At 41.3% G+C, this 57671-nt stretch carries 56 protein-coding genes (1 of these 56 only partly in view); 10 read left to right on the top strand and 46 right to left on the bottom strand.

Annotated elements, in window-relative coordinates; genetic code table 11:
* Positions 1-81, top strand: partial view of an SLC5 family protein gene (locus FXV77_RS11360; RefSeq protein WP_148919346.1) — the 3' end only. Its footprint begins 1485 nt before the window's first position; 81 of the gene's 1566 nt are visible here — the last part of the coding sequence; the start codon falls outside the window, past its left edge; its stop codon occupies positions 79-81.
* 2 nt (positions 82-83) lie between these two features.
* Here the strand turns inward: FXV77_RS11360 and FXV77_RS11355 are convergent, their stop codons facing one another.
* From FXV77_RS11355 to FXV77_RS11310, 10 genes are all read right to left on the bottom strand, one after another.
* Positions 84-2069, bottom strand: coding sequence for a ligand-binding sensor domain-containing protein (locus FXV77_RS11355; RefSeq protein ID WP_148919345.1), 1986 nt, complete (start codon positions 2067-2069; stop codon positions 84-86).
* A 2-nt stretch (positions 2070-2071) separates the two neighbouring features.
* On the bottom strand, positions 2072-3529 hold the full coding sequence (locus tag FXV77_RS11350) for a BNR-4 repeat-containing protein (RefSeq protein ID WP_148919344.1): 1458 nt from the start codon (positions 3527-3529) through the stop codon (positions 2072-2074).
* Between the two features lie 12 nt (positions 3530-3541).
* On the bottom strand, positions 3542-5005 hold the full coding sequence (locus tag FXV77_RS11345) for a RagB/SusD family nutrient uptake outer membrane protein (protein ID WP_148919343.1): 1464 nt from the start codon (positions 5003-5005) through the stop codon (positions 3542-3544).
* A 13-nt stretch (positions 5006-5018) separates the two neighbouring features.
* Positions 5019-8489, bottom strand: coding sequence for a TonB-dependent receptor (locus tag FXV77_RS11340; RefSeq protein ID WP_148919342.1), 3471 nt, complete (start codon positions 8487-8489; stop codon positions 5019-5021).
* A gap of 201 nt (positions 8490-8690) precedes the next feature.
* Positions 8691-9869, bottom strand: coding sequence for a FecR family protein (locus FXV77_RS11335; RefSeq protein ID WP_148919341.1), 1179 nt, complete (start codon positions 9867-9869; stop codon positions 8691-8693).
* An 81-nt stretch (positions 9870-9950) separates the two neighbouring features.
* Complete coding sequence (locus FXV77_RS11330; protein ID WP_148919340.1) at positions 9951-10526, bottom strand: RNA polymerase sigma factor; 576 nt, start codon at positions 10524-10526, stop codon at positions 9951-9953.
* A 42-nt stretch (positions 10527-10568) separates the two neighbouring features.
* Positions 10569-11816: a glycoside hydrolase family 88 protein gene (locus FXV77_RS11325; RefSeq protein ID WP_148919339.1), complete on the bottom strand. Its 1248-nt coding sequence runs from the start codon at positions 11814-11816 to the stop codon at positions 10569-10571.
* A 139-nt stretch (positions 11817-11955) separates the two neighbouring features.
* Positions 11956-13167: a M20 metallopeptidase family protein gene (locus FXV77_RS11320; RefSeq protein ID WP_148919338.1), complete on the bottom strand. Its 1212-nt coding sequence runs from the start codon at positions 13165-13167 to the stop codon at positions 11956-11958.
* A 54-nt stretch (positions 13168-13221) separates the two neighbouring features.
* Positions 13222-13554, bottom strand: a complete 333-nt coding sequence (locus FXV77_RS11315; protein ID WP_246162431.1) for an iron-sulfur cluster assembly protein — start codon at positions 13552-13554, stop codon at positions 13222-13224.
* A complete protein-coding gene (locus FXV77_RS11310; protein WP_187444101.1) occupies positions 13551-14717 on the bottom strand; it encodes a glycosyltransferase family 4 protein in 1167 nt (388 codons plus the stop codon). The genes FXV77_RS11315 and FXV77_RS11310 overlap by 4 nt, the downstream gene beginning before the upstream one ends.
* Between FXV77_RS11310 and FXV77_RS11305 the strand changes: the two genes are divergently transcribed.
* Positions 14697-15764: a polyprenyl synthetase family protein gene (locus tag FXV77_RS11305; RefSeq protein WP_246162429.1), complete on the top strand. Its 1068-nt coding sequence runs from the start codon at positions 14697-14699 to the stop codon at positions 15762-15764. The two genes, FXV77_RS11310 and FXV77_RS11305, sit on opposite strands and share 21 nt — an antisense overlap.
* A gap of 93 nt (positions 15765-15857) precedes the next feature.
* Positions 15858-16640, top strand: a complete 783-nt coding sequence (locus tag FXV77_RS11300; protein WP_148919363.1) for an amidohydrolase — start codon at positions 15858-15860, stop codon at positions 16638-16640.
* Here FXV77_RS11300 and FXV77_RS11295 read toward each other — a convergent pair.
* Positions 16634-17029 (bottom strand): hypothetical protein, encoded by a 396-nt coding sequence (locus FXV77_RS11295; RefSeq protein ID WP_148919335.1) that lies wholly within the window; start codon positions 17027-17029, stop codon positions 16634-16636. The two genes, FXV77_RS11300 and FXV77_RS11295, sit on opposite strands and share 7 nt — an antisense overlap.
* Positions 17030-17148: 119 nt before the next feature.
* On the opposite strand from FXV77_RS11295, the gene FXV77_RS11290 reads away from it, so the two are divergent.
* Positions 17149-17589: a MarR family winged helix-turn-helix transcriptional regulator gene (locus FXV77_RS11290; protein WP_148919334.1), complete on the top strand. Its 441-nt coding sequence runs from the start codon at positions 17149-17151 to the stop codon at positions 17587-17589.
* Positions 17590-17605: 16 nt separating this feature from the next.
* Here the strand turns inward: FXV77_RS11290 and FXV77_RS11285 are convergent, their stop codons facing one another.
* The 4 genes from FXV77_RS11285 to FXV77_RS11270 all read right to left on the bottom strand — a co-directional run bounded on the left by FXV77_RS11285 (position 17606) and on the right by FXV77_RS11270 (position 23042).
* Positions 17606-19156, bottom strand: a complete 1551-nt coding sequence (locus tag FXV77_RS11285) for an FMN-binding glutamate synthase family protein (RefSeq protein WP_148919333.1) — start codon at positions 19154-19156, stop codon at positions 17606-17608.
* 166 nt (positions 19157-19322) lie between these two features.
* On the bottom strand, positions 19323-20090 hold the full coding sequence (locus FXV77_RS11280) for a Rossmann-like and DUF2520 domain-containing protein (RefSeq protein ID WP_148919332.1): 768 nt from the start codon (positions 20088-20090) through the stop codon (positions 19323-19325).
* Entirely contained in the window at positions 20090-22567 is a 2478-nt protein-coding gene (gene ccsA, locus FXV77_RS11275; RefSeq protein WP_148919331.1) for a cytochrome c biogenesis protein CcsA, read from the bottom strand. Before ccsA ends, FXV77_RS11280 begins: the two co-directional genes overlap by 1 nt.
* A 49-nt stretch (positions 22568-22616) precedes the next feature.
* On the bottom strand, positions 22617-23042 hold the full coding sequence (locus FXV77_RS11270; RefSeq protein WP_148919330.1) for a cytochrome c maturation protein CcmE domain-containing protein: 426 nt from the start codon (positions 23040-23042) through the stop codon (positions 22617-22619).
* A gap of 140 nt (positions 23043-23182) precedes the next feature.
* On the opposite strand from FXV77_RS11270, the gene mnmD reads away from it, so the two are divergent.
* Positions 23183-23857, top strand: coding sequence for a tRNA (5-methylaminomethyl-2-thiouridine)(34)-methyltransferase MnmD (gene mnmD, locus FXV77_RS11265; protein WP_148919329.1), 675 nt, complete (start codon positions 23183-23185; stop codon positions 23855-23857).
* Between the two features lie 43 nt (positions 23858-23900).
* On the opposite strand, the gene FXV77_RS11260 is transcribed toward mnmD, so the two are convergent.
* The 7 genes from FXV77_RS11260 to bshA form a co-directional block, all read right to left on the bottom strand.
* Positions 23901-24401, bottom strand: a complete 501-nt coding sequence (locus FXV77_RS11260; RefSeq protein ID WP_148919328.1) for an FKBP-type peptidyl-prolyl cis-trans isomerase — start codon at positions 24399-24401, stop codon at positions 23901-23903.
* A 5-nt stretch (positions 24402-24406) separates the two neighbouring features.
* Positions 24407-26437 carry a thioredoxin domain-containing protein gene (locus tag FXV77_RS11255; protein ID WP_148919327.1) on the bottom strand — a complete coding sequence of 677 codons (2031 nt, stop codon included), beginning with the start codon at positions 26435-26437 and terminating at the stop codon, positions 24407-24409.
* A gap of 70 nt (positions 26438-26507) precedes the next feature.
* Positions 26508-27011 carry a SixA phosphatase family protein gene (locus FXV77_RS11250; RefSeq protein WP_148919326.1) on the bottom strand — a complete coding sequence of 168 codons (504 nt, stop codon included), beginning with the start codon at positions 27009-27011 and terminating at the stop codon, positions 26508-26510.
* 12 nt (positions 27012-27023) lie between these two features.
* Positions 27024-27998, bottom strand: coding sequence for a sugar phosphate isomerase/epimerase family protein (locus FXV77_RS11245; protein ID WP_148919325.1), 975 nt, complete (start codon positions 27996-27998; stop codon positions 27024-27026).
* Between the two features lie 189 nt (positions 27999-28187).
* Positions 28188-28751, bottom strand: a complete 564-nt coding sequence (gene frr / locus FXV77_RS11240) for a ribosome recycling factor (protein WP_148919324.1) — start codon at positions 28749-28751, stop codon at positions 28188-28190.
* A 27-nt stretch (positions 28752-28778) separates the two neighbouring features.
* Positions 28779-29483, bottom strand: a complete 705-nt coding sequence (gene pyrH, locus FXV77_RS11235) for a UMP kinase (protein WP_148919323.1) — start codon at positions 29481-29483, stop codon at positions 28779-28781.
* A gap of 66 nt (positions 29484-29549) precedes the next feature.
* Positions 29550-30686 carry an N-acetyl-alpha-D-glucosaminyl L-malate synthase BshA gene (gene bshA / locus FXV77_RS11230; protein ID WP_148919322.1) on the bottom strand — a complete coding sequence of 379 codons (1137 nt, stop codon included), beginning with the start codon at positions 30684-30686 and terminating at the stop codon, positions 29550-29552.
* Between the two features lie 113 nt (positions 30687-30799).
* On the opposite strand from bshA, the gene arfB reads away from it, so the two are divergent.
* Positions 30800-31207: an alternative ribosome rescue aminoacyl-tRNA hydrolase ArfB gene (arfB, locus tag FXV77_RS11225; protein WP_148919321.1), complete on the top strand. Its 408-nt coding sequence runs from the start codon at positions 30800-30802 to the stop codon at positions 31205-31207.
* A 15-nt stretch (positions 31208-31222) separates the two neighbouring features.
* Here the strand turns inward: arfB and FXV77_RS11220 are convergent, their stop codons facing one another.
* From FXV77_RS11220 to FXV77_RS11210, 3 genes are all read right to left on the bottom strand, one after another.
* Positions 31223-31498 carry a hypothetical protein gene (locus FXV77_RS11220; RefSeq protein ID WP_148919320.1) on the bottom strand — a complete coding sequence of 92 codons (276 nt, stop codon included), beginning with the start codon at positions 31496-31498 and terminating at the stop codon, positions 31223-31225.
* A gap of 173 nt (positions 31499-31671) precedes the next feature.
* Positions 31672-32430, bottom strand: a complete 759-nt coding sequence (locus tag FXV77_RS11215) for a LytR/AlgR family response regulator transcription factor (RefSeq protein WP_148919319.1) — start codon at positions 32428-32430, stop codon at positions 31672-31674.
* Entirely contained in the window at positions 32411-33469 is a 1059-nt protein-coding gene (locus FXV77_RS11210) for a sensor histidine kinase (protein WP_148919318.1), read from the bottom strand. The genes FXV77_RS11215 and FXV77_RS11210 overlap by 20 nt, the downstream gene beginning before the upstream one ends.
* 157 nt (positions 33470-33626) lie before the next feature.
* Here FXV77_RS11210 and FXV77_RS11205 point away from each other — a divergent pair, with 157 nt between their 5' ends.
* Both FXV77_RS11205 and FXV77_RS11200 read left to right on the top strand, forming a co-directional pair.
* Positions 33627-33998 carry a BlaI/MecI/CopY family transcriptional regulator gene (locus tag FXV77_RS11205; RefSeq protein ID WP_148919317.1) on the top strand — a complete coding sequence of 124 codons (372 nt, stop codon included), beginning with the start codon at positions 33627-33629 and terminating at the stop codon, positions 33996-33998.
* A gap of 11 nt (positions 33999-34009) precedes the next feature.
* Positions 34010-35566: an energy transducer TonB gene (locus FXV77_RS11200; protein WP_148919316.1), complete on the top strand. Its 1557-nt coding sequence runs from the start codon at positions 34010-34012 to the stop codon at positions 35564-35566.
* 46 nt (positions 35567-35612) lie between these two features.
* On the opposite strand, the gene FXV77_RS11195 is transcribed toward FXV77_RS11200, so the two are convergent.
* The 13 genes from FXV77_RS11195 to FXV77_RS11135 form a co-directional block, all read right to left on the bottom strand.
* Positions 35613-35894: a chaperone modulator CbpM gene (locus FXV77_RS11195; protein ID WP_148919315.1), complete on the bottom strand. Its 282-nt coding sequence runs from the start codon at positions 35892-35894 to the stop codon at positions 35613-35615.
* Positions 35895-35897: 3 nt separating this feature from the next.
* The gene (locus FXV77_RS11190) at positions 35898-36815 is read right to left on the bottom strand and encodes a DnaJ C-terminal domain-containing protein (protein WP_148919314.1); all 918 of its coding nucleotides are present in this window, start codon (positions 36813-36815) and stop codon (positions 35898-35900) included.
* Position 36816: 1 nt separating this feature from the next.
* Entirely contained in the window at positions 36817-37806 is a 990-nt protein-coding gene (locus FXV77_RS11185; protein WP_148919313.1) for an aldo/keto reductase, read from the bottom strand.
* Between the two features lie 16 nt (positions 37807-37822).
* The gene (locus FXV77_RS11180; RefSeq protein ID WP_148919312.1) at positions 37823-39391 is read right to left on the bottom strand and encodes a M28 family peptidase; all 1569 of its coding nucleotides are present in this window, start codon (positions 39389-39391) and stop codon (positions 37823-37825) included.
* Positions 39392-39451: 60 nt separating this feature from the next.
* Complete coding sequence (gene rpiB / locus FXV77_RS11175) at positions 39452-39889, bottom strand: ribose 5-phosphate isomerase B (RefSeq protein ID WP_148919311.1); 438 nt, start codon at positions 39887-39889, stop codon at positions 39452-39454.
* A 10-nt stretch (positions 39890-39899) separates the two neighbouring features.
* Positions 39900-40772, bottom strand: a complete 873-nt coding sequence (gene tatC / locus FXV77_RS11170; RefSeq protein ID WP_148919310.1) for a twin-arginine translocase subunit TatC — start codon at positions 40770-40772, stop codon at positions 39900-39902.
* A gap of 81 nt (positions 40773-40853) precedes the next feature.
* Positions 40854-42215 (bottom strand): acetyl-CoA carboxylase biotin carboxylase subunit, encoded by a 1362-nt coding sequence (gene accC, locus FXV77_RS11165; protein WP_148919309.1) that lies wholly within the window; start codon positions 42213-42215, stop codon positions 40854-40856.
* Between the two features lie 37 nt (positions 42216-42252).
* Entirely contained in the window at positions 42253-42753 is a 501-nt protein-coding gene (gene accB, locus FXV77_RS11160; protein ID WP_148919362.1) for an acetyl-CoA carboxylase biotin carboxyl carrier protein, read from the bottom strand.
* Between the two features lie 44 nt (positions 42754-42797).
* Complete coding sequence (locus tag FXV77_RS11155; RefSeq protein ID WP_148919308.1) at positions 42798-43796, bottom strand: beta-ketoacyl-ACP synthase III; 999 nt, start codon at positions 43794-43796, stop codon at positions 42798-42800.
* A gap of 6 nt (positions 43797-43802) precedes the next feature.
* Positions 43803-44741 carry a phosphate acyltransferase PlsX gene (plsX, locus tag FXV77_RS11150; protein WP_148919307.1) on the bottom strand — a complete coding sequence of 313 codons (939 nt, stop codon included), beginning with the start codon at positions 44739-44741 and terminating at the stop codon, positions 43803-43805.
* A 105-nt stretch (positions 44742-44846) separates the two neighbouring features.
* On the bottom strand, positions 44847-45038 hold the full coding sequence (rpmF, locus tag FXV77_RS11145) for a 50S ribosomal protein L32 (RefSeq protein ID WP_148919306.1): 192 nt from the start codon (positions 45036-45038) through the stop codon (positions 44847-44849).
* Positions 45039-45052: 14 nt separating this feature from the next.
* Positions 45053-45601 (bottom strand): YceD family protein, encoded by a 549-nt coding sequence (locus FXV77_RS11140; protein WP_246162427.1) that lies wholly within the window; start codon positions 45599-45601, stop codon positions 45053-45055.
* Between the two features lie 53 nt (positions 45602-45654).
* On the bottom strand, positions 45655-46317 hold the full coding sequence (locus FXV77_RS11135; protein WP_148919305.1) for an epoxyqueuosine reductase QueH: 663 nt from the start codon (positions 46315-46317) through the stop codon (positions 45655-45657).
* Positions 46318-46423: 106 nt separating this feature from the next.
* Here FXV77_RS11135 and FXV77_RS11130 point away from each other — a divergent pair, with 106 nt between their 5' ends.
* On the top strand, positions 46424-47518 hold the full coding sequence (locus FXV77_RS11130) for a hypothetical protein (protein ID WP_148919304.1): 1095 nt from the start codon (positions 46424-46426) through the stop codon (positions 47516-47518).
* 76 nt (positions 47519-47594) lie between these two features.
* Positions 47595-48680, top strand: a complete 1086-nt coding sequence (locus FXV77_RS11125; RefSeq protein WP_187444100.1) for a hypothetical protein — start codon at positions 47595-47597, stop codon at positions 48678-48680.
* Here FXV77_RS11125 and FXV77_RS11120 read toward each other — a convergent pair.
* From FXV77_RS11120 to FXV77_RS11085, 8 genes are all read right to left on the bottom strand, one after another.
* Positions 48664-49512 (bottom strand): transglutaminase-like domain-containing protein, encoded by an 849-nt coding sequence (locus tag FXV77_RS11120; protein ID WP_148919302.1) that lies wholly within the window; start codon positions 49510-49512, stop codon positions 48664-48666. The two genes, FXV77_RS11125 and FXV77_RS11120, sit on opposite strands and share 17 nt — an antisense overlap.
* Before the next feature lie 168 nt (positions 49513-49680).
* Complete coding sequence (locus FXV77_RS11115; RefSeq protein WP_148919301.1) at positions 49681-50340, bottom strand: ABC transporter ATP-binding protein; 660 nt, start codon at positions 50338-50340, stop codon at positions 49681-49683.
* 31 nt (positions 50341-50371) lie between these two features.
* Complete coding sequence (locus tag FXV77_RS11110) at positions 50372-52804, bottom strand: ABC transporter permease (protein WP_148919300.1); 2433 nt, start codon at positions 52802-52804, stop codon at positions 50372-50374.
* A 164-nt stretch (positions 52805-52968) separates the two neighbouring features.
* On the bottom strand, positions 52969-54132 hold the full coding sequence (locus FXV77_RS11105) for a MalY/PatB family protein (protein WP_148919299.1): 1164 nt from the start codon (positions 54130-54132) through the stop codon (positions 52969-52971).
* 39 nt (positions 54133-54171) lie between these two features.
* Positions 54172-55266, bottom strand: coding sequence for a hypothetical protein (locus tag FXV77_RS11100; protein ID WP_148919298.1), 1095 nt, complete (start codon positions 55264-55266; stop codon positions 54172-54174).
* Positions 55267-55278: 12 nt separating this feature from the next.
* Positions 55279-56094 (bottom strand): RNA polymerase sigma factor, encoded by an 816-nt coding sequence (locus FXV77_RS11095; RefSeq protein ID WP_148919297.1) that lies wholly within the window; start codon positions 56092-56094, stop codon positions 55279-55281.
* Between the two features lie 786 nt (positions 56095-56880).
* On the bottom strand, positions 56881-57171 hold the full coding sequence (locus FXV77_RS11090) for a type II toxin-antitoxin system RelE/ParE family toxin (protein ID WP_148919296.1): 291 nt from the start codon (positions 57169-57171) through the stop codon (positions 56881-56883).
* 15 nt (positions 57172-57186) lie between these two features.
* Positions 57187-57396, bottom strand: coding sequence for a hypothetical protein (locus FXV77_RS11085; RefSeq protein ID WP_148919295.1), 210 nt, complete (start codon positions 57394-57396; stop codon positions 57187-57189).
* Positions 57397-57671: the final 275 nt, after the last annotated feature.

Here is a 57671-nt window from a genome sequence, read left to right as displayed (position 1 = left end):
AACCGCGGACTGCGTAATCCTACACTTTGGTGGTTAATCATCACAATATTGGTCCTGTATTTTTATGTTAGATATTTTTAGACTTATGGCGTATATCGCCATAAGTCTGTATGTTTTCGAAAATACAAATGTCCGTGACGATTTATGACCAAAAGCCCCGCACCTTCGTGTAAGTAGATAATGTTCTTTGTTTGAGCGGCTACCTTAAATAATTGATTATTTACTGTGCCATACACATCTCCGGATGGATGGACGACCATAAAGGCACTCCGCCATATATGCGTTCCCATAGGGGCTGGTTCATATAGATAGTGCTTATCGATAAGCTGTTTTTTTTGTTGATCGAAGATAAATAATTTACCCCCGGCAACGCCCCACAGATGACCGTCCGGTCCTTCTATCAGTCCGGTAACGGCAGGGGCCTCTGATACCGGAACGAATTCATATACGATTTCTGAGCGATCAATATCCCAGCAGAAAATAATTCCTTCTTTGGTATTCGGTTTCACACCCAATCCGCCCGAAATCGTCGTTCCTATCCACAATTTACCTTGCGAATAAACCAAACTGCTAATTGCCTGGTCGGCTATAGGGATGCCATGTGAAAACAAAGTGTCCCGTGTGGCATCAAATTCCAGTAGCGCTCCGCCAAGTTTTCCGTATTCGGGTATCATGCCAAAAAACATCTTTTGGTGATCTTTGGCTTCAGCGATGGCAAAGGGACGGCTTTGTCCTTCGGCACTGCCTAACGCTACTGGATTACCTGATTCAGGATCCCAGGGATTTTCCGTATCGAAACGGTAAATACGGCCTTTTGGATAAATGCCGAAGAAAATATGATTTCCCATGGTCGCCATACCTTCTGTCTGTTCTAATCCTCTGTATTCTCTCGTGATACCCGTGTTAGGGTCGTATGCAGCATGTCCTCCTGCTAAATAACCTCCCGTCCATATTTTACCATCAGGACCGGAATGTATCGATTGGATAGGTATCGGTTGCCTCGGAATTGGAAGCTTATCCTTTGTTGCTTTTTTGTTTAACATATTATAACTCCATAACTCTCCGTCAGCATTCAGCATATAAAGCACTTCGTCCTTAATCCAAAAGGCATTGGCACTTCCAACTTTCTTAAGCAATTGCTGTGCTTTCTCGATTGGTTGAGTTGGATCAAAGGAGCGAAGCTCGCCGGAACTCGTATAATACACGTGTTTATTGATATCGGTAGCCACGGCTTTGAGATCCATCCCCTTAATCTCCTGTTCTACGGTATGGGTACGGAGATTGTATAGCAACGTCTCGCGTCCGGATGTCAGCAACACGAGCAAACGATCTCCTCCCGCTATATCGGGGATAAGTTGTAGACTATAAACAAACTCTTTATCCTGATAATCTGGGGGCAATAAGCTCCGGGTTTTGCTTGTGCGGGGATCCAGTTCCAAGAGGTGGGCACGAGAACCGACACCGGCATACAACTTATCGGAGCCTCTATGGTAAACTAAACTTCGGACATAATTTTCTCCAGATACAAGTTCACCCTCTCCGACATCGGAAAAGCCCATATCGGGGTGGTAACGGAAAACCCGGCATCCGGGATAGGTCGCCCCGAATACTTCATTATCCTTTCCCGCGGCGAGATTCCACACATACGTTTGGCCAGGGAGCACCTCACCTAAGTCTTCCACACGCTGGCTACCGATCTGATGTTTGAAAAGCGCCCCATTTGCCCCCGGGATGTACAACAAACCATTGTCTGTGCTTACCATATCCCAAGCTCCATCGGCATGGGGCAATGGTAAGTTGATTCGGAGTGCTTTGCTTTCTAGGTCATATCCAAGCAGGTGAGCAGGTTCTCCCCGAACAACTGTATACAGCCAGTCGTTCCCCGCACTGTCGGTAACAAACATGCTCCCTTGGATCATCGTGGCAGTCAATTGTGGACCAATACGCTCAAATTTTCCTTTTTGAGCTATTACGGGTAACACCATACAAGAGAGCGATATAAACCAGAGAGAGAGGATATAACCCATGGCAAAATACTGTTTCTTTCTATTTGTGATGATCGACTGCATAATTATCTAAGGTTTATCAATTCGGGAAATGCAACATCTTCTATCATGTCATAAGGTAAACGATATACATTGCCTTCCTTATCCGCAAAATGTAATCTGGATATCGATTTTTCCCGACCATGTCCATCAGCCCAAAAGGCATAAAAATCTGGATGTACATTTACCGGACGTCTGGCATAGGAATGGTTATATACACTTTTTTTTGTTAGTGCTTTTTTTCGCCAACGTTTGCCTTGATTGTGACTTGTCCACATCACCATCTCTCCTCCGGTATTATAGCGTTGAGGTCCCTTATCTGTCGGACCTACAATGTGCCAAACCCCATCCTGATCGATATATAGCGAACCCATATCGTAGTTGTTGTCAGAGGAGGTTACCGATTGGGTGACCCAATCCTTGCCTGTAAAACGTGCGGTGTACCATTTCCGTTTTCCGCTTATCGGTCCAGAGCGATATCCTTTACTCGTGACATACAGAATAACCGGATAGCCCTGCTGGTCGTAGGTCAAATCATTTATGTACACATTAAGTCCCTTTTGAGCGTAGTCTTTCACCAACGCTACATGGTCGACAGCATCAATAGGTAAAGAAACGACAGTACCATCGGCCGTTTGCCAAGTTTCTCCAAAATCCCTGGTCTCCAAATAGTACAAATTTGTTCGGTAATTTAAGCCATTTTCACCGACTTTATACGGATGGTAGTTGAATGTGGTGCCGATAATACGGTCGCCTGCCTGTCCACTCGTTTGATAATGTCCTTCTTCAATGAAAGCGATATCATTCCATGTACCATAAGATACCCCATCTTTACTGCGCATAAAGCTAATAGTACGGCGTATTTTATCCGGTTGATTTGGCACTACCTTTACATCGTAATGCGTAAATAGATTCAAAAATCCTTTGCCCTTTTGATACCAGCTTTGCAGATAAGAGAAATTATCGAGGGGTAGGGGTGCACTATCGACTATTTTGGTGACCTGCACCAGCTCAAACGTTGTAATATCATACGGGCGTATACTTCGATGGATAAACGAAGGCCTATTGGTACCGTTTGATGTAGAAAATAACCATATATATCCTTGGTCATCCACGTTGATAACCGGGTTGTCGTGGGCATTATCTGTTTGTTTATCCAAGACAATAGTAGGACGGGGCACCGTGCCGGTTTCATGATCATAATAAGAGACCATGTGCAGCAAGGTTTTCCCCTCTTTATCCGTCCCTCCGTAACAAAAGAACGTTTTGTTTACCTTTTCGACGTACACCGAGAATGGGTAGTGGTTCGCCGGATATGTTCCCAAACCACCGCTGTATTTATATACATATTGATCTCCAGAAGGTTGATTGCTGTACCAAATACCGCGATAACCATCATCTGGAATATTCAAGGTCTTCACATCTTGGGCAAAGGAAATGTTGTACCCTAAGAATAGGGAGGAAAGAAACAAAAAAATACGCATAACGAAATCTTTTTAGTCGTATTGAGGATTTTGTGTCATTAGATCGGGATTAATTTCTATTTGGCTGTTCGGAATCGGGAATAGCGCATGGTAGGGTTGCATACCGAGCGACTGTAATACGGGATATGCACGGTCTGTCCGAATCAAATCAAACCAACGATGTCCTTCAAATGCGAGCTCTACCCGTCGTTCTTGTTCAATAGCCAACCGGAAGGATGCTTGATCGGGAACACGAAGAGCGAGATCAGAATGGTTGCTGCTTTTTGCTAAAAGGTTGGCACGCTCCCTGACCTGATTGAGGTAATCAAATGCTTCCCCATCCGGCACATAGCTTTGCTCATTACGTGCTTCGGCATAGAGCAAGAGGACATCAGCATAGCGAAGCACAATCCAGTTATTTTCGCCATCGAGATAAGCAGCCGGTGCGCCAAGATATTTCGCCACGTAGTTATGTTCCACGGTATTGCCGTTCAGCACGTAGCTTGTCCGCATCGAAACATCCTTGCGGGCATCTCCGTTTTCATAGGCATTCCGCATGTTGTCGGTTGGGATATTTTGCCCCAATGGATTTCCAACTACTGTAACAGCGGTCCCCGAACCGATGGGAGCGAATTGGTTGGTGAACGGACTTCCTTCTCCTGAGGCACTTTTCTTAAATTGTACTTCAAATATGGACTCTCTATTGTTCTTATTGCTGACATCAAATATACTCGCGTAGTCTGTCAGCAGTTGATATTTGTTCTGTGCCGTTCCATCAATAACCTCTTTCAGCTTCTGTGCGGCCAAGTCCCAGTGTTTTTGAGTCATATACACTTTTCCAAGTAGTGCCATGGCAGCGCCTTTTGTCGCACGGCCGATATCTATGTTTTCATATTCATAAGGCAATACTTCTTCGGCGTCCCGCAGGTCGGCAATAATCTGTTCGTATACCGTTTCGGAAGGCGTTCGCGTGTAGTGATAGCCTTCTTGGGGATTTTCGATGACTTCCAATACTAAGGGCACATCACCAAAAATACGGACCATATTGAAATACATAAGGGCCCGAAGAAATTTCGCTTCTCCAGTATATCGCTTTTTCAACGTTTCGTCCATTGCGACTGCAGCAATCTTTTCGATGACGATATTTGCGTATTGAATACCCTGGTAATGGGCACTCCATGTACTGCTGCTGATCGTGTTGAAAGCGTTGTTCTTGAATTCGTCTACTTCTTGTAGATTTGCTCCGGCATTGGGATTGGGTATCCATGTATTGTCCGATCGTAAATCTCCGATGACATGCATAGATGAATAATACATTCCTCCATACTGCAATGTCCCGTATACGGCGGTGAGTGCATTTTTTATGTCTTCACCGGTTCTATAAAAGGTGTTTCCGTTCATCTGTGAGATAGGTGCTAGATCCAAAAAGTCTTTACAACTACTCAACGTGCATATTATCATTGCTCCTGCAACAAAAAGATTCTTGATACTTTTCATGTCATTCGGGTATTTAAAATCCAACATTTAAACCAAACATAAACGTACGTGCCAGTGGATAGCCTCCGGCATCGACCCCCGGCACCAGCGTGCTGCCCCCTTGGATGCTTACTTCAGGATTGTATCCCTCATAGTTTGTCCAGGTATACGCATTCTGCACCGTAAAACTTAATCGTGCTCGAGATAACCCGGCTTTTTGTACCAACGATACCGGCAGTGTATAGCCCAATGTGATATTGCGCAGGCGCAAATAAGAACCATCTTCTACAAACAGCGAGGTCACATTGTTTACGAGGTTACTTCCCGGAAATGCACCGAAATTACGATCTACCATTGGCGAGGTGCCATCGCCCGGCTCTTGTTCCGAGCGCCACCCTTGGGATGCGCTGCGCAAGACGTTGTAAGAACCGGCATAATTGCCATAATACCGTCTCGCCATATTTAACACTTCAAAGCCCTGGACACCTTGCAGGGTAAACGAGAAATCGACATTTTTATAGGAAAATGTATTGGTCATGCCGTAGGTGAAATCCGGGAATGGGCTACCCAAGATGGTTCTGTCAGCACTGGTGATGCGTCCGTCTTGATCGATATCCGCAAACTTGAGCTGTCCCGGCTTAGATTCTCCTTCAATCGATGGGCTGTTGGCAATATCTGCCTCGTTTTGGTAAACCCCGACTACTTTGTAGCCATAAAAGCTACCGGGCTCGTCTCCAAGACGTGTAATGTGGGTCGGAGCATTGGCTGAAGTGATCTGTCTGGAAATAATAGGCGATCCATCAGGGCCCAGACGCAGAACCTCAACCTTATTGGTAGATAGGTTGAAGTCGGTCGTCCACTTGAATGCATTGACCATATTGCGGCTTAGCACGGTAAACTCCAGTCCTTTATTTTGTATTTCTCCGATATTTTGGAGGGCATTTCCGTAGCCGGTCAATGTAGGAATCGGCACGTTTAACAGGAGGTCTGATGTTTTCTTGTTGTAATAGTCCACTGTTAAAGAAAGCCTGTTTCGGAAAGTGGATATCTCTAATCCGATATCTAGTTGATGATTTTTCTCCCAACCCAATAGGCTATTCGGAATATTGGCCAACCGTGTTCCATTTACCAAGGTGCCGCTTCCACCGCCAAATACATAGTTCTCTATTCCGGTGAGGCCGATGTGTCCATAATTGCTGATGAAATTATTTCCGGTGGCGCCATAACTCGCCCGTAGACGGAGATCGTCTAGCCAGTTTACACCCTGTAAAAATGCTTCTTCCGAAAGACGCCATCCTACGGACACCGATGGGAAAGAACCCCATTTATTATTGGCTCCGAAGCGTGAAGAACCGTCTCTTCGCATCGTGGCTGTTAAAAGATACCGATCGTTATAACTGTAGTTGATACGTGCCAGATAAGACAGCAAGGCCCATTCCTCTTCTGTGGTCAGGGCACTGGTAATCAATCCTGCAGCATTGATTGTTTTGATGTGGTCATTGGCATAGTTCGTTCCGGCCATGCTGCTGTAATCTATATACTCTTTCTGTGCGGTATACCCCAATAAGGCATCTAAGCGATGTTTCTGGATTGTTTTGGAGTAATTTAAGGTAAATTCTGCCAGCCAGTTTTTGGTCTCGTTCGTAATAGCTGTTGCTGTAGGTACCTTAACGGCATTAACACTATTCGGGTTAACAATGGAGGGGCTAAACTGATTTTCCCTGAAGTTTCTGAAATCTGTTCCCAACAAGGTTTTGAACCGGAGCCCGTCGATGATGTCGACTTCTGCAAAAGTAGTACCTAATAAGCGTAGTGTTCCTTGTTTATAATACGATTCTTTCGCAAGTTTTACCGGGTTATCCACTTCACTGGTGCCAATGCCCAACCCGGTGATTTTGGTGTAATTGCCGTCGGCGTCATAAGGCGTCAAGAACGGAGCAGCTGCTATGGCCGACTGTACAATACCGCCGACCTGCCAATTTCCTTCGGCATTGACTAAATTGTTATAGGTATATGAAGGCGTTAGATTTGCTCCGATCCGCACTCTATCATGTATTTTTGACTCGATATTGATACGGAAAGAGTACCTATCCATGCCTGAATTGAGAATAATCCCCTCCTGTGACAGATACCCACCAGAAATAAAATATTTTGTCCTTTCGTTGCCACCTGAGAAATTCAACTGATAGTTATGCATCATTGCCGTACGAAATATCTCACGTTGCCAATCCGTACCTTTTCCCAAAGCATCAGGGTTACTTGTCATCTCGGGTAATAAATACATCACATTGTTGATACGCTCGGAATTAGGGTCCGAAGCCGATCTTCCAGCTCCGGAATTTACCCACGCGTTGTTGCGCGCTTCGTTGAGATATCGTGCGTATTCGCTGGCGCTGAGCAGATCCAGATAGCGCTCTACATTTTGTACCCCCGAATTTAAGGAGAAATCAATTTTTGAAACACCGGCTTTCCCAGACTTTGTCGTAATGAGTACGACACCGTTTGATCCGCGTGAACCATAAATAGCGGTTGCAGAAGCATCTTTTAAGACTTGGATGTTCTCGATGTCGGTTGGGTTGATCGTATTCAAGGGGTTGTTCGTCTGATTATAGTCGTTCGTTACCGGAAAACCATCTATAACATATAAAGGATCATTCCCCGCACTGAGCGATCCAGCGCCCCTTATGCGTACAGATGAACCTCCGCCGGGAGCGCCGGTGGCTTGGCTAACCTGAACGCCAGCCAATTGACCGGCGAGGGCGTTATCTAACGATACGACAACCTGTTTTTCTATTTTCTCAGCTTCTAATGAACTAATAGATCCCGTAATATCTTTTCGCTGCTGTGTGCCGTATCCGACCACAACGACCTCGTTTAAGCTCTGGTTATCCAGTGAGAGTATCGTCTGTATCTGCGTTCGTCCGGCTAGAGCAATATCTTGTTTTTCGTATCCTGTATAAACAATTTCTAAAACAGCTCCTGTGGGTATATTATGTAACGTAAAGTTGCCGTTTCCATCGGATACTGTTGCATTGTGGGTTCCTTTGAGCCTTACGGTTGCACCGGCCAAAGGCTGTCCTGATTCGTTGAGGATTTGGCCGCTAACCGACGATTGCTGCTGTATGGCCTGGGCTATGGGCACTGTTTTTTTATTGATGACAATGGTTTTGTTATCCACCTCGTAGTCAAATGGCTGGTTTTTTAAGCAGGCGCGAAGGGCTTCTTCCAGCGTCGCGTTGTTCAAATTGATTGTAACAGGGGGAGCCTCTTTTACATCGTTATATTTGTAAAAGAAAAAATGCTTACTCTGTTTACCGATCGCTTTCAGCACATCTTCCAATGGCTTATTCTTGGCTTGTAAGGTGATGGTTTGCGAAAACGTATTTGCGCTGACACCTAAACAACAAACGATAATTATTAGTATGGTTAGTTTCATAACTAAGAATAACTTGAGGAGGTCATATCCGAAATATTGTCGGATTTCACCAGAAACATTTAAATTCATATTTTTGTAATGTTTGGGTTAACAGATAGTTGAATACACACACAGTATCTTGCTTATATGATTAGCCGAACATTTTTCTGACCGTGCTGCGAACACGGTCAGTTTTTTGTTCAGCATTCTCGTACTGCTTTCATAAATTGTTTGAAGTTTATCTTTTCATATATTATATAATGTTAGGTTTATATTTATCATAAAGGCTGTCTAGTTTGAAATGATCACTTTTCTTCCTTCGATAAAGGCGTTTATTTTTCCTAATCTCAATACCCGTAGGACTTCTTCTATATCTTCGGATCGGTTTATTTCTCCGACAAACAAATCGTTACTCACTGCACCACGGTATTCTACCTCTACATCGTACCACCGCATCACTTGTCTCATGATGGCTTGAATATTTGCCTTTTCAAATTTAAAATATCCGTCCTTCCACGCTATAAATTCTTCTATATCCACAGCTTCGACGATAATTTTATCGCCTAAAGCAGATAAAATTGCCTGTTGCCCCGGTTGTAAAACTTTACTGGTATGAGATAGCTCCTGTGCATCTTTCGCTAGTTTAGTTATCCGGATGGCACCCTCTACCAGCGTGGTCTTGGATGTTGTTTCTTCTTTGTAGGTATTGATATTAAAATGCGTGCCCAATACTTCGACAACCTGGTTGTCCGATATCACCTTGAAAGGTTTGTCACCCTTCGCCACCTCAAAATAGGCTTCTCCGTTCAGGTGCACAGCTCGTTCATAAGCGGAGAATGATGTTGGAAAACGCAATGAGCTAGCTGCATTTAGCCAGACTTTTGTTCCATCTGCCAATACCAATCGATATTGCCCTCCTCTAGGTGTAGAAATGGTATTTTCTACTGCTGTACTTCCTTCTACCGCACGATATTGCAACTCGCCGTCTGCCGTTTTTTCAATCTGCACGCCCTGCTGCTCCGACACCATGCCTTTTTGTACGTCATTTAGTACAATAGATGTCCCATCTGCCAAAATGAGGATAGCATCATCCTTTCCTGGTTTGATAGGCATAGAAGCTGATTCCTGATTAATCTTTATTGGTTCTGCTATATCGTGTTCTTGTCTTCCGATGAGCCAAAACGCGCCAATACCTATCACAACAGCCAATAATGCTACGATTCCTAATTTATAATTTATCCTTCGGCTGTTTACTGTTAACGTAGGATTCTCCTGCTTTTCCAATTTTTTGTCAATATCTAGCTTGATGGCATTGCCCAATTTCTTTTTGGCCTCGATGTCAATTTGATTAAATACATCTTCTTTGAGCTCAAAAAGTTGATAATACGCGTAGAGAAATTGCACTTCCTCATCGGAGGCCTCTCCTCTGTTATATTTGTCTATAATTTTTAAAAACGTTTCTTTTTCCATTTTTATATTTCATTAGAGAACAAGTTCTCTTTCTTTATAAGACCGTTAGTCTTCCAATACTCCCACGCTTTTTTACTTTTACTAAATTTTCAGTAGAAAGAAGACAAGTATGGCGTATAACATATCGCGTAATTGTGCTATACTTTTTCCCAGCTGATTTTGTACCGTTTTTCGTTTGATTGCCAGCCGCTCTGCAATTTGAATTGTAGATAAATCTTCATGAAATCTTAACTTAAAAATTTGTTGCTGTGCTTTTGTCAGCTTAGCAATAAGCGATTCATAATGTACGATGAATTCCTTTTTTAGGATAGTGGCATCTGCTTGATTATCAGCTACGGCAAGTTGATCCAAAAGCTCTGGTATTGGGACAAACCGGCCCGAAACAGCCATGTGTTTTAATACCCGGTTACGTACAGCTGTATAGAGATAAGCACTCAGGTTATGGATAAACACTTCTTCCTTGCGTAACCACAATTGCAAAAAAATATCCTGAACGATATCACATGCCACATTTTCATCTCCTGCACGCTTATATGCCGCAGCATAAATCAGACTCCAGTACTTTTGATAAATAGCATCAAAAGCTCGTGTATCGCCTTTCCTTAGCTTTTCTACAAGTATTTTATCTTCTTCTTTTTCTCCTTTAGGTTTGAACATGGTCAACACTATTGTTAAATCATATGGTATCTTTCTTGCTCATCAAGTATTGTCTTTTTTTCGTTGCTGCAATCGATGAAGTGCCTCTAGAAAATAATAGTCTGCATAAATTAAGGGTACATCAACCTCGTTGTTACTTGGAAAGTTTCCCGTGCTGTGTTTGAGAAGGTAGTAGGGGTTCGTGTGCTCTATATTCAGGTACGGTTCAGATGCTAAGGCCGATAAGATATCATACGCGGCACTCTCATATTTATACTGTTTTTCCGCATCAACATATTTACAGAGTTCTAATAGAGCAGATGCGGTAATTGCTGCAGCTGAGGCATCCCTCGATACTTCCATCTCCTTCCGGTAGTCCCAATCTGGATCATATCCTTCTTCTCCCACATTAAAATCCCAATAAGGAATCTTGTCTGCCGGAAGCTGTGGATGATCTAAAAAGAAGTCTGCCATACCTATCGCTGTGCTTAAAAATCTTCTATCTTTTGTCTCACGGTACACCATTGTAAACCCATAAATACCCCAGGCCTGTCCACGTGCCCATGTAGAATTATCTGAAAAACCTTGTAAAGTTTGTTTATGCAGAGTTTTCCCGGTTTTGGGGTCATAATTAACAACATGAAACGAGCTATAGTCTGGGCGGACATGATGCGTCATCGTTTGCAATGCATGGCTGATGGCTATATCCCTGAAGGAAGAGTCTTTTGTAACCTTGCTGGCATAGAACAGTAATTCCAGGTTCATCATATTATCCATAATGACCGGAAACTCCCAGGTATTGATTTCCCCTTTTGATTTTCGTGTGTTCCAGGATTGGATGCTTCCCACCTGTTTGTTATAGCGTTCACAGAGCGACTTCGCAGATTGTACTAGAATTTCTGTATAATTTGGATCATCAAGAAACCTGATGGCATTACCATAGCTACAATACATCATAAATCCGATATCGTGATGTGCTGTGTTATATTGATTAGATGCTAAAGACTCTGTCCATTTGATGGCCTCTGCTTTCCACTTTTCGTCTTCGGTATATTCATACATATACCACAAAATACCTGGCCAAAAACCTCCTGTCCATTCATCAATCTGAAGGTATTTTATCGACCCGTCGGGATAAAGGGAGTGTGGGTAATCTTCTAGGTTTTCTGCTGTAGTTTTTAACAAATTGTCATAAAGTGGTATCGCCGTATTAAAACTTCTTTCTATTAAAGTTTCGTTCTTTTGTTGAGAATCACACGACATCGTTGCGATCATCAATAACAAACAAATAAAAATAAAAAAATTGTTCATAGTCTTTATTTTATCGATGTGCTATGCAGTTCCATAGCTTTCATATTAATAAAGACCCTTATCAAGAAAAAAATCCCATGTTTTTTATTTTTTTCTTACCTAGGCATATTTTTTTTTACATCGAGGTATTTTTACTGGTTTAATGAGTATCTGAATCGATATTCAACAGGCGGATGCTTGCATATGCCATTGCCTGCATAGAGGTTCTAAACGAATTTTCATCCAGATTAAATTTTGCATTGTGCAGTCCGTATTGAGGTGCGTGTTGCTCATTGCGGATACCCACCAGAAAAAACAAGGATGGAAAACAATGCGAATAGTAAGCGAAATCTTCTGCCGCCATCCATATCCCGACATCTTTCACATTTTCTTTGGGTAATATTTCGGTCATATAAGCGCGAACATCCTGGGATAAGGATGGATCGTTGTATAAAAATGGATAGCCATTTTTGACTGTTAACTCCACTTCTGCACCGAAGGATTTCGGCATTTCACGGATTAAATATTCAATCTGCTCAAGTGCCTCTTTTCTACCCTGTTCATCCATAGTACGAAAAGTACCTTCCATATAAACCTCATCGGGAATGACATTGACTGCACCGTTTCCAATGAAATGACCAAATGTAAGAACAGAAGGAACTGCCGGATTTGAGCGTCGACTGATAATATGTTGTAAAGAGGAAACCAATTGTGAACCGATATATACTGGGTCAATCGCGTTGTGCGGTTCTGCTGCATGCCCTCCTTTGCCCTTGATATGAATGTAAAATTCATCGCTTGATGCCATAAACTTTCCTGGACAGATACCAATTTCTCCGACATCCAGTTGCGGACTCACGTGCAATCCCAATACAGCTTTTATACGGTCTTCATATTCATCAAACACTCCGGAACGTAATACTTCCTGAGCTCCTCCGGGAATACGTTCTTCTGCCGGTTGAAAAAGAAATAATATCCTGCCGGAAAACAAATGCTCCAGTTCTTTTAATACTGTAGCAACCCCTAGTAAATTACTCGTATGAAAGTCATGTCCGCAAGCATGCATTACACCATCATGTTCGGATTTATACGGTATTTCATTTAATTCTTTAATGGGTAGTGCGTCAATATCTGCCCGCAAAATGATGACATCCTCGGATATAGATTTTTTGCCCGTTATCGACGCCACTACACCTGTTCCGGCCACTGAAATATAGGAAATAGACAGTTTATCCAATGCGGCTTTAATGTAAGCCGCCGTTTGATATTCTTGAAATGACAACTCTGGATGTCGATGTAGCTCCTGCCGTCTTAGCACCGTTTCATTAAAATGTGCTTCAACGCGCTCTTTTATATTGTTGATCAAATCCATGCCATATCAATTTTATAACTTAACGTTACTATCATGTCGTGAAATCCAGTTTATCTAAAGAAAACCCAGTTCTAACTTTGCTTCCTCGCTCATCATGTCCTTGGTCCAGGGAGGGTCGAAAGTAAGTTCCACAAGGGCTTCCTTAATACCGGGAACACCCGCTACTTTTCTTTGTACTTCTTCCATAATCTCACCTGCAACAGGACATCCCGGAGCGGTTAGTGTCATGATAATCTTCGCGATGCCATCTTCTTTTGTTATAATCTCATATACCAACCCTAAATCTACGATATTTGCTGGTTTAAGCTCGGGGTCATATATTGTTTCCAGTTGTTCCTGTATCGCGGTCGCCAGGTTCAACTTGTCCATAATGATAATATTGCTCATGGTTTTCCTCCTTGTTGTTGGGTTGCTTCTCTGTAGATAGAAATCAATTTATCTATATTCTTTTGGACGGTATAGTGCTTCTTGTACTCTATGATACAGTTTTCTCGAATTTGTTGTTTAGTTGTTTCATTGAGATTGATCCATTCGGCCACTATTCGCCTTATATCCTCTTTATCATAGGGATTAAAATGCATCCCCGTATACAAAGGTAGTACCATTTTGTTTAAGATACCAATATTGCTCGCTAATACTGGAGTTCCTTGTGCATATGCTTCAATAATAGTTAAAGGCATGCCTTCATAGCACACCGATGGAACAATCAAAGCATCAGCGTGGTTTATAGCAGTACGTAATACTTCCGATGGTTGATGTCCGAAGTAACGGATATGTTTGAATTTATCGGCAAAGCGTTCAATAATATCCTGTTGTGGCCCCGAACCGTAGATAGCCAAGGGGAAGGGGAGGTGTTTAAATGCACGTAGCAAGGGAACAATACCTTTTTCTTCTGAAAGCCTTCCGATGTAAACAAAGCCGTCTCCGTCTGTCGTTATTTTCGGCGTTGCATCTACGCTATTTGGTCGGACAATAAACTTGTCATCTTCCACTGGAAAAGTAGATTCTGTGAAGAGTGATTTTGCGAAATCAGAAAGGACGATGAATTTCGCTACTTTGTTCCAGGTACCCAATTTTCGGTGCAGCCAATAGGTGAAAGCGGTCAAAAAGGTTTTTGTAAATGAATGATCTAATACGCGCATACGTACTGCTGTCCACGGGAAATTTTGTCTTAAACTCTTGGTAAATAATTGACCGTAATGGAACAAGCTAGCGGACGGACAGAGTAAACGGAAATTGTGCAATGTCATGACTACTGGAATACCTAACCGGTAAATATTACGGATTAGCCATGGACCGCTGGCATAATGGAGATTATGGATGTGCACAATATCGGGAGCAAAGCTTTTGATGCTCTTTTTTATTTTCCACATGGCACGGATATTCCAAGGGTAAGCCAAATATTGCAGTGCTCCTCGCCAGCCTTTTTTATTTTGAAAGGTTAGCGTTTTTACATCATGTTCTTTTTCTAATTCCTCAACTTCTTGTCGGAAAACAGCGTCTTCTCCACCGGCATGTTGATAGAAATTATGAATAACAAGGATACGCATGTGCCATCGGGTTTCTACAAAGATAGTATTTCCCATTTTATCCTTATCTTCGCATATCATTTTTTAGCTATGTTCCAAGAGTTAGTACACGCAAAAGCTTTTCAGAATTATTTAGAAAAAGTCGATTTTCCTCAAAAACCTCAACATTTATATGATCCGATTCGCTACATATTGTCGTTATCAGGTAAGCGGATACGTCCATTATTGGTATTGATGGGTGCGGAGCTTTTTGATGATTCGGCTATAAAACAAGCGTTGCCAGCAAGTGCCGCCATAGAGTTTTTTCACAATTTCTCCTTGATTCACGATGATATCATGGATGTCGCTCCTTTACGAAGAGGAAAGCCCACTGTGCATCAAAAATGGAATGACAATGTGGCTATATTGTCCGGTGATGCACTGCTTATCAAGGCTTATCAAGAATTATCGAAATGCCCTACGGATAAAATTTCCGCTTTGTTACGTCTTTTCAATGCGACGTCGTTGGAGGTCTGCGAAGGGCAACAATATGACATGGATTTTGAAGAACGAGCACAAGTAAGTGAAATAGCATATATCGACATGATACGGCTAAAAACGTCGGTATTGCTTGGTTGTGCCTTGCAAATGGGGGCGATTGTTGCTGGAGCAGATGAACGATCACAAGCTTTGCTTTATGACTTTGGTGTAAATTTGGGAATTGCTTTCCAATTGCAAGACGATATATTGGATGTATATGGAAACCCTCAGAGTTTTGGTAAGCAGGTGGGCGGTGATATTCTGTCGAATAAAAAGACAATTCTTTTCGTAAAACTGCAAGAACTTGTTTCTCCGGCGGATCAGGAAGAACTGACCTATTTGCTTAGACAGACCATTGATACCGAACCGAACAAAGTAGAGAAAATGATGGACTTATACGCTAAATATGATATTCGGACGTTAGCTATATATCAGAAAGAAAAATTTACGACTATTGCTTACGAAAAACTGATCGAGATTCAAGTGGAGACAGACAAAAAGCAGGCTCTTTTTTCGCTTGCGGATGCGTTAATGCATCGAGTACGGTAGTGTTTTCCTGTTAAAAATTGATAAAACTCTAGTTTTTTAGTAATTTGTCAACACATCAACATAAACAAAAATAATAAGTGACGCATGGCAGATATGGAACCGGTTAAAATAACGATATTTCAAGCATACTTGTTTTGGGAAAACGTAGAGAAAAATTTAAATAATTTATCACTGCGCCTGTCTGCATTGAGAGAAAAAACAGATTTAATTCTGCTGCCAGAAATGTTTAATACCGGCTTTACCATTAATGTTGAAAAGTGTGCGGAGAAGATGGATGGTCCAACGATGCATTGGATGTTTGAACATGCCCAAGCGTATAACTGTGTTGTTGCAGGGACGCTAATTATCGAGGAAAACGGACAGTATTACAACCGTTTTGTATGGATGTCGCCCGATGGCAGTTTTGTACATTACGACAAACGCCATTTATTTGGTATGGCAGAAGAAAATAAAGTTTTCACTCCTGGAACTTCCCGTATTATTTTTAACCTTAAGGGCTGGCGGGTGTGTCCGATGGTGTGCTATGATTTGCGTTTTCCTGTTTGGTCTCGGAATTTAGGAAGTGCTTATGATTTGCTAGTCTACACCGCTTGTTGGCCAGATAAACGCTCTGCACATTGGCGGGCACTTATTCCAGCACGTGCTATTGAAAATCAAGCCTACGTAATCGGTGTAAATCGTGTAGGATATGATGGCAATGAAATTTATTATTCAGGGGGATCGATGTGTATTTCCCCTAATGGAGATGTGGTATATTATAAGCCCGAAGATGAAGACTTGTATACGTTTACTTTAAACCCTGCCGATTTGATTAAAGCTCGGGAGCAATTTCCGTTCTTAGCGGATGCTGATGATTTTTCAATATCAAACTATTGATAAGGCCTATTTAATATAGCAGATTGTATAACTGCTTCGCGTAAATCAAAAGAGATAATATCCTCTTTTTCGCTCTCTATATTCACAACAGGTTTCACTACAACTTTTTTAATGCTATTTGCGTCTGCAGATCTTTTTTCTCGCATTTTTCTCACTTCTTCCGATATATTAGGGGAGCGCTCTGTTTTTTTTGGAGGAACTGGAATAGGGATGGACATCGTCGGCTCAATAACGGTACGTTGTGGTCGCTGCTCGGATGGTATAGGGAGGGGCGGTTGTGGTACCTGCGGCATACGTCGACGCGCTTTCTCTTGTTCTTTCTGATATTCAGAGTAGATCTTATAGATCACGCCACCTATAATCAACAATGCAGGTAAAAAGTTCTCCATAAGGGTAAATTTAATTAAAATGTTAGAAAAAACTGATGAAATATTAGATTTTATTTGCATAGTATCTAGTTTTTTGGTTTGTTTGTATATACAATTATTCTAACCCAATATTATCCGACATGAATAACAATTTTGAAGATGCAGATGATTTTTTTTCTTTCTTAACCGGAAAGGCCTACGCCGCATTGGGAAGACGGCTACAACGAAATCTAAAGGAAGAGGGGATACACATCACGTCTGAACAATGGTCACTCTTATATTATTTATGGATTGAAGAAGGACGAACCCAACAGGAGCTTGCTTGTCTGACTTTCCGTGATAAACCGAGTGTATCTCGTTTAATTAATAATTTAGAAAAACTTAAATTAGTAATTCGTGTTAACGATAAGGAAGATAAGCGTACTAACCTTATTTTCTTGACAAAACAAGGCAGACAGATGAAAGAAGTCTGTTTACGTCAAGCGAAAAGAACGATTAACCAAGCGTTGGACGGCGTGACCAGAGAAGATATGGTAAAGGCACGCAGTACGCTGGATGTTTTGTACAGTAATTTATCGTGAAATGCAATTACGTTAGTTACAACTCCTGGGACTCAAAGGCACTATGGCTGTTGACCAATTTGCCCGTATCTTTAAAGTAAATCTCTTGGAAACTCAAGGTAGTTACGCTGTCTACTTTGCGAAAAAACTTATCTGCCGAAACGTCGTCTAATGTTTTAAATCCACAGGCTTCCATAATTTCTGCCGTAGCACGCAGGGTGTTACGGTGGAACTGTGCCACCCGTATATATTTATCCTCTACATCAAGTGCTTTGTATAGGTGTGGTCGTTGGGTCGCTACTCCGACAGGGCAAACATCCTCGTTACATTTTAATGCTTGGATGCAACCTAACGCAAACATCATTCCCCTAGCACTATAACAAGCGTCTGCACCCAAAGCAATTACTTTTAATAAGTCAAAACCTGTAACAATACGACCGGAAACGATCAATTTTATATGTTTCTTTAAACCGAACTTGATAAGCGTAGTGGTGACAAACGACAATGCATCGTATAACGGCATGCCTAAATTGTCTGTAAATTCCAGTGGTGCAGCACCAGTACCTCCCTCCGAACCGTCGACGGAAATAAAATCGGGAAATATCTGTGTGGTCAACATCGCGTGACAAATATCAATAAACTCTTGTTTGTCTCCTACACACAATTTAAAACCTACAGGTTTATATCCCGATAGTTCTCGTAATTGTTGGATGAAATGTACCATTCCCTCGGGAGAGTTGAAAGCACTATGGGCCGGAGGTGACATGACATCTGTTCCGGGAATGACATGACGGATAGCGGCAACTTCGGGTGTGTTTTTTGCTGCAGGTAATATTCCTCCGTGACCCGGTTTTGCACCTTGCGACAACTTTATTTCGACCATTTTCACATAAGGACGTGTGGCCTTTTCAGCAAATAGTTCGGGATCAAACATTCCCATTTCGTTACGGCAACCGAAATATCCAGTACCAATTTGCCAAATCAAATCAGCTCCGTTAATGTGGTAGGGGCTAATCCCTCCTTCTCCTGTATTATGGGCAAAATTTTGTAAAACTGCTCCTTTATTGAGAGCAGTAATCGCTGTTTTACTTAGGGCACCATAACTCATGGCGGAAATATTAAACACGCTTAGGCTATAGGGCTGTTTACACAAATGGTTGCCAACAGTTGTTCTTAGGTCGTGGTTTTCTATATGGCAAGGAAAAACAGAGTGGGCAACCCATTCATTTCCTACGGCTTGTGGATCAGATTGCATGCCAAAGGCTACCGTTTCTCGTTCATTTTTAGAACGTTGATATACGATAGAACGCTGTCTGCGGTTAAACGGACGTCCGTCTGTATCGGATTCCCAAAAATATTGTCGCATCTCTGGACGGATACTTTCGAAGAAAAATCTGAAATAACCTAAAATAGGATAATTGCGTAAAATCGCGTGTCTGCTTTGATAGCTGTTGTAAAAAGCCAATATCATCAATGGGAAGGGAATGATAAGTAACCAAAACCAACGTGGCGTGAAGACAACACCAAAAGAGAGAATGATGAGATTGATGACAACTATCGTTAATAGAATAAGTTTTCTAACTGCCATAACTTTGTATGATATGTTTTGCGTTTCGTAACTACCTTATGACTAGCAAACTGCGAGCCATTAATAACCATACTCGTATGGTTGCATGCAAAATTAGGAAGTTATTAGATGAAAGAGAAAAAAGAAACTGATTCGCGAAAGATTTGCCTGTTTGGTAATGTTTTCGTTATTCATGTTTATTCCTGATGATTTCTTCGGTTAGTTGTTGATATATTTTGAGCCAATGCGGGGTTTTTGTAAGAAACTGTAAATGCTTTTGGATTGTTTCTGCATCTTCTCGCGTAGCAGGGCCCGTTTGTACGTCTTTTGGGATCTGTTTTTGCACTTTTTGCGCTGTTTCCAGGACAATTGGTTTTAGTAAATCAAAAGACAAATTTTGCTCTTTGAGGATGTCATAAGCTATCTGGAAAAGCACATTGCTGAAATTATTAGCAAATACTGCGGCAATATGCAACGCCAGGCGCTGTTCACTATCGCATAAGAAAGATTTGACGGAGATATTCCGCATTAACTGAAGAAGGCGGTCAGCAGTATCAGAATCACCACCCTCTATTGCAAAAGGGATGTTATCTAAGGAAGTGACGATATCTTTTTGAAGGCTTTGAGCCGGATAAAGGACGCCATATAAAGGGAAATGTGCTAAGATATTGATGTTCGTCGCGCCAGAGCAATGCACCACTATTCCCTTAAGGAGTTTAGGAAGCTGATCTACTACGTGTTGGATAGCTTGGTCAGTGACGGCAATAATATATAAATCGGCTTTATCGGTAACTTCTTTGATCGTATCAATCGCGTCAGCGTTTAAAACAGAAGCCAATGCATACGCATTGGCCCTATTTCTGCTATACACTTGTAAAATTTGGTGTCCAAGTGCATGAAATGCTTTTCCTATATGGGTAGCAATATTTCCACTACCTAAAATAACAATAGTCATTATGCAACTTTTTGTTTGGATATCTTTGCGTCTTTTAGGCGGCGATAGATAGCCATGATGAAACCGATAGTCATGATAATCGTACCGGCCCAGAAAAAATTGATATAAGGAAATTTAATCGCTTTGAACACAATCCATTTTTTCTCTGGTAGCGGTTTTTGATACAACATGATCTCTAATTTATCTTCCTTCGGTAAGATATTAGTGAACCGGAAACGTAACCCTTGCTCTGCGACATCCTTATTAAAGTCGTAGCTATGTCCATCCTTAATCAAAAATATCGGTTCCACATCGTATTCCTTTTGATCAGCTGCAACAACCTTAACCTTCAATCCTACAATGATGTCATCTTCCCCCTTAGGGATATTATTTAATGTGGCATCTCTATTAACCCCTTCAATTACATAAAAGCCATTCCTATAGCGTAGGGTATCGCCAATACTGACTTGATAAGTCGCTGGTTCATCATAATCTTCATAGCCTGTCTGCTCCTCAGCCGGGATGTTTTCAGCTTGTGCTTGTGATTCTGCTGCCGCCGCTGTAATTAACGTATAAATATCGTGTGTTAGGTAGTGACGGGTATCAGGTGTACCGATAAGACCACCCATGTCCGGATTATTTTGCGCAAAAGGACGTAGCACGAAAGATTCTTTTACATTCCCTGTCTCCTCATCAATACGCTCATATAGTATTTTGTAATATACATTTGGGGGAGCGACACTATCGCCGACGTAAGTAATTCTATAGTCTCCCATCTGCTTGGGTTCTCCCTCCGTTAAGAATAGATTCTCACCAGGGTCAGAAAATTTATCCCCTTCTTGTCCGAAATTCTGCACTTGGATGTAGCGACTTTCGTTAATAGAGATGACCTCGTTAGTTGCTGCTGCAATAAGTGCACCCAAAAGCAACAGCGCAAATCCGATATGCGCAACCGCCGATCCAGCCAATCGCCATTTACCTTTCAACGCATCACCCAATATACGCATGTTTGCTAGCAAACAGAACATGCAAGTCAGGGTCAATAAGATATACATCACATTGGTGTATGTTTTCGCGAAGTATACAATTACGGCTGTCAGGATGATAGCGAATATAAAGGATGCGAGTGTGGATACCCAGAATTTTTTAGTATCGGTTCTCTTATACTTCAAAAACTGTGTGAAAGCCGTTACGAGCATAATGACCACTGCAAATGCGCCTTGCCATTTATTGTAGTGCGGAATTGGATCTACAGGAGGAGCTACCTTTGTTCCAAACAATACATTAAACACTGGGATGGACGTAGTCGCTATCATCTGTATGCAAGCGACAGTAAGCACCAAACCGCCAATAAACATCCAGAATTCACGCGAGTAAATGTCTTCTTCTTGTTTGGAGGAAGGCATTTCTTTACGTCTCCATATCAGCATCACCACCATCACCACCAAAAAAGTAAGATTGAAGACGATGAGTTGACCAGACATTCCTAAGCTTGTAAACGAGTGAACCGAAGTTTCTCCTAATATGCCGCTTCTGGTGAGATAAGACGCATAGATGACGAGTACAAAACTAATCATCGTCAGCAAGGAGGCAGTAAAGAAACCGTGTCCTGAATTACGAAACGCAATTATTACGTGGACAGCTGCAATAAGTGTCAGCCAAGGGATAATCGATACGTTTTCTACCGGATCCCATGCCCAGAATCCGCCAAAATTCAGGGCTTCATAAGCCCAGAAAGATCCCATGATAATACCTGCACCCAAAATCATCACAGCAAAAAGTGCCCAGGGTAATCCAGGTGTCATCCATTCTTTATAGCGTTTTGTCCATAACCCTGCTGCGGCATACGCGAAAGGAACAATCATAGAAGCAAAGCCGAGAAATAAAGTAGGAGGATGGATGACCATCCAGTAATTTTGTAGTAAAGCATTCAAACCACGACCATCTGTAATCATACTCAAATAGTCTGGTCGGCTAAAAACAGGGCCTTGTATAGCATCTCGTAGCAATATAAAGGGTGAGCTGCCAATGCGCGAACCAAATATTTCGACCCCAATCAACATTGCGCCCAAGAATACCTGACAAAGCATAACGAATGTCATAACCGGTGCTTCCCATTTTTTAGCTCTGAATACTAGGATAACGCCCAAAACTACTTGCCAGAACATCCAGAGCCAAAAACTCCCTTCTTGTCCTTCCCAAAAAGAAGAAATGATATAGTGCGTGGGAAGTGATGTCGAAGAGTGCGCCCAAACATAGTGGTATTCGAAATAATGATTGTAGATAAGATAGAATAGAATGGTGCCGATAGCCACAACAGATACCAAATTGGTCCAAAATCCAATTCGGGCCAATATTTTCCAAGACTTGACTTCTGGCTCTCGTGTAGCGAAGAAATAGCTTATAAGCGAAAAAAGAGCAGCACCGAAGGAAAGAATCACAAAAAACTGACCGATTTTTCCTGGTAAAAGATGTTCTCCAACGTAGTTAACGTCCATTATTCAAAGTAAAAAAGTAAAAATGATCTAAAGATGAGCTCGCTAATATCTATTCTCTACCCAAAACTGCAATTGTAGGTGTGACGCTTGTTTCGATGACTTCCACCTCATCTTCGTTATATTTTGACGGGCATTTCATCAATATTTTGCTCGCATGGAATACATTGCCCTCCATTTTACCCGTCAGCACGATTTGTTCAGATCGTTCGATGTCTTGCGGCTTAGAACCCCGGAATACAACCTGACATTCTGTGCTGTCATTATCGTACATATAGAACGAAAAGTGGTTGGCATCTTTAATGGGATCGTAATGTAAGTCTTTCTCTTTATTCAGCACACCGACAACATAAAGCTCTGTTTTTTTCTCCCTTGCTTCTGTAAAAGTAGAATATGTGCTGGAGTCTGTATAAATAACAACAATCATCGCAATCGCTATAGCGATGATAACAATTAATATAATGGAGCTCTTCTTCATATTGCACTATCTCTAAATGAAATACAAAATTACGAAATGCTTTTGCAAGATAGGAATTTGCCAAACTTTGTAAACTATTTAGAATTGTTCTATACAACTCCTCCGCTTTTTATAATAAATTTGTAAAAACAAACATCATTATGCAATTTGTCACAACAGGCGATGGATCGTCTACCTTATATCATCCGGGAGTCGGAGAGCATTATCATTCTAAACATGGTGCGTTGCAAGAAAGTCAGCATGTTTTTTTGCGTTCGGGATTAGAGTTTTTCTTGCAGAAGGAAAAAGCTTCCAGCGTAGCTGTGCTAGAAGTTGGGTTTGGTACAGGGCTGAATTTTCTGTTGACGGCCAATCATGCCGACACCCAGCGTGTAGATTTGCAATATGTTGGTATCGAGGCATACCCTCTTAACGAAGAAGTGATATTCAAAACGGGCTATGAAAACTTTGTAAAACCAGAAATTTGGGAGATTTTCCGACGCAACTATGGCAAAGCACAAATGCAAGAGGTTGCTTTTACGGATTCCATTAGTTTGTTTGTGGCACATGAAAAGGTACTAGATTTTCATAGTATACAAAAATTTGATGTTATTTATTTCGATGCTTTTGCAGCTGTACATCAGCCTGATATGTGGACGACGGAAACATTGGGGCGTGTATGTTCCTTTTTACGACCGGGAGGTGTATTTGTTACCTACGCTATTACCGGAAATTTGAAACGCACGATGAAAGCTTTAGGCTTTGTTATTGAAAAGGCACCAGGCGCGCTGGGTAAACGAGAGATGTTACGAGCAGTTAAATGGAGTAACAAGTAAAGTTGAAAATAGGAAGGCCTATATGTAGGCCCCCTATATCTTATTAATGACCCGACTCGCCATCGATGCCATGTGCATGGCCATGTGCTAATTCCTCTTCGGTAGCGGGACGCACGGCTAAAATTTCTACATCAAAGTTTAGTGTTTTACCAGCCATAGGGTGGTTCAAATCAGCTATTACCGCTTCTGGCGTAACCTCAACGACTACTGCACGGAACTGATTGCCCTGGTTATCTTGTAAAGGTAAAACCTCACCAACTGGAGGAAGTCCTGTTTCGTTAAACATATCAGCAGGTAGCTGTGCAATTGCACGGTCATCTTTTTCGCCGTAGGCGTCGTTTGGCTCTAATGTAAATGAAGTTTTATCGCCGATGTTCAATTCCGCAATATTTTCCTCAAATTTAGGTAGCATCATGCCTGTTCCATATAGAAAGGTCAAAGGATTTTCTGTTGTGGTTTCTTCTACAAATGCTTTCTCTCCGTCTGCTTCCACGGTGTGAAGTTTGTAATTCAATGCAACGACATTGTTGTTTTCTATTGCCATTTTGTTTAATTTATCTGGGACGAATCCCTGTTATTATGTATTAATATCAGCAGTTCCTCCACCGAATTTTGGGGCAAACTACATGCTTTATTTTTACAAAGGTAGGATTTTGATTCCAAACCACCTTTATCCTTTAACAATGGCAGGTTACTTTTTGTTCCGCCCAATGTTATTTTATTGGGGATATAATGTCTGTCCAGTTGTTTTCTCCAAGCCTTTGCGTCCATGCCGGTAAGCGCAATCTCGTTGTTTCCATACACGTGCTCCAATAACTGAATCGCCCAATTCGAATAAGCTGATCCATACTGTTTGATATGCGGAAAAACATTGGCGAAAACCTGGTCTGCAACAGATATGTGACGTTCCTTATCCAATAACTCACCTAGTCGATAGAGTACCCGCACAATAGCCGACGAAGATGCTGGAATAACGTTATCCATAATTTCACTTTTGCGGGCAATTAATTCTTCGGCATTGTGCGCGGTATAAAAAAATGTCCTATCTTCCTCATCATAAAACATCTCCATAACTTCCTGAGCTAAACTATAGGCTTCGTCTAACCAATCTTCCTCAAATGTAGCTTCGTATAAGCTTATAAAACTGTCTATTGTAAATGCATAATCATCTAAAAAGCCCAAAATCTGTCGATTGTGGTCTGCTGGTTGATGGAGTAAAACACCCTCATTGGAGATACAATATTCTTTGATGAAATTTGCGGTTTGGATAGCGAGATCAAGATATTGCTGTTTATCGAATACACGATATGCATCCACCAGTCCTTTCAAAAAGAGCGCATTCCATGATGTCGGTTGTTTGTGGTCTAAGCCCGGTCTTATGCGTTTTTCGCGATAGATGAGAAGTTTTGCTTTTATTTCGTGTAAATACTTTTTCCAATCATCTTGGGAAAATCCACTTTCTAAAGCCATTTTATCTCCATCGACGGCACAATATAAGACGTTGGTACCTTCTTCATGCCAATTTCCGGATTTCGTCACATGAAAATAATCGATAAAAAGGGGAGCGTCTTCTCCGAGCACGTTTTCAAGCTCTTCTTGATGAAAGGTATAGAATTTTCCTTCCACTCCCTCGCTATCGGCATCCAATGCAGCATAGAAACCTCCATTTTCGGCAAGCATTTCCCGTGTTGCCCAACCGACGGTTTCCTCCACAATTCTTTCGTATAGTTTGGTAGGTTGTTGCTGATAAGCTTCGCTGTATAAGGAAATAAGTTGGCCGTTGTCATAAAGCATTTTCTCAAAATGAGGAACATGCCACCGGCCGTCTACCGCATATCGTGCAAATCCTCCACCTATTTGGTCGTAGATACCTCCATTTGCTATTTTATGTAAGGTAAAATGTACATGTTCCAATACAGATTGATTCTTTGCAAGGACTGCATAACGGAGGAAAAACAACCAATTATTAGGTAACGGGAACTTCGGTTCTCTGCTGTATCCGCCGTTTGTCGTATCAAATTGTGCTTGCCAAGGAGTTACAATATCGTGCAAATCGGTAGCGGTATATGCTTCCGGAATAGGGGCAATAGGAAGTCTTTCGGCTTGATGAATGCCTCTTGATAAGCGCTCAGCGTAGTCGACTGCTACTTCGGGTGTCTCTTCCCACATTTGGGCAATCTGTAACAATACTTGTTGCCAATCATGCGGCCTAAAATAAGTTCCGCCGTATATGGGGCGACCATCGGGTAGGCATATGCAGTTTAGAGGCCATCCCCCCGCGTTAGTCATCAATTGTACGGCAATCATGTAGATCTGATCAATGTCAGGACGTTCCTCCCGATCTATTTTAATAGATACGTAGAAGGCATTCATCGTCTGCGCAATGGCTTCGTTCTCGAAGCTTTCACGCTCCATGACGTGACACCAATGGCAGGCAGAGTAACCAATGCTCACGATAATGAGCTTGTTTTCGTTCTTAGCTTTCTTTAAGGCTTCCTTACTCCATGGCATCCAATTGACAGGATTATGTGCATGTTGTTTTAGATAGGGAGAATTTTCGTATTGAAGTTGGTTTGCCATGTGTATGCGTTTCTCCTTGTTCGTGACCCATGATTCGTCGGGGCGTATGGTATACGCACTCGTGTTACACCTACGAATTTTCTGTAATTATATTTTTTAATGATGCTGTATTTGCTGACAATAACGAATAATCTATCCCTTCTTCCAGTTCCAGATAGGCTGCATGGGCAGTTTTAAGATTGACGAAACGATCGCTTATATATCCGACAAGATCGGAGACACTGGGGTTGTGACCGAACAGCAGTACATGATCATAAGATATTGGTACGTCGTTTAAGCGTTTCATTAAAAAAAGATAGTGTGCTTCGTAAACTTTTGGTTCCCATACAATGCGTTCCTCGGGATAACCTAAAATGTCACAATAGATTTTTGCCGTTTGCATAGCGCGGTTAGCTGTTGAGGAGATGACAAGCGTTTTTTCATCTATCGCCGGGAGCAGCTCTTTTAGCTTCCGGGCAATAATCGTAGCGCGGTCGGTTCCTTTGGGAAGCAAATCTCTATTGAAGTCGTCTTTATCAAAAATAGGTAACTCAGCCTTTGCATGCCGAATGATATAAAGCGATTTCGTTTCCATATTTGATTCTCTTTATTTTGCTAAATACTTCTTTACGTAGTCGTAGCTTTTCTTTACACTTTCAAACTTATTGGACATATAGATGTCATCTTGCTCCACAAATGCATATTTTAAGCCTGATTTATCTGCTTCAGCAGCAATTTTGATAAAGTCTATTGCGCCCGTTCCGACCTCAGCAAATTTAACTTCTTTCATAATATCCGTAAAATCAGCTTTGTCATATTTTTCCCCCACAACTGGTTGTGTAAACTGTCTGTCCATGTCCTTTAGATGCCACAACGGGAAGCGTCCGGGGTATTTTTCAAAATAAGATTGTGGGCTAAAACCTGCCTTCTCTATCCAGAAAAGATCCAATTCAAAATCGACGAGGTCCGGTTCTGTAAAAGCGATGAGTATGTCTAACCCTTTTGTGCCGTTGCCAAATTGCCGAAGTTCCCAAAAATGGTTATGAAAGCCGACTTTGATACCTGCTTTTTTTGCCATTTCGCCCACTTTATTAAGCTGATCGGCCGCATATTGATAATCCTCTACTTTTATGTTATTGAGGTCATCCATTGGGGTGACAGGTGCGATAATATAGGATTGACCTAGTTGATGAGCAATTTCTATATATTTTTCAATATTTTCATGTTCAGTGAGTTGCCTGTTAAGGTATTTTGACATGTCATAGTGACCGCTGTGTGTTTTGAGATTATTATCATTTAATACCTTTTTCAATTCTGAAATAGAAAGGTTCCAATAGGTCTCAGTATTGGTGTCTACACCAAAGGTTTCCACATGTTTATATCCTATTTTGGCAACAGTACTTATTGTTTTTATAGGATCTTCATTTACCAAATCGCGGATGGAGTACAGTTGAAGACCTAGATTATGAAAAGGGCTGTTCCCCGATTTATCACCTTGACATGAGAATAAGTATGGACTTAGAAAAGTGGCGGATACACCTAAACCTGCCTGCTTTAAAAATCTTCTTCTACTATTTTTCATCTATATAAATTATTTATAAGTATAGAGTTTCATTTTCATCCCGCTATTGGTTTGAATAAATCATGATGGTTTCATTTAGAATAAATTGTTTATTCGATAATCTGAGACGAAAGTTAGTCAAAAAATGAATATGAAAAAAGGATTCTATTTTTTAGAATCCTTTTTTGTTTTAGATCGGGACGTGTAAAACTAAACAGTCATGATGTCTTTTTCTTTCAACTCAGCAAGTTGGTCGACTTTAGCAATAAAAGAATCTGTTAGCTTCTGAACCTCACCTTCTCCCACTTTAATCTCATCTTCTGAGATTCCTTCACCTTTTAGTTTCTTGATAGATTCATTCGCGTCTTTGCGAATATTCCGTATAGCCACACGACCTTTTTCGGTTTCTTCTTTTACTTTTTTCACCAAGTCACGACGACGTTCTTCTGTCAATGGAGGTACTGCCAGCCGAATAATAAGACCATCATTCTGCGGATTTAATCCAATATTTGAATCAATAATAGCTTTTTCGATAGTGCTGATTAAATTCTTTTCCCAAGGTTGGATAACAATAGTTCTGGCATCGGTAGTATTGATATTACTTACTTGAGAAAGAGGGGTCATGCTGCCGTAGTAATCGATGGCAATTCCATCCAACATAGCGGGAGAGGCCTTACCTGCTCTGATTTTAGTCAGTTCAGATTCCGTACGGGTCATGGCCTTGTCCATGTTCTCTTTACAATCGTCTAATTCTAAGGATATCAGTTCATTCATATCTTTATGTATTTCTTTTGTAATAAATTAACTAACAACCGTACCGATATGGTCACCGTTGGCTAACTTCTTTAGATTTCCCGGTTTGTTCATGTCGAACACAATAATAGGGAGGTTGTTTTCTTGGCATAATGTAAACGCCGTCATGTCCATTACATTTAAACCTTTCTCGTAAACTTCGTGGAAAGTAATTTTGTCGTAACGTTGTGCAGAGGGGTCTTTTTCCGGATCAGCTGTGTATATGCCATCTACGCGTGTGCCTTTAAGTACAGCGTCAGCATTGATTTCGATGGCACGTAAAGACGCGGCTGTATCCGTTGTGAAATAAGGGTTGCCTGTACCTGCACCGAAAATAACGATTCTTCCTTTTTCAAGATGGCGCACAGCTCGTCTACGGATAAAAGGTTCACATATCTGTTCCATTTTAATCGCTGTCAACAAACGAGTTTTTAAACCGACTTTTTCTAACGCATCCTGTAGTGCCATACTGTTAATCACCGTTGCCAACATACCCATATAGTCCGCCTGTACTCGGTCCATCCCAGCTTGTTCTGCACTTAATCCCCGGTGGATATTGCCTCCGCCGATAACGATGGCAATCTCTAAACCTTGGCTGTGAATTTCTTTGATGTCGTTCGCATATTGCATCACCCGATTGATGTCGATGCCGTAACTTTGTTCGCCCATTAAGGCTTCTCCGCTGAGTTTGAGTAGGATACGTTTATATTTCATGATCGTTTTTTGGAATATTTCCAAAAGCCAAAGATAAAACTTTTTTTCTAGCCTCCCACGATTATCTTACCCTTTTTTCACGTTATCGATGACTTCTTCATAATAAGATTCATAGAGCGGAAGTATCTTGCTGATATCAAATTCTTTCGCTCGGGCAAAGGCGGCATCTTTAAAAACTTTTAGGCGTTCACAGTCTTCCAAAATGTCGATAGCATGTTTAGCCATATCATCAATATCGCCGATATCACTAAGGAATCCGCTTACACCGTTCACATTCAGTTCCGGCAATCCATCAGCATTGGAGGAAACAACGGGGACATGGCATGCCATCGCTTCCAAGGCCGCTAATCCGAAACTTTCCGAAGAAGAGGGCATCAAGAATAAGTCCGAAACAGACAGTATTTCCTCAATAGCATCTTGTTTCCCCAGAAAGCGAACGTTTTGGCTAACTTCCAATTGACGCGCTAGTTCTTCTGTGTTTCGCCGCTCGGGACCATCACCAACCATCAAGAGCTTACTCGGAATAACCTCGTTGATTTTATGGAAGATGCGAATGACGTCTTGTGTGTTCTTCACCTTTCGGAAATTGGACGTATGAATGATGATACGCTCATTTTCGGGTGCTATAGCTCGTTTGAAGTGTTCTCTATTCTTGTTGTGAAAACGAGAAAAATCAATAAAGTTTGGAATGACACGAACATCTCTTGTAATTTCAAACGATTCCAATGTTTGTTCTCTTAAGTTCTCCGAAACGGCTGTTACGCCATCCGAATGGTTGATGGAAAACGTGACCACTGGACTAAAACTTTTATCCTTTCCCACAAGTGTAATATCTGTTCCATGTAAGGTCGTCACTACGGGAATATGGATGCCATATGAAGCCAATATTTGTTTGGCTAAATAGGCGACAGATGCATGTGGGATTGCATAGTGTACATGTAATATATCCAGTTTTTCGAATCTGACGACATCTACGAGCTTGCTTGCTAAAGCAGATTCATAGGGCGAAAAGTCAAATAGCGGATACTGCGCAACGGCGACTTCGTGATAATAAAGGTTCTCGGAAAAAAAATCTAACCGGGCGGGTTGAGAGTACGTGATGAAGTGGATTTCATGACCGTTAGACGCAAGGGCCTTACCCAGTTCTGTCGCGACCACGCCGCTTCCCCCGAAGGTGGGGTAACATACTATGCCTATCTTCATGTGCTGTAGTTTGTTTTTTAAATGTCCGTAAAGATAAGCTACAAAGGTAAGGATGCTTTTATAATTGTTTTGCAATAATTTTATTTACAACTGATATGATGTATATTTAAATTATGGACAACGAGTCATTAAAGAAAGAGCTAACATATAGAACTTCTCGTTCCGGAGGGGCAGGAGGACAGCACGTAAACAAGGTGGAGTCAAAAGTAACACTTGTCTGGAATATCAATGAATCAGAAATCTTGACAGAAGAGGAGAAAATACGTGTTCGTCAAAAATTAACCAACCGATTGAATAAAGATGGTCTATTGCAAATGGAGGCTTCTACCGAAAGAAGCCAAACGAGGAATAAGGAAATTGTCACAGCACGTCTCTTTGATCTTGTCCAACAAGCATTAAAAAAGGATAAGAAACGGGTAGCAACCAAAATCCCTAAGGCTCAGATTTTGGATCGACTAGATCGAAAGAAAAAGCAATCTCAAAAGAAACAATATAGAAGAAAGAACTTCAACTTTGATTAACATCAAAATATTACTTTATTCCTGAAAATGGCTTACCGTCAAAGGTCGCCCTTGTTCATCTTTTTCAAAGGCGGCTAAAAACGCCACTTTATGTCCTTCCAAATGCAGGAATCTGGAAATGAAATCTTCATTACGCTGAGTTGACTCGATGCGCAATATAAAATCCTCATCATCCAGATCAATCGTTGCAAATTTGATGTCCTTCGATACCTGATAAAGTTTCGAGATGAGATGGGAACGTTGTAAAATTGTTCGAATAGAGGTTTTAAAAATCAATACATACTTGTTCATCAGTAGACTATTTTTTGAATATTAATACGACAGGATTAACCTAACTAATAACCAAAACAAATATGCATGAAATGTAACGGAATTTTTATTGAAAATCGGTTGAAGCGGACAAAATATCGGTTGAACCGTCAATTTTCTCGGTGAATCGTTTCTTTTCTGATCCGAATCTCAGATTATCCCTCTAGCCATTGGATAAAAGCATGATACTTTTCTTTGCTTATCGAAATCTTGATAGGATGGTCAACACGTAAATTGATGACAAGTTTACGTGATAATCCCAAATTTGCAAAGGCAATTGCAGCACGATTTAGGATATGTTGTCGGTTTACCCGGAAGAAATCGCCACCAAGCAAATGTTCCATCTCTTCCAGGGTTTTATTAATAAGATATTCTTTTCCACCATGTGTTTTGACGAAGACATTGTCGAACTCAATATAACAAAGGGCAATATCAGCTATTTGAACAGGGATGATTTTGTCACCATGCATAACAACTAGGGACTTCTTTGTTCTTTCCATTATTTTACCACTATTGTTCACCGAATGAACCATATCTAATGCCGTGTTATTAAAAGCTTGTCGTAGAAGACGATATTTCTCTAGCGTCTTTTGAATGCTCTCGTCCGAAAAAGGTTTCAAAACGTAATCTAAGCCGAAATGCTGAAAAGCTTCCATCATATATTGGTTATAAGCGGTGCAAAATACAACGGGAGCCTTAGGCGGCACTGTTTTGAAAATGTCGAAAGATTCGCCATCACCCAGTTGGATGTCACTGAAAATAAGATCAACAGGTTCGGCATTCTTAAAATAATGGATAGCCTCCCGTACATTTGTTAAGCGGGCACAGAGATGCATGTTGGGTTCTAAACGTTTCAGCGTGGAGCATAAATCTTCTGCTGTCAAATCTTCGTCCTCAATGATGATCGTTCTCATGTTGAATAAGTTTAAGCTGTACCTCAAAAGTAGTCACATTCTCGTGAATAATTACACTGTCTTGAAGGTAATAACTGAACCGTTCTTTGAGGTTATTGAGTCCATAATTATTATTTTCTCCCGTAGAGGGTTTGCGTAAACATACATTGTTGCTGACAACGATCCATCCGCTTTGCTCCCGAATTGTAATAAATAATGGATGACCGATCGTATAAAAATTATGTTTCAGGGCATTATCAACCAACGGTTGCAAAGAAAAAATAGGAAGCAAATCTTGTTGCACATTTTCGGAAACTTGAATATTAAACTGTATCGCTTCGTTAAACCGAAGTTTTTGCATGGAAAGATAATCTTCGCAAAGTTTGAGTTCTTGTTGGACAGTTGCTAGTCCATCCTCAGATGTCATAAAACTTCCGCGTAAATAATCAGAGAGCTGTAATAAATAAGACTCCGCCTTGGCACTATCTTTTTTGATAAGTGATTTCAAACTAGAAAGTGCGTTGAACAAAAAATGAGGTTGAACTTGTTGGCGCAACATTTGATTAACAGCCCGTTCTTTTAGTTTGTCTAATTTTGATCTTTCTAATTCCAGTTGGTTTTTAAAGTAATCCGTCATCAAGAAATATAACCAGAGCAAAACGATAAAGTCTATAACAGCTGCCCTAAAGGCGGCAAGGAAAATGAAATTAAAAAGAGATCCCCCGATGATTTTATTCTCTTCTGGACTAAGCGTCCCTAAGTAGTAGAATAGCGCTAATGTGCCTTTACAGATTATAAAGGTTACTAAAAAGACCAACACTTTCACCTTTGTGGGCGATTTGATGGGATCCTTTACGTCAAAGTGGACGTGAATCGCAAGACTGCTTACAATAATACTGAAAAGTCCCGCAAAGCTTATACAGGTATTTAGCCAAAAGTTGGCCTGATCAGTGTATATGGCATTAATTATCGGAATCGAAACGATACATAATGAAAAGGCGGCACTTCTTTTAATCCAGTATTTCAGCGGGTATCGGTGTTGATAGCATATAAATCCCATAGAAGTTTTTTTACAAAGATAACCGATTTTTTATAACGCTGACCTTCTGTTTTTTTATCTAAAACTAATTTTTTAGTTGTATAACTAAAAAATTAGTTTTAGATTTGTTTTTACAATCGATTGCAGGCAATATTGTCGTATGTTAATAAACAGTATAATGAACGAAATAAAAGAACTTACAAAGGCCGAGGAACAGATCATGCAAGAACTGTGGGAAATGAATGGCGGATTTGTGAAAGAGATTATCGCACGGTTACCCGATCCCAAGCCGGCATATAATACAGTATCTACTATTATTCGGATTCTAGAAACCAAGGGTTTTGTAGACCATGAATCTTTTGGCAAGAGCCATCGTTATTTGCCAAAGATCAGTAAAGAAGAATATAAGAAAATAATTACCGGAAAACTTTTGCAGAATTATTTCGATAATTCCGCAACGAGTATGCTGTCTTTTTTTCTTGAAGAAAAGAAAGTGGATGTAAAGGAACTGGATGAGATTATCCAAATTATCCAACGGAATAAAAAATAAACACATAAGCTATGACATATCTGATTTTAGCAAACGTATCGTTGATACTGTTCTTTGGAATATACTTATTGGTGTTGAAACCTCTTACGTTTTTCCAATGGAATAGGATTTATTTATTGAGCACAGTTGCCATTTCTTTTGCCATTCCGCTATTACAATTTATCGATTTGAGCCAACATAAAGAAGTTTACCAACCATTGGTTGTTATTGATTTTGTCGAATTGAAAGCTGTGCCGACGGATGCGGTGACATATAACTATGCTTGGTCAGCTATGGATTGGGTTCGATTTGTTTATGTCATAGGTGCAGGGCTAATGTTGCTTTGGTTAGGTATTCGGTTGCATCGCGTGTTTACGGCTCTGGGAGGGAATATTACGGAACAAAAGAGCTTTTCTTTTTTCAACCGTCTGTTTATTGCCGAGGGAGCTAGCCACCGCGATGTGATTGCTTCGCATGAGCAGATTCACATAAAGCAGGGTCACAGTTATGACATCCTGTTTTTGGAAGCCGTGCGGGCGTTGAATTGGTTCAATCCGATTTTTTACTTCTACGTGAAAGAACTTAAATTTCAGCACGAATGTATTGCTGATAAAGCATGTTCAAAAGATAAGGTGCAGTATGCGGAGTTGCTGGTTGCAAATGCGATGGATGTTTCCCATCGTGTATTGGTGCACGAGTTTTCCAATCAATCATTTTTAAAACAACGTATTATGATGTTATTCAAAAATAAATCGAAGAAAATAAGTCGTGTAAAATACCTATTGATTGTGCCGACGGTATTAATCGTGTCTGGAGTCGCTTTGGCTTTTAACCACTCAATTAAGGAGCCTATCGATAATCAAGTGCAGCGGTTCGAAAGCCTAGAAATCTCACTGTCTTCAACGCAAAAAAATCGCGTTCCACCTGAACCTGAAAAGGGCAGAGAAGTCTTTATGAAATGGTTCATCGAGAATTACAAAATACCTGGGATAATTGACCCTGCGGATAAGGACCCTTTTTTGTCTGTTAGATTTAATGTAAGCCAAACAGGAAAATTAAGTGATTTCCAGTTAGCAGAGGGGACGCAATTTGGCAAGCCATTTTTTGATGAAGCCGTTCGGCTGATTTCGAAAAGTACATGGAAACCGGCCGAAGAAGATGGAAAGGCAGTCGATAGTAAAGGCTGGGTAGGTTTCAAGTTTGATGCTTCTGGAAAAATAATTGAAAATCATACACGTGTAGATGTCTCACCGGAACCGAAAGGCGGATTAAATGCATGGAGAAAATACATTGGTAAATGGTATCACTTCCCGCAGGAATTTGCAGATCAAAAAGCTTCGGGAGAGGTTATTGTTAGTTTCGTTGTGGGAAAAAATGGAGAGATTAGAGATTTGAAAACGCTGAAAGAACCGGTTACCGGTGCGGGTAAAAGAGTGCATGATGTCATTTTGAAATTCGGGGCCTGGAAACCCGGTATTTTAGATGGGCAAGCGGTAGAATACCATTATGAACTTCCCGTGAAACTAAGTTCGCCGGATGGGTACGGTGTTATTGAACCTGGATATTTAACCAGTAGCAGGATAATGTAATGTCACATAAAGTTCCAACCTATAAATTCCAATACTGGTTGGAACTTTATTGTCGTATTTCAACGCGTAACAGTCTAATTTCCTCCTGTAATTGTTCTATTTTATGCAAAAGATGCTGTGCGACCTCAATGCCTTGTAGGTTAATTTCCAAATCATAATGCCAAGTAGCAAATTGTTCCAACGCTTTCAATTCTTCTTCTTTTACGAATTCCTCTTCATTCCGCACTACCACTTCAATCAAACCATTTCTAGAAAGGTTTCGAATAAATTGTAGCTCTATTTTGTGCGATTGGCAGACGTCTATTATCCTAATTAAAGTCCGTTCCATAGCTTATTTTTTTAGATTGGCCAATTGTTGAAATAGTTCCTTTTCTTTATCGTTAAGCTTAGTAGGAAGCTTCACATGTAACGTCACATACAAATCCCCAAACTGCCCGTCTTTCTTGTATACGGGGAAACCTTTCCCTTTTAAACGAATTTTAGTTTCATTTTGTGTTTCCGGATTGATCTTAACTTTGATTTTTCCGGCAAATGTATTCACTATGGTTTCTCCGCCCAATAATGCTGTATATAGGTCAATATCCTGCGCCGTGTAAAGGTCATTTCCCTTACGTTGAAAATAAGGATCGGATAAGATATTAAATTCAATATAGAGGTCGCCGCTCGGTCCGCCGTTAACCCCTTCGCTTCCTTGTCTGTTGAGTTTGATTTTTTGACCATTTTCTACGCCTGCCGGAATCGTAATCCGAATATACTTGCCGTTTACAGTAAACATCTGTTGATGAGTGGTATAGGCTTGCTGTAAGGTCAGTTCTAGTACCGAATGATAATCGTTTCCCCTAAACTTGGTTTGTCTGCCACCGCCATGTCGGCTACCAAACATTTGCTCGAAGAAATCTGAAAACTCACCGGTGTCATAATTTCCCGAATAGTCAAAATCAAAGCCTTCAAAGGGGTTTCCTGTATTACCCCCGCTGGCGCCGCGGCTACGCTGTTGCTGCTGTGCCTGCTCATAGGCTTCCCCTTGCTTCCAGTGCTCACCGTACTGATCATATTTTTTTCGCTTTTCCGGATCGGTTAATACCTCATTTGCTTCGTTGATTTCTTGAAATCTTTTTTTTGCATCTTCATCATTCGGATTTAGATCCGGATGATATTTTCGGGCGAGCTTTCTATACGCTTTCTTAATATCATCTTGGGATGCATTTTTCTCCACCCCCAATACTTTATAATAATCTACAAAAGCCATACTAAAAAGCCTCCACCAATTGATTTATTGTTTCGATTTCTTCTGCTGTCAACTGAATGTCTATACTCTTAGCATTTTGGAGTGCTTGTTGGGCATTCCGGGCACCTGCCAATGCTATGGTGATACCTGAACGTTCAATCGTCCATCGTAGTACTAACTGGCTTAGAGAAGCATTTTTGCTGTCGGCGATAGGTTTTATCTTATTTAACAGCACATTTGTTTTCTCGATAAAATCAGGCTGGAAATATGGTAAAGAAGCGCGATGATCGCCTTCTTGAAAAGTATAACCTGGATGGATTTTACCGGTTAATAGGCCGCGTTGAAGCGGGCTATAGGCTAAAATAGATTTGTTGTGTTGTAAACAGTACTGGAGAGTTTCGGTTTCAATATCACGTTTCACCATGCTGAATGGAACTTGATTGGAAACCAAATTTACAATTTGCCCTGCTTCCGCCATCTGTGCGCTGGAATAATTGCACACGCCGGCATAACGTACCTTTCCCTGTTCTATTAATCGAGAGACAGCTTCAAAAGTTTCCGAAATAGGTGTAGTGGAATCCGGCCAATGAATTTGATATAAATCAATATAGTCCGTTCCCAATCGCTTCAAGCTTTGTTCACATTCATATATGACACTCTCTTTTCCAGCATATCTGTAGACATCTAATGCTTTGCCGTCGTTGTCTTTTGTATGCATCGCGAAATCACCTTTTGCGTAACCCAGATCCCATCGCATACCAAATTTTGTCAAGAGCTGTACTTTATCACGTGGAATATTCCGTATGGCTTCTCCGACGATCTCCTCACTTGTTCCTTGTCCGTATATAGGAGCGGTATCGATGGAAGTTACCCCGACATCATAGGAGGCTTGAATAGCCTCCACAGCTTCTTTTCTATCCGTTGAGCCCCACATCCATCCTCCAGCCGCCCAAGCACCGAATGTAATGGCAGATACTTGCAAATCACTATTACCTAATTTTCTATATTCCATATCTGTTTGTTTTTTCTTACTCCTTATTAGAATCAACCGGTAACCGCTTATCACGATTGGCAATTTCCCAGGTAACGTGGAAAACCAATTTCTCCCGCTTTACCATCATAGGGAAGTCGATTTTATCAACCGTATCTTCCGGGGTGTGGTAGTGTGGATGCAGCCCAGAGAAAAAGAAGGCTGACGGAATACCTTTTTCGGCAAAGTTGTAATGGTCTGAACGATAATATAGACGCATCGGATCTTTAGGATCATCATACATATAATCCAGTTCCATTTGCGTATACGTATTGTTTACAGTCTCTGTTATTTGTTTTAATTCAGAGCTCAGTTTATCCAGCCCGATAGCGTGGATGTAATTGTGATTTCCGTTCAAATGCTTATCATCTATACGTCCCATCATGTCCATGTTGATACATGCAACGGTATTTTCAAGTGGGAAGATAGGGTTTTCCACATAAAATTTTGAACCCAACAATCCCTTTTCTTCCGCCGCCAAACCGATAAATAACAAGCTTCTACGATTACCTTTACCCTCTTTCTTCGCTTGTGCAAAGACACGAGCAAGTTCCAATACACCCACTGTACCAGAACCGTTATCATCCGCCCCTGGGAAAAAAGTTCCATTGGGTAATATACCGTCATGGTCATAATGTCCTACGATGATGACAATCTCGTCTTTTAAGTCCGAACCTTCCAAGAAACCGAGTACATTGGGATCTGTAAATTTTTCTTTCGTAATGCCCATTTCAGCATCTACTTTTGTTGGAATGGTGAAAGTAGAGGGGTTATTTTTCTGCTGTTCAAAACTGGTTTTATGCAGTGCCAATAGCTCATTTGCCAATCTTGTGGAAATATTGACGACCGGCGCTTGGGTTGTACCGGATACGACGTCATTTCCATCATCTAAAGAGAACCGGCCACCTGTTAAGCGTTTCCCGAACCGCTCCATATTTTGATCAACATAATCGCCTGTTGCCAAAATCATTTTTGGATTTTTCTTGAGAAGTTCCTGTACGCGCTTAAATCGGCTACTGGCCCATTCCGACATTTTTTTGCTGCCGGTAACAATGGAATGGCCATTCGCATCCTTGGGTTCTCCTTCGTTGATAACGAAGACCACTTTGCCACGAATGTCTACATTAGCTAGGTCATTGTGCTTTTTATCTTGAATGCCGTAACCAACAAATACGATATCATCCGCATGGTAGGTGGTTTGTTTATTATCGCCCTGTACGAAGAAATCTGTGCCATTTTCATAAGCCGCCCCATTCAATATAAACCGCTGTACCTGATAGGAAACTTTGGCTAGGTTTACGGGCTGAAAATAGTTTCCATCTACCGCTGTTTTCAAGCCATAGGATTTAAATTGTTCAGCAAGATAATGTGCTGTTTTTTCACCTCCTTTTTGACCCGTACCACGCCCTTCAAATTCTGGTGATGCTAATAGCGTCAAATGCTTTCTCGCGGTTTCCTCTGTCAGGAGATCCGCATATTTCATCTGTACCGGATCTTGCTGTTGTGCTACAGCACAACTATGGAGTGCAGGTACAAGTAAGCATGCTGTAATCCAATTTTTTATCATAATCAAACATTAAAATCTGCGTCTAGGATCCATTTTTAGTTACTAGGATCAACTATCTCATTACGTGCAAGCAATCTTATTTACACGTGTGCCGTGTCTGCCTCCTTCAAAATCGGTGGTCAGAAATGTTTTTACGATTTTCTTTGCCAGCTCAAGATCGACAAAACGAGCAGGGATACATATGATATTCGCATCATTATGTTGCCTTGCTAAAGCTGATATTTCGTTTTGCCAAGCGATGGCTGCCCGGATACCTTGATGTTTATTGGCAGTGATAGCTACGCCATTGGCACTGCCGCAGATTAATATACCTAATTCGTTTTGACCATTTTCGACACTCGTAGCTACCGGATGTGCAAAATCAGGATAATCTACCGAGTCTGCTGTCGCAGGACCGAAATCCTCCACCGTGTAACCCTCTTCTTCCAGAAATGCTAGAACTGCCGTTTTATATTCAAATCCAGCATGGTCACTTCCTATTGCAATTTTTTTAGACATGATCGTTGTTTTATTTTTGATTATAAAATTCTTTCTCTTTCTCTAGTTTTTTCTTATGTACATTCGCAGAAACCATGATACTCAGTTCATAAAGGATGAACATGGGTGCACTCACCGTCAATAAAGTAATCACATCCGCCGTCGGTGTAATGATGGCTGCAATAATTAAAATAATAACAACAGCGTATCGTCTGCTCGCCCGCATAAAGGCCGGGGTCATCAAGCCCAGTCTGGACAATATAAAGATGACGATAGGCAGGAGGAAGATTACGCCACAACCTAATGTCAACGTAGCAATCAGCGATAAATAGGAATCGATGGTGATTTGATTGGTGATTTCTTCGCTTAACGACACGTTGGTCAGGAAATTAACGGAGAGCGGAACGACAATATAATAGCCAAATAATGCGCCGATAATGAATAGCACGGTTGCGTACAAAACGAATCCACGTGCAGAACTCTTTTCTATGTCTGTTAATGCAGGCTTTATAAAAAGCCAGATTTCAAATAGAAGATAAGGGAAACCCAGAGCAACCGCCATCAATAGACAAGAATTGATTTGAAGCATAAATTGCCCTGCCATTTCGGTGTTAATGATATTAAAGGGAATACGTTCTACACAAAAACCATCCAAACTAAGCAAATCGCCCACTTTGCACATCATCCGATACGTCCAAAAATCGAGATTCTTGGGGCCCATGATAATCTTGTTGAAGACGAAATCGTAAAATGTAAAGGAGAGAATAGCAAATACAGCAATAGCTATAACAGAACGGATAATATGCCATCTAAGCACTTCTAAATGCTCAAAGAACGACATTTCACCTTCAATGTTTTTCCCCTTTTGTTTTATAGCGTTTATTAAATCGTTTGATTTTGACATTCTAAATGTTGTTTCTGAAACAAAACAAAAATACCATTCTTATTTAGAAGAATGGTATTTTAAATGTATGTAAAGGAAATTTTATTCAACCTCTTCGTCCGGATATTCCGTAAGGTCGAATGTTTCCATGAATTTTGTTGTAAAATTACCTGCTCTAAAGTTTGGATCGCGCATTAAACGGATGTGGAGAGGGATGGTTGTTTTTACGCCCTCTATCACAAACTCACTCAACGCTCGTTCCATCGTGTTGATAGCCTCTTCACGTGTTTGTGCAACACAAATCAACTTGGCTATCATCGAATCGTAATTCGGTGGAATGGTATACCCTGCATACACATGTGTATCTACGCGAACACCATGTCCGCCAGGCGAATGAAAATTCGTAATTCGACCGGGTGACGGACGGAAATTATTGAAGGGATCTTCCGCGTTAATACGACATTCAATGGCGTGTCCGGTTGGCTCGTAACTTTTTCCAGAAATCGGAATACCCGCAGCTACTTTAATCTGTTCTTTGATAAGATCGAAATTGATGACCTCTTCAGTAACAGGGTGTTCTACTTGAATACGGGTGTTCATTTCCATGAAATAGAAATTACGGTGTTTATCGACCAAAAATTCGATCGTACCCGCTCCTTCATAATTTACAGCCTGTGCACCTTTGATGGCAGCTTCCCCCATTTTTTCACGAAGTTCTGGTGTAATAAACGGAGAGGGCGCTTCTTCAACCAATTTTTGGTGACGACGCTGTATAGAACAATCACGTTCTGACAGGTGACACACCTTTCCATATTGATCCCCGATAACCTGTATTTCGATATGACGGGGATCTTCTACAAACTTTTCGAGATAGATACCATCGTTGCCAAATGCTGCTCCGGCTTCTTGACGAGCAGAATCCCATGCGGGTTCAAACTCTCCGTCATTCCACACAATACGCATCCCACGTCCGCCGCCGCCGGCGGTAGCCTTTAGGATAACGGGGTAACCGATTTCATTGGCCAGTTTAATACCTGTTTTTACATCGGGAACCAAGCCGTCAGAACCGGGCACCGTGGGTACACCCGCCTGTTTCATGGTTTCTTTTGCCGAGGCTTTGTCGCCCATTTTCTCTATCTGCTCAGATGTAGCACCAATGAATTTGATACCGTATTCGGCGCAGATGGCAGAGAATTTAGCATTTTCGGATAAAAAACCGTATCCAGGGTGGATGGCATCAGCATTCGTCAATTCGGCTGCCGAAATGATATTCGGAATACTTAAATAAGAATCTTTACTTGCAGGAGGACCGATGCAAACAGCCTCGTCCGCGAAGCGTACATGTAGGCTATCACGATCTGCCGTGGAATAGACAGCGACGCTCTTAATCCCCATTTCGCGACAAGTACGAATGATACGAAGCGCAATCTCCCCTCTATTTGCTATTAATATTTTTTTGAACATTTTCTATATATCTCCTATCTCAGGTCTCAAGTCTAAATTATGACGGATCAACCAAAAACAGAGGTTGATCAAATTCTACAGGTTCTGCATCATTCACCAAGATTTTTACAATCTTGCCGGAAACTTCCGATTCAATTTCATTGAAAAGCTTCATAGCCTCTACAATGCACAAAACTTTACCCGGAGCGATTTCGTCACCTACATTCACAAATATCGGTTTATCCGGCCCAGAAGCACGATAAAAAGTGCCGATCATCGGGGATTTCACTGTGATAAGGTTTGACGGCTCAGCCGCAGGCGTACTCGATGCAGGTGCTGCAGGTGTCGTTGTATTAGCCGCGGTTACAGCTGGTGTCGCTGCAGCAACAGGTTGCTGAGGTAGCGCTACTGGGCTTGGAACAGTTGCCGTAACATAAGTAGGCTCCTGGTTCGTTTTTATAGTGATTTTAAAGTCTTTTTCTTCGATAGCGACTTCGTTCACACCTGATTTAGCAACAAATTTGATCAGGTCTTGAATCTGTTTAATATCCATACTCATATTTCTAGTAGGTTTCATGTATAAATTTCTGTTAAATAATATTTTTATGCTTTTGTATAAGCCCACTTGAGATAAACCGCCCCCCAGGTGAAACCGCCACCAAAAGCCGCTAATATTAAGTTGTCTCCTTTTTTTAACTGGTTTTCCCATTCCCATAAACAAAGTGGAATAGTACCACTGGTCGTATTCCCGTACTTATGGATATTGACCATAACCTTATCATCTGAAAGTCCTGCACGTTCCGCAGTGGCATCGATTATTCGCTTATTCGCTTGGTGCGGCACAAGCCAATCCACATCCTCTGATGTTAAGTGGTTTCTTTCCATCACCTCTACAGCCACTTCGGCCATGTTGGTAACGGCAAACTTAAATACAGTACGTCCTTCTTGATAGGCGTAATGAAGACCTGCGTCTACTGTTTGATGGGTTGCCGGATTCAATGAACCTCCACCTTTTATATTCAGATAAGGGCCTCCCGAACCATCTGTTTTCAATACAGCATCGATTATTCCATTACCCTCTTCGTCCGGTTCTAGTAAAACGCATCCACAGCCGTCGCCAAACAAGATACAGGTATTACGATCTTCGTAATTAACGACAGAGGACATCTTGTCAGCGCCAACCACGAGCACTTTTTTGTGTTTGCCCGATTCTATAAATTGCGCTGCAGTCGTCAGACCAAATAGAAAACCGGAACAAGCAGCTTGGAGGTCGTATCCCCAAGCTTTCTTAGCACCAACCTTATCCGCCAAGATGTTTGCCGTTGCAGGAAACATCATATCCGGTGTGCTGGTACAAAAGATAATCAATTCAATTTCATCGGCAGAAATACCCCGTTTCTCCAACAAACCCTTAACCGCAGGAACAGCCAAGTCTGATGTAGCCTTACCTTCCCCCTTGAGGATTCTCCTCTCTTTGATTCCTGTCCTTGTCACAATCCACTCATCGTTGGTGTCAACCATCTTTTCCAACTCTTGGTTAGTGAGGACGTAGTCAGGAACATACCCGTTTACAGCAGTAATTGCAGCATGTATTTTTGACATATATAATTAATTGAAAGTAGACCTGATTTTATCGATTATTTGCGATTCAATCATGTCTTTTGATAATAAAACCATGTTTTTGATAGCTTCTGGAGTCGAAATGCCGTGTCCTATGATAACCGGTGCATTTACACCCAAAATAGGACTGCCCCCATAACGCTCGTAATTGAATCTATCAAAAAAATCATCCTTAAGCCCCTTTTTTAATGTGACTACATAAAAAGATTCGGCAAGTTTCAATACCACATTACCCGTAAACCCGTCGCAAACGTATACGTCCGCAGCGTCTGTAAAAAGATCGCGACCTTCCGTATTACCAATAAAATTTATCTTTTTGTTCTCTTTAAGTAGGGGGTAGGTTGATATGGTTAAGTTGTTTCCTTTTTCTTCTTCTTCGCCGATGTTTAGCAAGCCAACTTTTGGGTTATCTACACCATAAACGTATTGCATATATAAGCTCCCCAAGGTTGCAAATTGTGACAGCATTTCAGGTTTACAGTCCGCATTCGCGCCTACATCCAGTAGAATACCATAGCCACTTTTAATCTTGGGAACATTGGTTGCGATAGCGGGACGAAGAACGCCGGGAATTGCCTTTACACTAAATACCGCCCCAACAAGCATAGCTCCTGTGTTGCCGGCGGACGCAAAAGAGTCGATTTCACCGCTCTTTAATAATTCAAATCCTTTAGCAATGCTGGAATTGGGCTTCTGGGTAATCGCTTTGGTAGGATGTTCATGCATGCTTATGTTCTCCGGAGCATGTATGTAATCAAATTTGTCTGGATCTGCTCCAGCTTGCTTTAATCGTTCGATGGTGTCGTGCTGATCGCCGATAAGGACAAGACGTTGCCTCTCCTGTAGTACTTTTTGGGCTTCAATAGCCCCACTTATTGTGGAGTCGGGGGCATAATCCCCGCCTAAAACGTCTAAACCAATCTTCATTCGTTATTATTTTATCATCAATAATACGCAAAAACATCCCAAATTAAAGTATAAAAATTGACTTTTACACCTATTTGGGATGTTTAATTTCGTTGAATGATGTCGTTAGACAGCAGCGGTGTTTTCAATAATCAATTTTCCGTTGTAGTATAGATTACCATCTACTGTGTATGCACGGTGAGGTGTATGTACTGCACCTGTTTCTTTGCATACAGTTAACGTAGGGCTTTCAGCCTTATAATGTGTTCTTCTTTTGTCTCTTCTTGATTTAGAAGTCTTACGCTTTGGATGTGCCATCTCGTATCTCTGTTTTAGTTATTTTTAATATTCTTTAATATATCCCAACGTGGGTCCGTTTTTTCTTCTGTTTCCGTGTCCGTATCTAAGTCCGGTGAATCGCTCAGCTTTGCCAGCATTTGTGGATCGCAACTGGCATTCGTGCCTTGTTCCGAACATTTACTGTAATAAGGAACGCGAACGTTAATGTATTCGTAAAGTAATCCTGCAATATCCAATTCGTAATCTGTTTTGGATAGGACTAATACTTCCTCTGTTTCTTGATTCCAGTCGTCATCCGTAAACTTGACAAGTATTCTTTCTTGAAAGTCTTGTGGTGCGTCAAACTCCGCTAAACATATATCACATGTTAATCGGACCGTGCCATATACATGGAAATTAACAATCAGCATGTTTTCCTGCTTCTGTAACACCACGTCAGCTTTCAGCTTTCCTCTCTTTATAAGCGAGTGTTCATAACAATCAAAGAACTTATCATCGATCTCAAACTCGAAATTGTGCTTTCCAGTTGTTAATCCTGAAAAAGGAATTCTATAGTATTTTAGATGTTTCACAATCTGCATTCGAGCGTGCAAAATTAATTATTATTTCAGTAAAAAGGAAACTTTTTGCAAAATTATTGCTCTTCGTCCCCGTAGTAGTATTTGCCCAGGACTATTTTCTCTCTGCCATTCGCCATTCGCCAACGATTGGTATCGCGCAAGGAATAGGCGCAACCGCAATATTCCTGCATGTAAAACTTTTCACGCTTACTAATTTCGAGCATACGTGCCGAACCACCTTTTTTTCGCCAGTTAAGTGTCCAATATTCCATATCGGGATGACGAGAGGCAGCCCGTAATCCGCAGTCATTGATTTGTTCCATGTTTTTCCAACGGGAAATGCCTAATGAACTCGATATGACATCAAATCCATGTTCCGCAGCATATTCAGCCGTTTTTTCAAAACGCATATCGAAGCACATCGTACAGCGGATACCACGTTCCGGTTCATTTTCCATACCCTTAGCCAGTTCAAACCAATGGTCTACATCATAATCAGCATCGACAAAAGGAATACCGTGTTTTTCGGCAAAACGGATGTTTTCTTCTTTACGTAAATCATATTCGTTACGTGGGTGGATGTTTGGATTGTAAAAATAAATCGTAAAATCTATGTCAGACGCAATCAAGGCCTCCATAACCTCGCCGGAACAGGGAGCACAGCAGGAGTGTAACAGTAATTTCTTGCCGTCATTCGGCAAATTTAATTTCTCACGTTTTAATTCCTTATTGTCCATGATACCAGCGCATTTAAAATATAATGCAATTTTACGGAAAACTGTCAGATTATACAAAACCCCACCATTATTTGTTACTTTTGTAACACATGATACAATAATCTTTATGTCTAAAATCTCACCCATATATTATGTGTTCGCCACGTTGGCGGTTATCCTTGGATTTTATGCCTGTGAGCGGGACGATGCAGAACCGAATTTGGAGATGAGAAAGTTTACACGTTTGTATGTGTCTTTCGAAGAATATACAATTGGTAAGAACCCACCTGATACGAATGTTCGTATTATTTATCCAGCAGATTCCTCTGTTTTTGCATTTAATGGTAGACATGTATCGCAGGTGCAGGGCGGAGGGCCGATTTATTATGAATCCCATCCGAGTGTCAATGCGATCTTTCAAGCTAGTGTCAACCGTGCGGGTACAAACGATACATCGATCGCTGTCCTGAGTATGGGATCATCGGGAGCATTGAACAATGCCGGGCTTCCAAAAAGTCGATATTACAACAACGTCAGGGGAATGGTATTTCATGCACGGACGAATGTTCTTTATGTTGTCAACGGCAGCGGGCCAGATGCCGGAGTGTATGTTATGGACCGTCCACGATATGCAAATCGGGAGAAACAACCTGTTAAGAAGTTAAGAAACAGTAGCTTAGCTATGTGGGGCGCAGCCTATCAAAATGAACGGCTTTTCACGTCGAAAACAAGTTCACCCGGTGGGATTTATGTTTTTGATAATATTGCGAATAGAGAGGTAAACCCACAGGACTCGATCGGGAGATTAGACTATACCCGGATTTTAGAAATCGAAGGAGCATCGAATCTGCGAGGTTTATTCTATGATACAGTTAAGAATGTCATGGCTGTAGCGCAAACGGGCGATGGAAATGCGGGAAGTGGCCGCATCCTTATATTTGAGAACTTTTCTGATCTGGTAGAGGAAGAAGGAACGATAACACCGACACGCGTGATTACCGGAACCAATACAGGTTTGATATCGCCGGTCGATGTAGTTATCGATACACGGGAGACAGGCGTCTATTTATATGTAGCTGATCGCGAGGCGAAGAAAATATCACGCTTCCGATATACCGATGACGGTGACGTAGAACCTGACAAGGTGATTGATACCTCCAGTTTAAAAGATGGTAGCACGCCGGTTAGTATTACCTTGGATACACGGGAAGGAGAGTCGTAGTGATTCACAGATATTTTATATTTTTGTAACCGATACACTTGTTATGTCTAAAACCTCGATCATATATTATGTATGCGTGACGTTAGCACTTCTTCTTGGGTTTTACGCCTGTGAAGATGAGAATGTGGAACCAGGACTGGAAATCAGACAGATTTCTCGTCTTTACGTTTCCTTTGAAGAATACGGTACTTCGGATGAGCGGGCGGATACGACGATTCGCATGATTCAATCTGCGGATTCTTCCGTTTTTGTCTTTCGGGAAAGCCACGTATCACAGGTACAAGGTGGCGGACCAATTTACTTCAGTCCGTTTGCAAAGACTATTTTTCAGGCGAGTGTTAATAGTGAAGAAACCAGTAACGAGCTTGATACTGTCATTGCTGCGGTTAGTGTGCAACAGACAGGCTTGCTGAACAATGCTGGAAATGGTATTCGGAGCAGATACTACAACAAGGTGAGGGGTTTTGTGTACCACGCTGCTACACGATCTCTTTTGGTTGTCAATGGTGCAGGCGCAGACGCCGGGATATATGTGGTAGATAATCCCAGCAGTACGGGGAACCAGAAACAACCTTATAAAAAATTACTCAATCCGGATCTCGATATGTGGGGTGCAGCCTATCAAAACGATAGACTTTTTACTGCTAAAATAAGTGCACCGGCTGGTCTTTACATGTTCCAGAACCTGACGACGATGTCCGTAAGGGCGAGCGATTCCGTTGCTACGCTTAATCCTGCCCGCATATTGCAGATTGAAGATGCATCAATTAATCTGCGTGGGTTGTCTTATGATACGATTAAAAATGTCATGGCTATTGCCGAAATGGGTGACGGAACAACGGTAGGAAGCGGGCGTATTCTCATTTTTGAGAACTTTTCGGACTTGATACAGGGAACCGCGGAAGTCATCAGACCATCCCGGGTGATCACAGGGCCCAATACGGGTTTAATCTCACCTGTCGATGTGGCGATTGATATGCGGGCGAGCGGTGTGTATCTATATGTGGCTGACCGAGCAGCAAAGAAAGTCTCCAGGTTTAGGTACACGGATGATGGAAACGTAGAACCAGACGAAGTGATTGATACTTCTGATTTAGGGTACGGCGAAACGCCTGTTGGCTTGGCGCTGGATGCGCGCGATGACTCTACCGTGGGTCGATGAGATCCAGTAATAACTGAACTTCTTCACGCTTTTCATGATTGTCTACATGTTCATAAGCAGCAATCAGGTTGCGTAGGATGCGCTTAATGATCTCCAAATTATTGCATGGCTTGATGTATTCATCTATTGGCGGTAGATTTAATTGTTGGAGAAAGGCAATAATGTCCACTTCCCGCATAATCTGCCCGCGATTGAACACGTTAATGTAAAAAAGAACCTCATCGGGTTTTTCCTCATTCATATAGGCCAGTACGAAATGCTTTGGTAAATTAACACCATAAATAGGGATGTCTAATCGTTGCGCTACCATGCTGTATATGCAGGCCAGTGAAATAGGGTTGCCCTTCTTGGATTCCAATACCTTATTGATAAAGGAGTTTTGTGGTGCATGAAAATCTGAGGTGTTGCCGGATAAGCCAAACTCGCGAAACAGAATATTGTTTAGCAGCTTTACCTTTTCAATCGGACTCATATCATACATCAAATGATACCAGGCGTTACGACGTAGTTCGGCAAGTTTCTCGTAGACCTCTTCCTCAGCCAGATTAGGGTACTGGTAATGGTTTACAATAAGTAGTCCTTCAAGCAGATCTTCTTGGTTACTTACATTCCATAATTGAAGGTCGTTCTTGACCTGATTGAACTGTATCTTGTGGACAATCAATTCCACACGCTCCTGCAATAACACATCAAAAGATTGTTCCCAGGATTCCTCCAATAAGGGAATCACCTCCGGACCACAAGTAATTAGCTTATCTTCCAAAGCCTGATAGATTTCCGCATCCGGATCATCCAAAAGAGAAATTAGCGCCTTTAATTCCTGCTCATTCATCCATACTAATATACGGAATTTTTGTGTTCTTTTTCCCGTAAAAAGAACCAAAACCTCGTCGCTTCAAATCTTTGAGGAAAGGGATAGTACTAAGGATGGATTTCTACAACCTCAAAAATTTGTATGCGACTTTATTGGTTAAAGAAGGATAGTACAAATGCGTAAATTTTATTTTACTTGTCCATCAAGCAAATTAATAATACGTTTTCCGTATTCCGCATTTTTTTCAGAATGTGTGACCTGTATAATGGTCATCCCCTCGTCGTTGAGTTGTTTGAAAAGTTCCATAATTTCTTCGCCCTGTTTGGAATTGAGGTTACCGGTCGGCTCGTCTGCCAGCAACAGCTTTGGTGAAGCTGCCAATGCTCGGGCAATACCCACGATTTGTTGCTGCCCACCGGATAATTGTGCCGGAAATAAATCTTTCTTTCCTACAATTCCGAAACGATCCAGCATATCGCCGACGATAGCTTTTCTCTCTTTGCCCGATAGATTCTTATAAATTAACGGTGTTTCGATATTTTCGTATACCGTTAACTCGTCTATCAGGTGATAAGACTGAAAGACATAGCCCATGTGCGATTGGAATAAAGCTGTTCGCTTCTTCGATTTTAACGCCAATACATCCTCATCCATAAAATAATAATGCCCTTCGTTTGGCTCATCGAGCAAACCGATAATATTCAGAAGGGTAGATTTTCCCGAACCCGATGGGCCCATAATGGAAATAAAATCACCTTGTTCAATTTGCAGGTTAATGTCCTTCAGCACAAAAGAGCGTGTACCACCTACATTATACCATTTAAAAATATGTTCTAGTTTTATCATGTCTGTCTTTTATCCTTTATTATCATTCTTTTTATTCATTCCTTAGACTATCGACCGGATTGGCGCGGGCGGCACGTACCGCCTGGGTGCTTACCGTAAGTAACGCAATGAAGATGGCTATTGTCCCGGTCAGTACGAATATCCACCACGATGCGTCTATTCGATAAGTAAAGTCCTCCAGCCATTTGTCCATCGCCCACCAGGCGATAGGAATAGCAATAATGATCGCAATAAAAACTAATTTTACGAAGTCCTTGCAGAGCATGGTTACTATTCCGGTAACGGATGAACCGAGTACTTTTCGGATACCGATTTCCTTACTGCGTTGCTCCGCCATAAATGCAGCCAGCCCAAATAACCCTAAACAGGCAATACCGGTTGCCATAGCGGCAAATGTTAGGCTTAGCCTGCTCATGCGACGTTCGGCTCTGTACATACTATCAAAGGCTTCATCCATAAACCGATAATCGAATGTAAATCCAGGAGCTAGCTTATTCCATTTGTCTTCTATACGGCTGAGCAATAGCGGAAGATCAGTAGTCTCTATTTTAAATGCTGCCTGTGAAGGACTATAACCTAAGAAAAAGCCCAATGGCGTAACCGGATCTCGGAGAGATTCAAAGTTAAAGTCTTTGATCACACCAATGACGTGATATGATTCCAAACCATCACCAAATTGGAAATGTATTTGTTGACCAATAGGGTCTTCTCCGAAACCAAAATGTTTAACAGCGGTTTCGTTTAAAATAACTGCCGTAGAATCAGCCCGTCGGGCGACAGCGAAGTTACGTCCCGATACCAGCTCCAAATTTAACGTAGGGATATATTGTTCATCGATATACCATGTTTGTAACTGTACTGTATTGGTCGGTGTCATAACAGTTTCTCGAGCAAAGGGATTGTCGCTTCGACTCGAATTAGAAACCGGGAGAAAACCGCTGATAGTACCTGTTTTAACGTTTGGTAAATTTAAAATCTCGTCTCGGAAGGCTTTCGTCTGATTTCCCAGCGCGTGGTAATCGTTAATTAAAAGAATATTTTCCCGCTCGTACCCTAGTTTTTTATGCTGGATATATCGCAGTTGTGCGGTCACGATGAATGTGCCAACAATCAGCACAATCGATATGGTGAATTGAAAAACCACTAAACCACTTCGGAAGACGCTCTTCCCAGAGGAAATCACCGTATGAGACTTCAATACTTGTAACGGATTAAATGCCGATAAATAAAGTGCTGGATAGTAACCGGCTATCAGCCCAACGAATAATAATAGAAGTGCAAATAGCGGAAGTGATTGGAGATTGATGATATCGTTGATTTTAAATTCCTTGCCGGATAGTTCGTTAAATAACGGTACGCTCAATGCCACAAGACCAATGGCGAGAATAATTCCTCCGAGCGCTAATAACAACGACTCTGCTAGGAATTGACCCGCAACGCCACTTCTCGAAGCACCCAATATTTTTTGTACCCCAACGTCTTTTGCTCGGTTGGCCGACCGTGCCGTGGACAAGTTCATGAAATTGACACAGGCTATAAGCAGAATAAATAACGAAATAGCACTAAAAATATAAACATATTGGAAACTGCTGTTAGGACGAAGTTCTCCTCGCAGATTGGAACGCAAGTGGATGTCGGTGATGGGAATGACATCGTAATGGAAGGCATTTCCCCCTTGTCTGAATGTTTCTATATCGTTGACATCCATAAATTGTTTGGCTGCAGGAAGGCCGTGTTTGTGAACATACTCTTCCAGATGGGTTTCCAGCAGGGAGCGATCGGTTGCGTTTCTCAATAAGATATAAGTCGTGAAGTTATGGGAGAGGAGCTCACCCCAATTCCTGTAGGAGGCGTTTTCCATAGCAAACAAGAAGTCATAATTGAAATGACCATTTCTCGGCATATCTTCGATTACCGCCGTGATCTGATAAACCGTGTTTCCAGCGTCGTTGGTCTCCAATGTTTTGCCGACTACATCCGTCGTATTAAAGTAGCGTTCAGCGGCCGAACGGCTTAATACAACACTATTGGGCTCCGTCAAGGCATGATCAAGATGGCCTTGGAGAGCTTGGTAGGAAAACAGGCGGAAAAATGAAGAGTCGGCATGGGCTACTTGAGCCTCATTTATCCATTTATCCCCGTTTCTTATTAATTTTGCGCCGGCGGATGTATATAATCGGGCGAAATCTTCCACTTCCGTATATTCGTTTTGTAGTATAGGGCCTATTGCATCGCTCGTAAGAGCCATATCCATTTTGCTTTCGCCGATATGAATATGCGTATTTAGACGGACAATACGACCCGCCTGGGTATGGAAACGATCGTAACTGAGTTCATCAAACACATAGGTCGTGATAAATATAAAGCCGGCAAGTCCGAATGAAAGTCCAATAATATTGAGCAGGGTGAACATTCGGTTCTTTATCAGGTTACGGAAAGCAATTTTAAAATAATTTTTGATCATCTTGATTCTCCATGTCTATTTTTAATCCAGACAATTGCTGCGCCATAAAATTAAAATATTGATTTGTAGTGTTTTATGTGTTGTTTGCAATATGGAGCTGTCCGATATCGAACAGTTGTTGTTCAATGGCGAACAAATTCAAAAAGATGAAGCAGTGTTAGGGATCACTTATTCCATATCCGCTTGTATTCTTTTTCTAGGCGTTTCAAGCCTTCTTTCAGTAGTTCCCTGGGGCATGCGATGTTCATGCGAAGAAATTGATCTCCAGCCTGACCAAATTTTATCCCTGGATTTAACCATAAATGTTCATGTTCAAGCAGCCTGTCTGTAATGGTAGATGACGGCAAGCCTAACGCCGTACAATCGAGCCAAACTAAATAGGTGGACTGTAGCGGAATAACCTTGAGTTCGGGAAGATGGACGTGACAGAAATCTGTTAAATAGCAATAATTTTCGTGGAGGTATCTTTTTAAACTTTCTAGCCAATGCTCACCTTTTTCATACGACACGATAAGGCTGTCGATAGCAAAAATGTTTAACATGGTCATTTCCCATTTTGTCAATATCTCCTTTACACGCTTACGGAAGGCCTCGTTTTCAGTGAAAAAATACGCGACCTGTAAACCAGCTAAGTTAAATGTTTTGGAAGGAGAAGAAAAGGTGATGGAGTTTCTTGCATAAGCTTCTCCTAGTGAAGTAAAAGGGACATGTGTAAAATCGTCGTACACCAAATCCGAATGGATTTCATCGGATAGGACAACAACCCCATGACGAATGCATATTTCGCCGATTTGTTGTAACTCCTCCTTCGTCCATACCCGACCGGCAGGATTATGTGGATTACTAAATAGAAGTAACTTTACAGCAGGATCGGCAGCTTTTTGTTCCAGGTCTTCAAAATCAATTTGATAATTTCCGTTGTCATATAGCAGATTATTCTCCACGAGTTCACAGTGACTTTGTTTAACGGTGAGAAAGAAGTGATTGTATACCGGGGGTTGTACAATGATCTTGTCACCTTTGGATGTTAACGCTTCCACTGCCGCAGCGAGTGCAGGCATGACGCCGGGGGTTGCAATGATCCAGTCGTTTTCCACCTGTAGGGCGTGTCTTTTCTTCCACCAATTCGTAATAGCATCATAAAAAGAAGGAGGTGTTTCGCAATATCCAAATATACCGTGTGATGCACGTCTTGTTAAGGCTTCCGTCACTTCGGGGACCGTTTTAAAGTCCATGTCTGCTACCCACATTGGAAGTACATCCGGTTTGGACCATTTCACACTTCCCGTATTCGTTCGATCAATTAATTCGTCAAAGTTATATTCCATAGTATACTTTTACTTATCGTGTTGTACAAACTTAAAGAATTACTCGATAATAAGATTGATTCCTGCCATTTCAGCTTTATACTTTATTTTTTCCACCAAACCATAATAGCTCCAGTTGCGAAGCAGGAATTCATCGTCCTTGGCGACTTCTTCTTTGTTGGTTTGGTTGACTAAAAGTAACGTTCCCGCCTGTGATTTTACGCATATGTCGATTAGACGCCGGCTATAGAGGTGCAACCGGTTATCCACGTAGCTTTTTTCTTTTTTGTCGAAATGTTCGAGGCTTTTCAGTTTTTTCTTTCGTCCTTTTCCTCCTTTGTTGAAGGCAGCAGCCTTTTGAATACGGTGACGCGCTGCCTGGATGGCCATTCGCCGGTAGAGGAATTCTTCTTTATTTCCGATTTGAAATTGCTCTTTGTTGATTTGAATCGTAATAGGATATTCCACCGAGAGGGATGCTTCCGCAATAACATGTTCCTTAAGATCATGGTCTTTCTTGGGGAGCTCAAGTGCCATTAACAAAAATAATTTGCCTTTCACCATTTGTAAAGAACTGGCACAGATCTTTATTTGACCAACAAGTGCACGTTGCAATAATACGCGTTTATCGGAACGATCCTTGCCTAAATAGGTTCGGAAGGGGATTTTGAAAAGGTTGAACTTGAAATCTCTGCCTTTTTCGTCGTTACTCAATTTGATCTGTTTGCCGGAGAAGGGGATAGGCATCGTTTTTTTGAAATTGCGAAGCGATTTTTCTCCTTTCCAGTATGCCGAACGATCACTGTTAAATGTTTTGTTAAGCGACATATTGATGTTGGAAAGGATGTCAGAAGGTATCTCGCCTTTAAAATATCGAGACAGTACCTTGTATGTTGTATTCATACGAGAGGTATTCAATATTCCCTCCGGATCTTTAGCGTTACCTGCCAATTTGACTTTGATATCTTCCTTTAGATAAATGAAATCTTTGATGTTTTCCTGTATGTACTGGTGGGTTAACACTAAGTTGGAACCTCGATAGACGAGATCCTGCCAAGTAAACAATTTCTTAAAATAGGCAGCACGCTTCTCTTTATCGTCGCAATCGACAAAGACCTGTACTTTGCGTGTTAAAATGATGGTATCTGTAGCCATGCTAGTGTGTTTTTATGCTGTCTTTTTGGTTTGCTTTATTTTTGCGTGTGCTTCTATAAAGAGCTTTTTTACGATCGCGGGATTTAAATTCAAAGCGTCTGCTATTTGGTCGAAGGAAAATTGTAGATCGTATCGCATGCGGAATATTTCTTCTTGCTGTTCGTTGATCTCTCCCTGTATTACATATTTGGAAGAACGGTTGAGCTTTTCCATTTTTTCAGCACTTTGAAAAATTTGGCGTAGCGTTTCGATAGTTTTCTCGACCTGGAGGCTCACCTCATAATCGGATATGCCACCGAGGTAATAGGCTATGCGTTCATAATTGAAGCTGTATTTCAGGCAGAGTTGCAGAAAGAGCTGTTGCTCTTTTCGCAGGTGAGGTAGCAGCTTTTCGAGCTGTTTTAATTTCGCCTTTTTTTCTTCTTCCAACTGTTCGAGGTAGACAAGATCTTGCTCGTCCTCTTCGTCCTCTAGCTCGTAGCCTAATAAGAATTCTTGATAATCCTCGATACCGTCAAGCCGTAGGAGGCTGCGGTGGAATCGATTTCTGGTTTTGCTATAGAAGCCGTTGATGGCGGCTTTCACCTGTGTTTTCAGAAACTGGAAGAGTTCTTCTTCGGATTGCAGGTTTTCTCGAAACAGCCATAGTCGAAGGAACGCCTCCTGGGCGATACTTTCTGCGGCACACGCATCTTGTGTAGCTTTTTCGGTGCGGAAAGCGAGATAGCCGTAGTACTTTTTGTAAAAGAAATCCAGCCCTTTCTCTTGGCCGTTTTGTAACATGGTCAAATATCTAGCTGAGGTGTTTAATCTGTTTGGTTTATGCATCGTTGTGTTGTTGATTAGTAATCTATCGTATAACAGCTTTCCGCAGTCCCGGTGGTCATTTACTAGTCGTTTTCAGGCGGGACTGCGTAGGCTGTTTTTAGCTGTTCGATGCGTATTGGTGTTTTTTCGTATCCGAGATTATTTTAAAGCTTGTATATGTTTTCAAAATGTGATCTGTAACAACGTATCAACGCTCACTATGGATACTGATTATGTTGTGCATACCTTTCAAAATGTGTTTAGTGATACTTATACACGCTATATCACGTGAGCACCAAGTTGTGTATACCTTTCATATTGTGGTCTGAAATACCCTTAGAAGCACAGAATAGATTAGAAGACTAGTTGTGTATACCTTTTAAAATGTGGTCGTTAACACCTCAGAATACGTAACCGATGTTGTGCATACCTTTCAAAATCTCCTTACAGTGAGTTTAAAAGAACCGTCGCGGTGAGCGATGGTATTTGCGAATCTAAAATACTGACCAATTTAATTGGAAACTCACTGTAGGTCACTTGATCGTAAAAAGGTATTTAGTGAGTGGCGAATTGCCCTCACCCTACGGCGCCACAAGGAGCCTCATTTGTTTAATGTAATTATCGGATAACCTAATTTGTTGTGATGATATGTTATTGACAATGCTAGCTTCTGGCCTTTAGCCTGTGAATTTTTTTAATTATCCCGGAGGTTTGAGTTATGTGTTCCTTTAAAAGTTTGATCTGTAGTAACATACGTCTTTCATGCATTACCAGAGGATCTGTTGCGCAGACCTTTAAAAAATGAGATTAATAGACATCATCATGTGTCCCGATGTCTAAAAGAAGAATGTCTTGTGAATCGGATTTTGTTTTAGATTGCTCCAAAACAAAAATAATACGACAGTCGTAGCCACAGTAACATGCCGAATAAGCAGCTAGCTTACCGCTTAGTTTGTGCGTTCTTAAGCTGCTATCATAAGGATCATCGGCTAATTTTTGTAGAGCTTTGAAGATATTATCTTTTAGCCTTTGATTTTTACCGGCAAACTTTTTGAAAGCTCTCTCAAACTGTTTCGAAGTTACTAATTGGTAAGGCATGGGAAGATTTTCGATTTAGAGATTTTCCAGATGATCGAGCGTTTCAGATAGTGATTTAGCGGGTGTTTTTCCACGCTGATAATCTCTAATGGATTTTCGAGCATTTTTTGCTATATCTTCTCGTCGAGCCTCAATCTGACGCTTTTTCAGAATTTCTAAAATCATTTCCCTTGAAGTATAATCAAGTTGCATAATTTCCTCTAGTGCCGAATTTACAGTGCTCATTTTTTTGTGTTTTAACAAAAATACAAAATCTAAATGATTCTGGAAAAAACACTGATATACCTTTCAGATTGTGATCGGTAACACCTTTTAATTTTGGATATTGTTGTGTATACCTTTCAAAATAATATCACAGCGAGTCTAAAGAAACCATCGTGGAGAACGATGGTATTTGTAACGCTAGAATAAAAATGCCAATCTTATCGGATACTCACTGTAGGTCACTTGATCGTAAAAAGGTATTTAGTGAGTGGCATTTCGCCCTCACCCTACGGCGC

It is taken from the genome of Sphingobacterium phlebotomi (assembly GCF_008180195.1).
GTDB lineage: Bacteria > Bacteroidota > Bacteroidia > Sphingobacteriales > Sphingobacteriaceae > Sphingobacterium > Sphingobacterium phlebotomi.
Note: the sequence above shows the minus strand (reverse complement) of the source record. Positions and strands in the feature narration are given on the sequence as shown.

Excerpts from the sequence above, each read along its gene's own strand:
- FXV77_RS11085 (WP_148919295.1), bottom strand. The coding sequence starts at position 57,396 with ATGAGCACTGTAAATTCGGCACTAGAGGAAATTATGCAACTTGATTAT.
- FXV77_RS11205 (WP_148919317.1), top strand. The coding sequence starts at position 33,627 with ATGAACGAAATAAAAGAACTTACAAAGGCCGAGGAACAGATCATGCAA.
- FXV77_RS11335 (WP_148919341.1), bottom strand. The coding sequence starts at position 9,869 with ATGGAAAAAGAAACGTTTTTAAAAATTATAGACAAATATAACAGAGGA.
- FXV77_RS11260 (WP_148919328.1), bottom strand. The coding sequence starts at position 24,401 with ATGGCAATAGAAAACAACAATGTCGTTGCATTGAATTACAAACTTCAC.
- FXV77_RS11250 (WP_148919326.1), bottom strand. The coding sequence starts at position 27,011 with ATGGAAACGAAATCGCTTTATATCATTCGGCATGCAAAGGCTGAGTTA.
- plsX (WP_148919307.1), bottom strand. The coding sequence starts at position 44,741 with ATGAAGATTGGTTTAGACGTTTTAGGCGGGGATTATGCCCCCGACTCC.
- FXV77_RS11215 (WP_148919319.1), bottom strand. The coding sequence starts at position 32,430 with ATGAGAACGATCATCATTGAGGACGAAGATTTGACAGCAGAAGATTTA.
- FXV77_RS11220 (WP_148919320.1), bottom strand. The coding sequence starts at position 31,498 with ATGAACAAGTATGTATTGATTTTTAAAACCTCTATTCGAACAATTTTA.
- FXV77_RS11325 (WP_148919339.1), bottom strand. The coding sequence starts at position 11,816 with ATGAACAATTTTTTTATTTTTATTTGTTTGTTATTGATGATCGCAACG.
- FXV77_RS11200 (WP_148919316.1), top strand. The coding sequence starts at position 34,010 with ATGACATATCTGATTTTAGCAAACGTATCGTTGATACTGTTCTTTGGA.
- FXV77_RS11315 (WP_246162431.1), bottom strand. The coding sequence starts at position 13,554 with ATGAGCAATATTATCATTATGGACAAGTTGAACCTGGCGACCGCGATA.
- FXV77_RS11095 (WP_148919297.1), bottom strand. The coding sequence starts at position 56,094 with ATGCATAAACCAAACAGATTAAACACCTCAGCTAGATATTTGACCATG.
- FXV77_RS11280 (WP_148919332.1), bottom strand. The coding sequence starts at position 20,090 with ATGACTATTGTTATTTTAGGTAGTGGAAATATTGCTACCCATATAGGA.
- FXV77_RS11130 (WP_148919304.1), top strand. The coding sequence starts at position 46,424 with ATGTCTAAAATCTCACCCATATATTATGTGTTCGCCACGTTGGCGGTT.
- FXV77_RS11135 (WP_148919305.1), bottom strand. The coding sequence starts at position 46,317 with ATGGACAATAAGGAATTAAAACGTGAGAAATTAAATTTGCCGAATGAC.
- FXV77_RS11345 (WP_148919343.1), bottom strand. The coding sequence starts at position 5,005 with ATGAAAAGTATCAAGAATCTTTTTGTTGCAGGAGCAATGATAATATGC.
- FXV77_RS11285 (WP_148919333.1), bottom strand. The coding sequence starts at position 19,156 with ATGGCAGTTAGAAAACTTATTCTATTAACGATAGTTGTCATCAATCTC.
- FXV77_RS11310 (WP_187444101.1), bottom strand. The coding sequence starts at position 14,717 with ATGCGTATCCTTGTTATTCATAATTTCTATCAACATGCCGGTGGAGAA.
- FXV77_RS11270 (WP_148919330.1), bottom strand. The coding sequence starts at position 23,042 with ATGAAGAAGAGCTCCATTATATTAATTGTTATCATCGCTATAGCGATT.
- accB (WP_148919362.1), bottom strand. The coding sequence starts at position 42,753 with ATGAGTATGGATATTAAACAGATTCAAGACCTGATCAAATTTGTTGCT.
- accC (WP_148919309.1), bottom strand. The coding sequence starts at position 42,215 with ATGTTCAAAAAAATATTAATAGCAAATAGAGGGGAGATTGCGCTTCGT.
- FXV77_RS11195 (WP_148919315.1), bottom strand. The coding sequence starts at position 35,894 with ATGGAACGGACTTTAATTAGGATAATAGACGTCTGCCAATCGCACAAA.
- FXV77_RS11100 (WP_148919298.1), bottom strand. The coding sequence starts at position 55,266 with ATGGCTACAGATACCATCATTTTAACACGCAAAGTACAGGTCTTTGTC.
- FXV77_RS11105 (WP_148919299.1), bottom strand. The coding sequence starts at position 54,132 with ATGGAATATAACTTTGACGAATTAATTGATCGAACGAATACGGGAAGT.
- FXV77_RS11185 (WP_148919313.1), bottom strand. The coding sequence starts at position 37,806 with ATGGAATATAGAAAATTAGGTAATAGTGATTTGCAAGTATCTGCCATT.
- frr (WP_148919324.1), bottom strand. The coding sequence starts at position 28,751 with ATGAATGAACTGATATCCTTAGAATTAGACGATTGTAAAGAGAACATG.
- FXV77_RS11330 (WP_148919340.1), bottom strand. The coding sequence starts at position 10,526 with ATGTTCAAACCTAAAGGAGAAAAAGAAGAAGATAAAATACTTGTAGAA.
- FXV77_RS11295 (WP_148919335.1), bottom strand. The coding sequence starts at position 17,029 with ATGGAGAACTTTTTACCTGCATTGTTGATTATAGGTGGCGTGATCTAT.
- FXV77_RS11110 (WP_148919300.1), bottom strand. The coding sequence starts at position 52,804 with ATGATCAAAAATTATTTTAAAATTGCTTTCCGTAACCTGATAAAGAAC.
- FXV77_RS11300 (WP_148919363.1), top strand. The coding sequence starts at position 15,858 with ATGGAACCGGTTAAAATAACGATATTTCAAGCATACTTGTTTTGGGAA.
- FXV77_RS11305 (WP_246162429.1), top strand. The coding sequence starts at position 14,697 with ATGAATAACAAGGATACGCATGTGCCATCGGGTTTCTACAAAGATAGT.
- ccsA (WP_148919331.1), bottom strand. The coding sequence starts at position 22,567 with ATGGACGTTAACTACGTTGGAGAACATCTTTTACCAGGAAAAATCGGT.
- arfB (WP_148919321.1), top strand. The coding sequence starts at position 30,800 with ATGGACAACGAGTCATTAAAGAAAGAGCTAACATATAGAACTTCTCGT.
- FXV77_RS11290 (WP_148919334.1), top strand. The coding sequence starts at position 17,149 with ATGAATAACAATTTTGAAGATGCAGATGATTTTTTTTCTTTCTTAACC.
- FXV77_RS11180 (WP_148919312.1), bottom strand. The coding sequence starts at position 39,391 with ATGATAAAAAATTGGATTACAGCATGCTTACTTGTACCTGCACTCCAT.
- FXV77_RS11320 (WP_148919338.1), bottom strand. The coding sequence starts at position 13,167 with ATGGATTTGATCAACAATATAAAAGAGCGCGTTGAAGCACATTTTAAT.
- bshA (WP_148919322.1), bottom strand. The coding sequence starts at position 30,686 with ATGAAGATAGGCATAGTATGTTACCCCACCTTCGGGGGAAGCGGCGTG.
- FXV77_RS11140 (WP_246162427.1), bottom strand. The coding sequence starts at position 45,601 with ATGCAGATTGTGAAACATCTAAAATACTATAGAATTCCTTTTTCAGGA.
- rpmF (WP_148919306.1), bottom strand. The coding sequence starts at position 45,038 with ATGGCACATCCAAAGCGTAAGACTTCTAAATCAAGAAGAGACAAAAGA.
- FXV77_RS11190 (WP_148919314.1), bottom strand. The coding sequence starts at position 36,815 with ATGGCTTTTGTAGATTATTATAAAGTATTGGGGGTGGAGAAAAATGCA.
- rpiB (WP_148919311.1), bottom strand. The coding sequence starts at position 39,889 with ATGTCTAAAAAAATTGCAATAGGAAGTGACCATGCTGGATTTGAATAT.
- pyrH (WP_148919323.1), bottom strand. The coding sequence starts at position 29,483 with ATGAAATATAAACGTATCCTACTCAAACTCAGCGGAGAAGCCTTAATG.
- FXV77_RS11350 (WP_148919344.1), bottom strand. The coding sequence starts at position 3,529 with ATGCGTATTTTTTTGTTTCTTTCCTCCCTATTCTTAGGGTACAACATT.
- FXV77_RS11210 (WP_148919318.1), bottom strand. The coding sequence starts at position 33,469 with ATGGGATTTATATGCTATCAACACCGATACCCGCTGAAATACTGGATT.
- FXV77_RS11255 (WP_148919327.1), bottom strand. The coding sequence starts at position 26,437 with ATGGCAAACCAACTTCAATACGAAAATTCTCCCTATCTAAAACAACAT.
- FXV77_RS11245 (WP_148919325.1), bottom strand. The coding sequence starts at position 27,998 with ATGAAAAATAGTAGAAGAAGATTTTTAAAGCAGGCAGGTTTAGGTGTA.
- tatC (WP_148919310.1), bottom strand. The coding sequence starts at position 40,772 with ATGTCAAAATCAAACGATTTAATAAACGCTATAAAACAAAAGGGGAAA.
- FXV77_RS11340 (WP_148919342.1), bottom strand. The coding sequence starts at position 8,489 with ATGAATTTAAATGTTTCTGGTGAAATCCGACAATATTTCGGATATGAC.
- FXV77_RS11120 (WP_148919302.1), bottom strand. The coding sequence starts at position 49,512 with ATGAATGAGCAGGAATTAAAGGCGCTAATTTCTCTTTTGGATGATCCG.
- FXV77_RS11115 (WP_148919301.1), bottom strand. The coding sequence starts at position 50,340 with ATGATAAAACTAGAACATATTTTTAAATGGTATAATGTAGGTGGTACA.
- FXV77_RS11155 (WP_148919308.1), bottom strand. The coding sequence starts at position 43,796 with ATGTCAAAAATACATGCTGCAATTACTGCTGTAAACGGGTATGTTCCT.
- FXV77_RS11355 (WP_148919345.1), bottom strand. The coding sequence starts at position 2,069 with ATGCAGTCGATCATCACAAATAGAAAGAAACAGTATTTTGCCATGGGT.
- mnmD (WP_148919329.1), top strand. The coding sequence starts at position 23,183 with ATGCAATTTGTCACAACAGGCGATGGATCGTCTACCTTATATCATCCG.
- FXV77_RS11090 (WP_148919296.1), bottom strand. The coding sequence starts at position 57,171 with ATGCCTTACCAATTAGTAACTTCGAAACAGTTTGAGAGAGCTTTCAAA.